This window comes from Rathayibacter sp. VKM Ac-2754 (assembly GCF_009807095.1).
Lineage (GTDB): Bacteria > Actinomycetota > Actinomycetes > Actinomycetales > Microbacteriaceae > Rathayibacter.
This window is the reverse complement of record NZ_WUCC01000001.1, coordinates 53975-111645: the sequence shown is the minus strand read 5'-3', so window position 1 is coordinate 111645 and position 57671 is coordinate 53975. Positions and strand designations below refer to the sequence as shown.

The following is a 57671-nucleotide window of genomic DNA, read 5'->3' as shown; positions in this document are numbered from 1 at the left end:
GCTTGTCCTCCGAGACCGTGTGGGTGTTGCAGTTGCTGGGCACGATCGCGAGATCGAGCACGATCGGCGCCGAACCGGAGTCGAGCCGCGCGCTCGCGGGCCAGGAGTCGGCGCCCGAGGCGGGGCGCAGCAGGATCGTGCGCGCGACGCCCTCGACGGTCACGGCCCCGGTGCCGCCCGTCGGGGTGAGCGTGAGCGTCAGATGCGCGACGGGCTCCCCGCCCTCCTCCGAGACGACGACGGTGTCGCCGGGCACGATCGAGACGACGTCGGCGAGGCGCTCGGCGAGGCAGTCCTCGTCGTGGATCCGGGTGATGCTGTCGAACGGGTCCTCCGGCGCGAGCGTCACCGTCCCCGACACGTCGCCCTGCGTGAAGGCCAGGCGCACGGTCGCCCCCACCTCGCCCGCCGAGCAGTCGGGCGCCGGCAGCGCCAGCCGGAGCGCCGTCGTCGTGCCGGCGCGGATGGTCGTGGGCTCGACGGTCGCGACGGCCTCGGCGAAGGCGGAGGAGTCGAGCCGTGCCTCCCAGACGTCGAGCGGAGCGCCGGTGCCGTTCTCGATCAGCACCTCGATGCGCCGCGGACCGTAGTCGTCGCGGTTCTGCCGGATGCCGACGCTCACTCCCTCGGGCAGCTCCGTCGCGAGGTCCGGCGCGCAGCCCGAGAGCAGCGCCGCCATGGCGGCGAGGACGGCCGCTCCCGCGATGCGTCGCATGCGATCCTTCCGGAGGACGACGAGGGCCCGCCGTCGCCTCTCGGCGGACGACGGGCCCTCGGTGGTGCGGCGGTCTCAGCCGCCGACGGTCGGCGTGCTCGTGGTGACCTCGTTGGTCGTCGCGAGTGTGCCGAGGTAGAGCTCGATCACCTTGGGGTCGTTCATGAGCTCGCGCCCGGCGCCCTCGTAGGCGTCGCGGCCCTGGTCGAGCACGTAGCCGCGATCGCAGATCTGCAGAGCGCGGCGGGCGTTCTGCTCGACGATCATGATCGAGACCCCGGCCCGGTTGATCCGCTGGACGTTCACGAACGTCTCGTCCTGGCGCATCGGGGAGAGGCCGGCGCTCGGCTCGTCCAGCAGCAGCATCGACGGGTCCATCATCAGGGCCCGCGACATCGCCACCATCTGGCGCTCGCCGCCCGAGAGCGAGCCCGAGCGCTGCTTGAGGCGCTTGGCCAGCTCGGGGAAGAGCTCCGTCACGAACTCGAGTCGCTCGCGGTACGTCTTCGGCTTCTGGTACACGCCCATCTCGAGGTTCTCCTCGATGGTGAGCGACGGGAAGACGTTGTTGTTCTGCGGCACGAACCCGACGCCCTTGGAGACCAGCTTGTCGGCCTTCTGCCCGGTGATGTCCTCGCCGTTCAGGATGACGGTGCCCTGGCGGATGTTCACCAGCCCGAACATCGCCTTGAGGAGGGTCGACTTGCCGGCGCCGTTGGGGCCGATGATGCCGACGAGCTCGCCCCGCTTCACGTAGACGTTCGAGCCGTTCAGGATGTTGACCCCCGGCACGTACCCCGCGTGGAGGTCGTGGGTCTCGAGGGTGTTCGGCGTCTCGACGCTCATTTCGAATCCTTCCCGAAGTCGACCGCCGGTGAGGCGGGCGCGGCGGAGGGGGGCACGATGCCGGTCTCCTGCGCCTGCCGTTCGACGTCCTCGCGCACGAGGTCCGACTCCATCTCCTCGGCGATCTCGAGCTGGCCCTCGACGGTGCCCAGATCGGTGTCGTGGTGCGCGCCCAGGTAGGCGTCGATGACGGCCTGGTCGTTCATGACGGTGGAGGGCGGGCCCTCCGCGACGACCTTGCCCTCGGCCATCACGATCACCCAGTCGGCGATCGTGTTGACCATGTGCATGTCGTGCTCGACGAAGAGGACGGTCATGCCCTCGTCCTTCAGGTTCACGATGTGGCCCAGGAGCGACTGCGTCAGTGCCGGGTTCACGCCGGCCATCGGCTCGTCGAGCATGACCAGCTCGGGCTCCGACATCAGCGCGCGCGCCATCTCGAGCAGCTTCTTCTGGCCGCCCGACAGGCTCGACGCGTAGTCGTCCTTCTTGGTGTCGAGCTTGAACTTCTCGAGCAGGCGGATCGCGCGCGCCTCGATCGTGTCCTCCTCCTTCGACCACAGGGGCTTGATCAGCGAGGTGAGGATGTTCTCGCCCTTCTGCCCCTTGGCGCCGAGCAGCATGTTCTCGAGGACCGTCATGCCGCCGAGCGCCTTGGTCAGCTGGAAGGTGCGCACCATCCCCATCCGCGACACCCGGTAGGCGGGCACGTTCGCGAGGTTCTTGCCCTTGAAGTTCCACTTGCCCGTGTTGGGCTTGTCGAACCCGGTGAGCAGGTTGAAGAACGTGGTCTTCCCGGCACCGTTGGGGCCGATGAGGGCGGTGATCGATCCGCGCGGGATCTCGAGGTGGGCGACGTCGACCGCCGTGAGGCCGCCGAATCGGCGGCTCACGTTGTCGGCGACGACGATGGGGTCCTTCTTCTTGACCCCGGGGACGATGACTTCCTCGGTGATGTCCGAGACCGGCGTTTTAGGCAAAGTGGAGATCCTTCTTCTTGCCGAAGATCCCCTGGGGTCTGAAGATCACCAGGAGCATGAGCGCGACCCCCACCACGATGAACCGGATCGGGCCGGTCTGCACGGTGGTGAGGCGGATGAGGTCGTTGTCGAGGACCCCGGTGTCGATCCCGAGTGTGAGGAGACCGTCGGTCAGGCCCAGCACGACCCAGAAGATGATCGAGCCGACGACCGGTCCGAAGACCGTCGCGGCACCGCCCAGCAGCATGATCGTGTAGAGGAAGAACGTGAGCTGCGTGCCGTAGTTGTCGGGCTGCAGCGAGCGGGGCAGGATGAACAGCGCTCCGGCCAGGCCGCCCAGCACGCCGCCGAGGATCAGCGCCTGGATCTTGTACGAGAAGACGTTCTTGCCGAGCGAGCGCACGGCGTCCTCGTCCTCGCGGATCCCCTTGATGACGCGGCCCCAGGGGCTGCGCATCAGGAGGAAGACCAGGAGGCAGGCGAGCAGGACGAGCGTCCAGCCCACGATGCGCACCCACCACTGGTCCTGGCTGTAGGTCAGGATGCCGATGCCCCAGCGCCCCTCGGGGAGCGGGTTGAGGTCGTTGAAGGCGCGCGCGGCGCCGTTGATGCCCTCCGAGCCTCCGGTGACCGCCGAGAACTCGGGCGTCTTGACGGAGAGCCGGATGATCTCGGCGGCCGCGATCGTCACGATCGACAGGTAGTCGGCGCGCAGCCGGAGCGTCGGGATGCCGAGGATGAGCGCGAACACCGTCGCGGCGACGATCGTCGCGAGGAGCGAGCCCCAGACGGGCCACTCGAACTTGACCGAGGTGATGGCGAAGGCGTAGCCGCCGACCGCCATGAATCCGGCCTGTCCGAAGTTGAGGAGACCGGTGAAGCCGAAGTGGATGACCAGGCCGATGGTCGCCAGGGCGTAGGCGGCGACGGTGGGGTCGACGATCTGCCCGATCGCCAGCCAGATGAAGTTGAGGTTCATGGTGTCAGCCGATCCGTTCCTTGCGACCGAGGATTCCCTGCGGCCTGACCAGCAGGATGATGATCATCAGGACGAGCGGAGCCACGTACTTGAGGTTCTCCGGGATCCAGATGGTCGAGATGTTCATCATCAGCCCGATGATGAGCGAGCCGACCAGTGCTCCGTAGGCGGAGCCCAGGCCGCCGAGCGTGATCGCCGCGAAGATCAGCAGCAGGATCGACGCTCCGGTGTCCCAGCGCAGCGACTGGTAGTAGCCGATGTAGACGCCCGCCAGTGCGGCCAGAGCGCCCGACATCACCCAGACGACCCGGATGACCCGCTCGACGTTGATGCCCGAGGCCGAGGCGAGGGCCCGGTTGTCGGACACCGCGCGCATCGCCTTGCCGATCTTCGTACTCGTCAGCACGAAGGCGACGCCGACGATGCAGATGACGCCGATGACGGCTCCGACGAGGTCGGTGAACTTCAGGCTGATCCCGAGCGCCGGCACCGTGAAGAACGGAGCGGTGCTGTTGGGGAGCGAGAGGCGGTCGGCGCCGAAGAAGAACACGAAGGTGTAGCGCAGCGCCAGCGAGAGACCGATGGTGACGATCATCAGCGGGATGAGTTGGATGCCCTTCTTGCGCAGCGGCTTCCAGAGCAGGCCGTCCTGCGCGAAGCCGAAGGCGCCTCCGAGGATCACCGCTATCGGGATCGCGAGCAGCGCGGGCAGCCCGAACACCCCGGAGAAGAGGTAGGCCATCAGGGCGCCGAAGGTGACGAGCTCGCCGTGCGCGAAGTTGTTCAGCCCGGTCACGCCGTAGATCAGCGAGGCGCCGATCGCCGCGAGGGCGATCAGGAGGCCGAAGATCAGACCGGTGATGACCTTGGGCCAGAAGATGATCCAGAAGGTGTCGGCCGAGACGGGCGGAGTGATCGCGTTCGAGGTGCCGTCGGGGTTCGTCGCGCCGTTGCCGGTGGTGCCCTCGGTGGCGGAGGCCGACGGGGTGTCGGACAGGTCCGGGGCCGTGGCTCCCGCGCCCTTGGGGTTCGCGGTCGAGACGATGAAGTTCACGATCTGGTTCTGCGAGGCGACGATCTTCACCTCCTTCGGGTTCTGACCGGCGGCCGGGTAGCCCTTGTCGGCGGGGAGCGTCTCCTCGTCGACGGTCACGGTGTAGGTGCCCGCCGCGTCGAGCGGGAAGGTTGCCCGCCCGTCGTCGCCGGTGGTCACGCTCGCGGTGGCGTCGCCCTCGATCTCGACGGTCACTCCCGCGAGGTTCTCGTTCGTGCCCTGGACGCGGACCCACGAGATGATCGACTGGTCGGCGCTCGTCTCGGCGAGTGCGGCGGGCGCGGCCGCGGCGATCCCGGTGAGGGTCGCGGCGAGCAGGCCGAGCGCGAGGAGCCGGTCGCGGAGCGCGGAGAGTCTCGGAGGCCTCCTATCCACGGGGCACCTCCCGGTCCGTCGGATGCGGGGTCGTCGAGCGCTTGTGGCGCGTCGAACGGCTGGCTGTGAGCAAGACGTCTACCTCTCGTCAGGGTGCACAGACGGATGGGGTCTCCAGGCGCGCCCTGGTGGGCAGGCCGGATCGCCGTCGTCAAACAACGTTGGTTGACCATACGTTCCGCATGTGTCGGCGGTGTTTCCCCGTCGGCACGTGTGCGTGACGACATTATGCGGGGAGGAGAGCGCTCCCGCGCGCCGGAACCGCAGTGCTTGCGCTCCGGACCCTCCGTCCGTGCGGAATAGACGACCCCTCCCGACGCTTAAGATTGAGCTTCCGGGGCACTCGGGCCGGACGCTCCTCCCTCCTCTCCCGTGCACCCAAAGTCGACCTGTTAAGGGGCCTTGATGGACCAGCCGGATCCCTTCGGATTCCTCGGACTCACCTACGACGACGTCATGCTCCTCCCCGGGCACACCGACGTCATCCCGAGCGAGGCCGACACGACCTCCCGGCTGACCAAGCGCATCACCGTCGCGACTCCGCTGCTCTCGGCGGCGATGGACACGGTGACCGAGGCGCGGATGGCGATCGCGATGGCCCGCCAGGGCGGCATCGGCATCCTGCACCGCAACCTCTCGATCGCCGACCAGGCCGACCAGGTCGACCGCGTCAAGCGCAGCGAGTCCGGGATGGTCTCGAACCCCGTCACCACGACTCCCGACGCGACCGTCGCCCAGGTCGACGACCTCTGCGGGCAGTACCGCATCAGCGGACTCCCCGTCGTCGACTCGACCGGCGTCCTCGTCGGCATCATCACCAACCGCGACATGCGCTTCGTCTCGCCGTTCGAGAAGGCGTCGACCCTCGTCCGCGACGTGATGACCAGCTCCGGGCTCATCACCGGCCGCGTCGGGATCCCCGACAGCGAGGTCATCGCGCTGTTCGCGCAGCACAAGATCGAGAAGCTCCCGCTCGTCGACGAGCAGGGCAAGCTCGCCGGGCTCATCACGGTCAAGGACTTCGACAAGTCGGAGCAGTACCCCAACGCCACCAAGGACGCCTCGGGTCGACTCCGCGTCGGCGCGGCCATCGGCTTCTTCGGCGACGCCTGGCAGCGCGCCACGGCGCTCCTCGAGGCCGGAGTCGACGTCATCGTCGTCGACACCGCCAACGGCGACTCCGCGGGCGTCCTCGACATCATCCGGCGCCTCAAGTCAGACCCGGCCTTCGCCGGAGTCGACGTCATCGGCGGGAACGTCGCCACCCGCTCCGGCGCCCAGGCGCTCGTCGATGCGGGCGCCGACGCCATCAAGGTCGGAGTCGGCCCCGGGTCGATCTGCACCACCCGCGTCGTCGCCGGCGTCGGCGTGCCCCAGGTCACCGCCGTCTACGAGGCCTCCCTCGCCGCCCGCGAGTCCGGCGTCCCGGTCATCGCCGACGGCGGGCTCCAGTACTCCGGAGACATCGCGAAGGCCCTCGTCGCCGGTGCCGACACCGTCATGCTCGGCTCGCTCCTCGCGGGCTGCGAGGAGAGCCCCGGCGACCTCGTCTTCCAGAACGGCAAGCAGTACAAGAACTACCGCGGCATGGGATCCCTCGGCGCGCTGCAGACGCGCGGGGAGCGCACGTCGTACTCCAAGGACCGCTACTTCCAGTCGGACGTGCCGAGCGACGACAAGCTGATCGCCGAGGGGATCGAGGGGCAGGTGCCTTATCGCGGGCCGCTGGCCAATGTGGCCTATCAGCTCGCGGGCGGGCTGCGGCAGTCGATGTTCTACGTGGGGGCGCGGACGATCGCGGAGCTGAAGGAGCGCGGGAGGTTCGTGCGGATCACGGCGGCGGGGCTCAAGGAGTCGCATCCGCATGATGTGCAGATGGTGGTGGAGGCGCCGAACTACCGGCGCTGAGTTCTGCTTCTGGGGAGGGGCCGGCGTCGGATCGCGACGGCGGCCCCTCTGCCCGATGGGCCTTCGGCCCATACGCCCACCACACCGGAGGGGCCGCCGTCGCGATCCGCCACCTCTCTAGGCAGCACAGCAGTCTTCTGGTGACCGAGCGACGCAGCGCGAGTGGGCTTCGCCCACCGCGACTGCGCCATTGCGTGCTCGCGGACTCAGGCGCGGGCGGCTTCGAGGCGGGAACTTCGTGAGGTGGGAGCGGTGACCGGCGATCCGCGTCTCAGCGGATCGTCGTGGCGCGGACGGAGGACGCTCTGTGGGACGCGACCGTTCGTGGGGGCCGACTGCGGCCGTGCAACGAGCGTCGCGAGGCGCGCGGCTCATGAGCACCGGTAAACTCCTCCGGTGACTGAGATCGAGATCGGGCGCGCCAAGCGCGCCCGCCGGGCCTATGCCTTCGACGACATCGCCGTCGTTCCGAGCCGCCGCACGCGCGACCCGGAAGTGGTGTCGGTCAAGTGGGCCATTGATGCCTATCAATTCACGACGCCGATCCTGGCGGCGCCGATGGACTCGGTGGTGTCGCCGAAGACGGCGATCACGCTGGGGAGGCTCGGGGCGCTGGGCGTGCTCGACCTCGAGGGGCTGTGGACGCGGTACGAGGATCCGGAGCCGCTGCTGGCCGAGATCCGCGAGCTGCCGGCCGAGCGGGCGACGCAGCGGATGCAGGAGATCTACGCCGAGGCGATCAAGCCGGAGCTGGTGACGGCGCGGCTCAACGAGATCCGGGCCGCGGGCGTCACGGTCGCCGGGGCGCTGTCGCCGCAGCGCACGGCCGAGCTGTACCAGACGGTCGTCGATGCGGGAGTCGACGTGTTCGTCATCCGCGGCACCACCGTCTCGGCGGAGCACGTGTCGCGCGACACCGAGCCGCTCAACCTCAAGAAGTTCATCTACGAGCTCGACGTGCCCGTCATCGTCGGCGGGGCCGCGACGTACACCGCAGCACTGCACCTCATGCGCACGGGCGCCGCGGGGGTGCTCGTCGGCTTCGGAGGCGGCGCCGCCTCGACCACGCGGGCCACCCTCGGGATCCAGGCGCCGATGGCCACCGCTGTCGCCGATGTCGCCGGCGCTCGCCGCGACTACCTCGACGAGTCGGGCGGACGCTACGTGCACGTCATCGCCGATGGCGGCCTCGGCACCTCGGGCGACATCGTGAAGGCCGTCGCGGTCGGCGCCGACGCGGTCATGCTCGGCACCGCGCTCGCCCGCGCCACCGACGCTCCCGGCGGCGGCTGGCACTGGGGCCAGGAGGCGCACCACCAGCAGCTGCCCCGCGGCCGCCGCGTGCAGGTCGGCACGGTCGGCACCCTCGAGCAGGTCCTCTACGGACCCGCGACGGACTCGAACGGCACCGCCAACCTGATCGGCGCGCTCCGCCGCTCGATGGCGACCACCGGCTACTCCGACCTCAAGGAGTTCCAGCGCGTCGAGGTCGTCGTCGCGCCCTACCAGCCCAGCTGACGATGCCGGCGGGACCCGACCGGACTCCGGCAGGGGTCCGGACGCCGGTGAACGCCCGGATCAGGTCCACTCGCGGGGTGCGACCCGCAGGAGTGGACAGATACCGGGCGCTCCGCTCGGAGAAGTCCCGATTCGCGTCCTCTCGCGTCCTGCCGTCGTGCGGAGGGTGCGCGGCGGCGGCGCTTCGTCAGCCGCTGGCGAACGAGAGACCCGGGCGGCGCGGCGCGCCTAAGCTGGACGGGTCCCCGGAGATACAGGCGCCGTCCGGCGCGGATGGAGCACGCATGGTCGAGGTCCGCAGGGTCAAGCTGCCCGGAGTCGGTGTTCTGCACACGTTCCTGACGGCCGACGGCGGCAAGGTCGGCGTCATCGCGCACCGCTCGGGGCACAGCGACCTCATCACCTTCGCCGAGGGCGACCAGGACGGCGCCAAGGTCTCGCTCCGTCTCAACGACGATGAGGCGCACACGCTTGCAGAGCTGCTCGGCGGCACGCAGATCACCGAGTCGCTCACCGCGCTCGACCAGATCCCCGGCCTCTCGATCGACTGGTTCACCGTCGACTACGACGACCACATCGCGGGGCAGCAGCTCGGCAAGCCCGCCGATCGCGGCATCGTCGGGCTGACGGTCGTCGCCGTCGTCCGCGGCGACGCGGCCAACCCGGCGCCCGCGCCCGACTTCCGCGTGTTCCCCGGCGACACCCTCGTCGTCGCGGGCAGCCCGGAGAAGGTCGCGAAGGCGTTCGCCTTCTTCCGCTCCGGCGTGTTCGCCAAGGCCCCCGAGACGCCGCCCGGAGTCTGAGGATGCACCACGGCGAAGACCTCATCGTCCTGGGCATCCTGTTCGTCGTCGCGTACGTCCTCGGCCGCCTGGGGCGGACGATCGGACTTCCGGCGATCCCGATCTACATGGTCGTCGGCCTGCTCGCGAGCCCGAACTTCGACTGGTTCCCGCTCGACTTCGACTCCACCTACATCGAGCTGACGGCCGTCTTCGGTCTGATCCTGCTGCTCTTCAACCTCGGTCTCGAATTCGACCAGGACGAGTTCTTCGGCAACGCCGGCCGGCTGATCCTGTCGGGCGGCACCTACATCGGCGTCAACATGGCGGCGGGGCTCGGCTTCGGGTTCCTGCTCGGCTGGGGCAGCCAGGAGGCGCTCGTCGTGGCCGGCATCACCGCGACCAGCTCGAGCGCGATCGTCACCAAGCTGCTGATCGAGCTCAAGCGGCTCGCGAACCCCGAGACTCCGATGATCCTGGGCGTGACCGTCGTCGAGGACATCTTCATCGCCGTCTACCTGGCGATCGTCTCGGTCGTCCTCTCGGGCGAGACCGAGCCGTGGCCGGTGATCCTGAAGCTGCTGATCGCGTTCGCGTTCCTGGTCGTGATGTTCTCGGTCGCGCGCTGGGGCGGGCGGGTCGTCTCCCGGCTGTTCCGGACCCGTGACGACGAGCTCTTCACGATCCTCTTCTTCGGCCTCGCCCTCCTCTTCGGCGGCATCGGCGAGGTCCTCGGCGTCACCGATGCGATCGGCGCGTTCCTGATCGGACTCGTGATCGGCGCCACGCGGTTCCGCTCGCGCGTCGAGCACATCGCCATCCCGCTCCGCGACGTCTTCGGCGCGTTCTTCTTCGTGAACTTCGGGCTGAATCTCGACCCGAGCGCCTTCCCGGCCGTCGTCGTGCCGGTGATCGCCGCCTCCGCGATGACGATCGTGCTGAACCTCGGCGCCGGCCAGTTCGTCGCCTGGCTCAACAAGCTCGGCCCCAGGGCGGGCCTGAACGCGGCGTTCATCCTGCACAACCGGGGCGAGTTCGCGCTGATCCTCGCCACGCTGTCGCTCTCGGCCGGACTCGACGAGCGGATCCAGCCGTTCGCCGGCCTGTACGTCCTGGTCATGGCGATCATCGGGCCGATCCTCGCCTCGCGCTCGGAGAGCATCGGCCTGTTCCTGTCGCGGCGCCGCCGGCGGCCGGCCCCCGCGGGACGGCCCGCCATGGCGGACGAGGACTTCGCTCTCGTCGAGGCGGCCATGGCCGCGCCCGCCCTGCAGGAGGACACCGACACCTCCGGCGTCGTGATCGCCCCCGTGCCCGCGCGGCCGATCGAGCGGGACGAGCTCGACGACGAGTTCCCCGATCCGATGCGCCAGGCCCTCATCGACCAGGCCATGCAGCAGTCCGACGGAGCCGACTCCGGGCGTCCGCGCCGCCCCGTCGAGCCCGACTACTGATCCCCGGGAGCTCTCATTCTCACGGGCTAGGCTCGTCGGGTCCGCGCTCGCCGGCGGATCCGGCACGAACGGGGGACGCATGACGCAGAGCACGGTCTGGCAGGTCGCGCGGCGTCCCCGCTGGATCGGCGCGCTGCTCCTCGCCCTCGTCATCGCCGGCCTCTTCGCCGCGCTCGGCCAGTGGCAGATCGGGCGCGCTGTCGACGCGGCCGCTCCCGACAGCGGGATCTCCGAGACGGTGCTGCCGCTCGACGAGGTCGCCGCACCCTCGAAGCCGATCACGGCCACCGCCGACGGCCAGCGCGTGGAGGCGTCGTCGGTCCTCGTGCCCGGCGGAGCCGAGGTGCTCGGCGGACGCCTGAACGGCGGAGACGAGGGCTGGTGGGTGATCGCGCGCACGCGCACCGACTCCGCCGATCTCGTCGTCGCCTACGGCTGGACGCGGGACGAGGGGACCGCGCGCGAGGTCGCCGAGCGGCTGAACGCGGGGAGCGAGGCGCCGCCGACGACCGTCGAGGGCCGGCTCGTCGCGAACGAGGCCGCCGAGGCGCCCGCCGAGGGCGTCGATCCGATGACCCTGACGGCGCTGTCGATCCCGGCGCTGATCAACCGCTGGCCCGATCCTCCGCAGGACGTCTACCAGGGCTACGTCGTCGTCGACGAGCCCGTCGCGGGCCTCGGCGCCATCGACTCTCCGGCGCGGCAGAGCGACGTCTCGCTCAACTGGCTCAACGTCTTCTACGCGATCGAGTGGGTGGTCTTCGCCGGCTTCGCCCTCTACCTCTGGTACCGCCTCGTGCGCGACGCCTGGGAGCGCGAGATCGAGGAGGCCCTCGACGCCGAGGAGCTCGCCCGGGCCGCCGCCCCGTCCGCCGCGTCGTAAACTGGACCCCATGCCCCTCGAGCCCAAGCCCGCGCAGTTCCCTGCGATCCGGAGCGCGCTCCGCTTCTACCGGGTGACCTCGATCATCACCGGCGTGATGCTGCTCCTGCTCTGCGCCGAGATGCTGCTGAAGTACGTGTTCCACCTCGAGCTCTTCGCCTTCGGCCAGCAGGGCGTGCTGCACTTCGCTCCGATGTACGAGGTCCCCGGAGGCGAGTTCCGCTCGAGCGGGACGGGGGCGAACGTCTCGACCGGCATCCTCATCGCGCACGGCTGGTTCTACGTCGTGTACCTCTTCTCCGACTTCCGGCTGTGGAGCCTGATGCGCTGGCCGTTCAGCCGCTTCATCCTGATCGCGCTCGGCGGAGTGATCCCCACGCTCTCCTTCTTCGTCGAGGGCCGCATCGCCCGCGAGGTCGAGCAGTACCTCGCCCGCCGCGGTGCCGTCCCCCGGACCCCCCAGTCCCCTCAGACCCCGACCGACTCCGTGGAGGCCCCCCATCAGTGACCAGCAGCCCGGCCCCGAGGCGGCGCAGCCGCACCTCGCCGCCCAGCCCGTCCTCGTCGTCGACTTCGGCGCCCAGTACGCACAGCTGATCGCGCGTCGCGTCCGCGAGGCGAACGTCTACTCCGAGATCGTGCCCTCGAACACGACCGCCGCCGAGATCGCGGCCAAGTCTCCGGTCGGCATCATCCTCTCCGGAGGCCCGTCCAGCGTGTACGAGGAGGGGGCGCCGCAGCTCGACCCCGCCATCTTCGATCTCGGCATCCCCGTCCTGGGCATCTGCTACGGCTTCCAGGTCATGGCGAAGACGCTCGGCGGAGAGGTCGCGAACACGGGTCTCCGCGAGTACGGCGCCACGGACGCCGCGGTGTCGCTCGACGGCGGCGTGCTGCTCGGCGACCAGCCGGTCGACCAGACCGTGTGGATGAGCCACGGCGACTCGGTCGCGAAGGCTCCCGAGGGCTTCGACGTCCTCGCCTCGACCACGTCGACCCCCGTCGCGGCGTTCGGCAGTGACGAGCGCCGCCTCTACGGAGTGCAGTGGCACCCCGAGGTGAAGCACTCGGCCTACGGCCAGGCCGTCATCGAGAACTTCCTGCACCGCGCCGCGGGCATCCCGGCCGACTGGAACTCGTCGAACGTGATCGAGGACCAGGTCGCGCTGATCCGAGAGCAGGTCGGCTCCGGTCGCGTCATCTGCGGCCTCTCCGGAGGCGTCGACTCGGCCGTCGCCGCTGCCATCGTGCACCGCGCCGTCGGCGACCAGCTGACCTGCGTGTTCGTCGACCACGGCCTGCTCCGCAAGGGCGAGCGCCGGCAGGTCGAGGAGGACTACGTCGCGGCGACCGGCGTCCGCCTGGTCACGGTCGACGCGCGCGAGCAGTTCCTCGATGCGCTCGCCGGCGTCAGCGACCCGGAGCAGAAGCGCAAGATCATCGGCCGCGAGTTCATCCGCAGCTTCGAGGGCGCCGCCGAGGCGCTCGTGCTCGAGGCCCAGGGCGAGGGTGCCTCGATCGACTTCCTCGTGCAGGGCACCCTCTACCCCGACGTCGTCGAGTCGGGCGGCGGCACCGGCACTGCGAACATCAAGTCGCACCACAACGTCGGCGGCCTCCCCGAAGACCTCCAGTTCGCGCTCGTCGAGCCGCTGCGCACCCTCTTCAAGGACGAGGTGCGCGCGATCGGCCGCGAGCTCGGGCTGCCCGAGACGATCGTCGGCCGCCAGCCGTTCCCCGGCCCGGGCCTCGGCATCCGCATCGTCGGCGAGGTGACCCAGGAGCGGCTCGACCTGCTCCAGGAGGCCGACGCGATCGTCCGCGCCGAGCTGACGGCGGCAGGTCTCGACACCGAGATCTGGCAGTGCCCCGTCGTGCTCCTGGCCGACGTGCGCTCCGTCGGCGTCCAGGGCGACGGCCGCACCTACGGCCACCCGATCGTGCTGCGCCCCGTCTCGTCCGAGGACGCGATGACGGCCGACTGGACCCGCCTGCCCTACGACCTGCTCGCCAGGATCTCGAATCGCATCACGAACGAGGTGAGCGGGGTGAACCGGGTCGTGCTCGACGTCACGTCGAAGCCACCCGGCACCATCGAGTGGGAGTAGCAGCGGCGACGCTGCAGTGAAGAACGGGCCTCCTCGGGGGCCCGTTCTGAGTTGTGGCGCGGCCCGGGTGCGATCTGCAGGAGGTCACGGCGGGAAGGCGCTCTCCGCCGTGTGTTCTCGCCTGAAGGAGCGGCTCCTCCTGCAGACCGCACGAACGCCTGCAGACCGCACGGTCGCCTGCAGACGGCACCGGGGCCGAGCCGGGGCGAGCGGCTACGCGGGGGAGTCGAGGACGCCGACGAAGCGGGTGCCGATGCCGTCGTACTCGTCGCGGCGGTGACCCTCGGGGTGGTGCGGCCACTCGCTGGGAGCGTGGTCCTCGCAGACGAGGAAGGTGAAGTCGGGCCACCACTTCTTGGGGCGCGCGGCCTCCGAGCGGCCGCAGATCGCGCAGTCGAGCGTCACCCAGACCGGGCGCGCACCGGTGCGGTTCTGGCGGGACTGCACCAGCCAGGGCGGCGGCTCCTGCTCGAGCGCGGCGAACTCCTCGTCGGAGAGGCGAGTGGGCAGTCCGTGCCGCGTCGCCATCTCGACGGGGATGTCGAGGCGCTGTGCGGCCTCGCGTCGCGTGATCATCGGGCCACTTTAGCCCAGCGATGCTGCGACGACGGGGCGCCGGGGGCGGAGGGACGCGCGCGAGAGCAGCCACTCGAGGGGTCCCTGCCCGACGAACCGGCGCCAGAGCAGGGCGAACCCGATCGAGCAGAGGACGAACGCGGCGAGCAGGCCCCAGCTGCGCCAGGCGTCGAAGTCGAACGGCTCGTAGGGCACCAGGTAGACCGCCAGGGCGACGAGCTGCACCGAGTAGATGGTGAGCGGCATGGCGCCGACGGCGGCGATCGGAGCGGTCACCGTGCGGAGCAGGCGGACGCGATCCGTGAGCGCCGTCAGGGCGCCGATCGCGATCGCGGCGACTCCGCCCGCTCCGAGGATCTCGGCGGTGCTGCTCGAGTGCGCCTCGACGCTCTCGGGGCCGCCGAGCACGAGGCCGCCTCCGTAGCCGATCACGGCGGCCGCGAATCCGCCGAGGACCAGCCAGCGCTGCGTCGTGGGCGATCGCACGTCGCACCGGGCGACGAGCAGCCCCAGCACGATGTAGGCGAGCCAGGAGGGCACCGGGTAGTACTGGGTCAGCCAGGTCGCGGGCATGCTCACCAGCAGCGACTGCTCGGGCGAGAGCGTGGCGCCCCAGGCGCCGATCGACACCGTGAGCTCGTCGACGACGACCGGACCGATCACGGCGAAGAGGACTACCAGGGCGGCGAGAGCGGCCCTGGGGAGGAACAGCAGCAGAGCCGCGACGGCGAACATCACCCCGTAGTGCGGGAGGATCACCGCGATCGGCGTGCCGAGGAAGGTGAGCAGCACCCCGATCACGAGGAGGTAGAGCCCGCGCAGCAGGATCGATCCGGTGTCGCGGAGGCGGTGCGTCGAGCGCCCGGCGCCACCGGTCATCAGGCCGATCGAGACCCCGGCGAGGACGGCGAACAGCACGGAGCTGCGCCCGTCCCAGACCATCTCGCGCTCGGACGGCGCGAGGTGCGCGGCGAACATCCCCAGGACGGCCAGCCCGCGTGCGACGTCGAGGCCGACGATGCGGGAGGAGGCGGAGGCGATCACGCCTCCATCGTGACAGGCGCTCCTGACACCCGGCCCCGGCGGCACGAACGACGACGGGCGCGCGACCCTGAGGTCGAGCGCCCGTCGTCGTTCGCGGCGGAGAGTGCTACTCGCGGACGATCGCGACGAGTCGCAGGATCTCGAGGTACATCCACACGACGGTGACCAGGATGCCGTAGGCGCCGGTCCAGCCGTAGATGCGCGGGGCGCGGTTGCGCACGCCCTGCTGGATGAACTCGAAGTCCATCACGAGCGAGTAGGTGGCGAGCGCGATGGCGATGAGGCCGATCACGATGCCGATGAAGCCGGTGCGCAGACCGAACCCTCCGCCGACGCCGAAGAGGCCGAGGCCCAGGTTCACGAGCGAGAAGACCGCGTAGCTGATCATGCCGATGAAGAAGATCTTGTTCAGCTTCGGCGAGGTGCGGATCTTGCCGTTCATGAACAGCGCCAGGGTGACGCCGATCACGATGACGGTCGCGAGGAGGGCCTGGACGACCGCGCCCTCGTAGACGTTCTCGAAGATGCCCGAGATCGCTCCGACCGCGATGCCCTGGGTCGCGGCGTAGCCGAGGATCAGGGCGGGCGACGGGACCTTCTTGAAGGCGTTGACGATGCCGAGCACGAGCGCGACCAGGACGGCCGGGAGCATGAGAGCCGGGACGAACCAGCCCACCGCGGCACCCGCGAGGAGCACGACGAAGGCGAGTGCCGTCTTCGCGAGGGTGTCCTCGACGGTCATCCGGTCGGTCTCGACCGAGCTGGCGGCCGGACGGTTGTACATCTGGTCGAGAGCGTCGGGCGAGACGTCCGGGACGTCCTGCACGCGGCCGGCGTAGCCGCGGTTGCTGAACTCCGGGCGTCCGAACGCCGGGTTGCTGCTTGCCATGGTTCCTCTTCTCTCAGGTGCGCTTGTGGTGACGGCCTGGTGTGGTGGTGCTGGCCCGACGGAACTCGCGGTTCTGAGTCGCTGTGTGTACGGGATCCGCCGGTGCCCTCTCGGGACCTCCGACGGTGGGTCAACAGTATCTGAGAACCTCTCTCAGAGTCTGGCTATTCCCCAAGAGCGAACCTCGCTTCCGCCCCGAGGACGGAGAGGACTCGCGGGCCGCCCCGCGCCCGTAGGATCGCCGCATGCCCGCGCGCCCCGCTCCGCTCGTCATCGGCCACCGCGGAGCGAGCGGCTACCGGCCCGAGCACACCCGCTCCGCCTACGACCTCGCTCTCGCCCTGGGCGCCGACGCCGTCGAGCCCGACCTGGTCGCGACTCGGGACGGCGTGCTGGTGCTCCGGCACGAGAACGAGGTCTCGGGGACCACCGACATCGAGCGTCGACCGGAGTTCGCGGACCGGCGCACGACGAAGCGCATCGAGGGCAGCGACGTCACCGGCTGGTTCACCGAGGACTTCACCTGGGCCGAGCTGTCGCAGCTGCGTGCCCGGGAGCGGCTCGCAGCGGTGCGACCGGCGAGCGCCACCTTCGACGGGCAGTTCCCGATGCTGCGCTTCAGCGACCTGCTGGCGCTGCTCGACCGGGCCGCCGAGGACGCGGACGACGCCCCTCCGGGTCTTGTCGCCGAGATCAAGCACGCCGACTACTTCGACTCGATCGGCCTCCCGCTCGACGTGCTGGTGCAGGAGGAGCTCGCGGCGGCCGGCTGGGGTGGGCGCGACCCTCGGCTCACGATCGAGAGCTTCGAGAAGACCGTGCTCGAGCGCCTGGCGGTGCGGGAGGTCGGCGCGCGGCGGGTCTTCCTGATCGAGTCGCGGGGGACGCCGCCCGATCTGGTCGCGGCGCACGGCTCCCGGGCGACGCCCTACGCCGACTTCGTGACCCCGTCGGGGCTGCGCGGCCTCGCCGGCACGGTGGACGGCGTCTCCGTCGACAAGAGCATGCTGTTCTCGCGCGACGGCGCCGGTCGCGCGACCGGGACGAACTCGCTGGTCGCGGACGCCCACGCCGTCGGACTCGAGGTCTACTGCTGGACGCTGCGCGCCGAGAACCGCTTCCTCGAGCGGGTGAACCGCCGGGGCAAGGACCCGGCGGCCTTCGGTGCCTGGCAGGAGGAGTTCCGCGCGATCCTCAGGACGGGCATCGACGGCGTCTTCGCCGACCAGCCGGATCTCGCGCTCGAGATCCGCGCGGCCGAGCTCGACACCTGGCACTGATCGGCTACTGCCCGGCGCGTGCGGAGGCAACCGGGAGGCTCCGCTGGCATCATCGGCGCGACTGCGGAGTCGTCGTACCGACAGCACCCGACCGAGCGAGAGGAGCCCGCCCGTGAAGACCCGAGCGCGCATCACCCGCCGGTGGATCACCTTCGCCGTCCTCGCCGCTATTGGCGTGGCCGCCGTCTACTGGCTCGCGGTGCTCACCCCGCAGGGGCAGGCGGCCGAGAACTCGGGCCTGCGCGGCGCCGACCTCGTCTTCGGCCGCGCGACGGGCACCGCCGCGGGCGCGCTGGCCGACGTCACCCCGGTCTCGATGATCGGCGGGGCCGTGCTGGTCGCCGCGATCGCGCTGATCCGGAGGCGCCCGGCGCTCGCCCTCGCCTCCGTCGGCTCGATCGTGCTCACCGCGGGCCTGACACAGCTGCTCAAGAACGTCGTGCTCGAGCGGCCGATCCTGGTCGAGACCGACGCCTGGTACACCGGCGGCAGTTTCCCGAGCGGGCACACCGCCGCGGCCGTCTCGGTCGTGTTCGCGCTGGCCATGGTGCTGCCCGCCCGCGCCAGGGCCGTGGTCCTCGTGCTCGGGGGAGCAGTCGTGGTGCTCGTCGGCAACCTGACGATGGCCGCGTCCTGGCACCGCGCGAGCGATGTGCTGGGCGCCGACCTCGTGGCGCTCGCCTCCGCCTCCCTCGCCTGCGCCTGGCTCTCGGGGCGCGCGCAGGTGGGCCGGGCGCCGAAGCGCTCGACCAGGCGGGGAGTGGACCGCCTGCTCGTCGTCTGCTCCGTCGTCGTCGTGCTCGTGCTCGGCGCGCTCGCCGTGCAGGGGATCCAGTACTACCCCGACGACACCAAGGATCTGACCGCGTTCGCACTGCTCCAGCTGCTCGCGGTGTCGACCTCGACCGTCGCCGTCCTCGGCTTCTCGGTGGCCTGGCGAGGGCTCGACGTGGGCGGCTCGGTGACCGCGCCGATGGCGCGCCCGCGGTCGGCCTGACGCCGCCTCCGGTGTCGGAGGTGCGATCTACACTCGGAGGGACATGAGCCTCCTCTTCGATCCGAGCGATCCCCGCGCCACTCCCGTCGTCGTCGGCACCCCGGCCCGTCGCGAGGGCGACGCTCCGCGCACCGACGCCGCTCACGAGAAGCTCGTCGCCGGGCTGAACCCCCAGCAGCGCGAGGCGGTCGAGTACCGCGGCGACGCGCTGCTCATCGTCGCCGGCGCCGGGTCGGGCAAGACCAGCGTGCTCACGCGCCGCATCGCGAGCCTCCTCGGCAACGCCGAGGCGTGGCCGAGCCAGATCCTCGCCATCACCTTCACCAACAAGGCGGCCGCCGAGATGCGCGAGCGCGTCGAGAAGCTCGTCGGCGCGAGCGCCGAGGGCATGTGGATCTCGACCTTCCACTCCGCGTGCGTGCGCATCCTCCGCCGCGAGGCCGAGAACTTCGGCATGACCTCCTCGTTCACCATCTACGACTCCGGCGATCAGCGCGCGCTGCTCAAGCGGATCGTGAAGGACCTCGAGGCCGACTCTCTCGGGATCACGGTCGCGAGCGCCTCCGCCAAGATCTCGAAGCTCAAGAACGAGCTGGCCGACGTCGACTCGTACGCGCGCACCGCCAACATGAGCGACCCCAACGAGGAGATGTTCCTCCAGGTCTTCCGTGCTTACTCTCGGGCGCTCGAGAGCGCGAACGCGTTCGACTTCGACGATCTGATCGCGCAGACGGTCTACCTGTTCCGCGCGTTCCCGCACGTCGCGGCCAAGTACCAGCGGCGCTTCCGCCACGTCCTGGTCGACGAGTACCAGGACACGAACCACGCGCAGTACTCGCTGATCCACGAGCTCACGCGGCCCGTCCCGCGGGCGACGATGGACGCAGCGCAGTTCGACCGCCCCTACCGGGGTCCGGTCACGGCCGACGGCTCGATCCCCGGCGCCTCGCTCACCGTGGTGGGCGACTCCGACCAGTCGATCTACGCGTTCCGCGGCGCCGACATCCGCAACATCGTCGAGTTCGAGCGCGACTTCCCCGGCTGCCGCGTGATCCTCCTCGAGCAGAACTACCGCTCGACCCAGAACATCCTCTCGGCGGCCAACGCGGTCATCTCGAACAACTTCGATCGTCGGGCCAAGAACCTCTGGTCCTCGAGCGGCGACGGCGAGAAGATCATCGGCTACACGGGCTACTCCGGCCACGACGAGGCCCAGTTCGTCGTCGACGAGATCGCCCGGCTGCACGCGGCCGGCACGGGCTACGACGAGATCGCGGTCTTCTACCGCACCAACGCGCAGACCCGGGCGCTCGAGGAGATCTTCATCCGCTCGGCCCTGCCCTACCGGATCCTCGGCGGCACCAAGTTCTACGAGCGCGCCGAGATCAAGGACGCGCTCGCCTACCTGATCACGGTCGCCAATCCCGCCGATGTGCTGGCGCTCCGCCGCATCATGAACACCCCCAAGCGCGGCATCGGTCCGGCGACCGAGGCGCAGCTGCAGTCGTTCGCCGACACCAACGGAGTCACGCTGCGCGAGGCGATGCGCAACGCCGGCTCCCTCGGCATGGGCCCGAAGGTGACGAAGGCGATCGTCGACCTGGCGACGCTGCTCGACGAGTGCGCGCTGATGCTCGACCCGGCGCGGCCAGAGGGCGAGGCGAAGGTGCACGAGGTGCTCTCGTCGCTGCTCAGCCGCAGCGGCTACATCGACATGCTGCGCGCCAGCCGCGATCCGCAGGACGAGGCCCGCGCCGAGAACGTCGACGAGCTCATCGCCGTCACCAAGGAGTTCGCGCGCAACAACCCCGACGGCGGGCTGGTCGACTTCCTCACCGAGGTCTCGCTCGTCGCGGCGGCCGACGATCTCGACGACGACTCCGGCACGGTCTCGCTCATGACCCTGCACACCGCCAAGGGCCTCGAGTACGACGCCGTGTTCCTCACCGGCATCGAGGAGGACCTGCTGCCGCACCGCATCTCGGCGAACGAGCCGGGCGGCCCGGCCGAGGAGCGGCGGCTGTTCTACGTGGGCATCACCCGCGCGCGCAAGCGGCTCTACCTGTCCCTCGCGATGACCCGAGCCCAGTACGGCGAGACGTCGGTCGCGATGCCGAGCCGCTTCCTCCAGGAGATCCCCGCCGAGCTGATCCAGTGGCGCCAGTCGCCCGGGGCGGCGACCTCCCGGGGCGGCACCCAGCCGCGAGCGCTCAACGCGCAGCGGCCGGGCTTCGGCAAGTCGCGCTCCAATGCCGAGTTCCGCGAGGCGCTCGCCGCCGCGCCCAAGGCGAAGGGCGAGTTCCCGAACCGGATCACGGGGATGGTCCGCGACAACGGCGATCTCGAGCTGATCGCGGGCGACCGCATCCGCCACACCGACTTCGGCGAGGGCCGCGTGAACGCGGTGACCGGCGAGGGCAGCAAGCGGGTCGCGCACGTGCTCTTCGACCAGGTCGGGGCGAAGAAGCTGCTGATCAAGGTCGCGCCGATCGAGAAGCTCTGAGCTTGTCGAGACCCCGCTCGTCGAACTCCCGCCCGACGGACCGGGGCGTGCCGGGCGTCGCGAGCGGCGAGGCTCGCGGGCCGTTCGCGGCGCGACTCGCGACCGAGGCGTTCGCGCCGCCGGTGCTCGCCGTGCTCGTGCCGATGATCGTCGGCGCCCGGGTGGCCGATCCGCCGCTGCTCGGGATCGCGTGGGGGGCGCTCGCCGCGCTGTTCGTGGGCGTGCTGCCCTACCTGGTGATCCGCCTGCTGATGCGCGCGGGCCGGATCCGCGGCGACCATCACGTCCCCGATCGCCGCGAGCGGGCGCTGCCGATCGGGCTCGCGCTGGTCTCGATCGTCGTCGGCCTGGTCCTGCTCGCCGTGCTCGGCGCGCCCGCCGCGGTCACGACGTTCGGTGTCGTGACCGTGGCGGTGCTCGTCGTCATCGGAGTCGTCAACCTCGCCTGGAAGCTCTCGGGCCACGCCGCCGTCGTCGCGACCTGCGCGGTCGTGGTGCTGATCGCCTACGGTCCGTGGTCGCTGCTCGTCACCGTGCCGATCGCCCTCTGGACCGGCTGGTCCCGCGTCCGGCTCGGTGCGCACACCCCTGCGCAGGTCATCGCGGGCGGTCTCGTCGGCGCGGTGCTCGCCTCCGCCGTCTGGTCGCTGCTCGCCTGAAGGCGGGTGCGCGTCAGGAGTCGCAGGCGATGTTGTCGTCGTCGCGGTTCAGGTCGTAGATGTCGGAGCCGATGACGGTGACCGGGCCGCGGACGTACGCCGGGCCGTTGCCGGAGCCGCCTTCGCAGTCGACGTCGGACGCGATGGGGACGCAGGCGCCGGAGTAGTTCGGATCGCAGCCCGCATCGGTCGGAGGCTCAGGCGCGGGTGCGGGTGCCGGGACCCTGGTTCCCACGCGGGTGACGTCGTCGATCGCTGCGGTGGTGACCGCCTCCGACGTCTGCGAGCGGGAGACCTCGGTGCCGTCGTGCTTGACGACCTCGAAGGTGCGGGTGAGCACCCCGTCGACGCCGGCGGCGAAGGTGCTGGTGCCCTGATCGGCGTTCGGATCGTCCTCCGTCCGGGTCGCGCGGGGGATGACGGCCGTCTCGGTGACCGTCTCCGTGGTGACGACCACGGTGGGCGTGGGAGTCGGCGTGGGCGTCGCGGTGCGCGCTGCTGTCGGCTGGGCGGCGAGGGCGGCAGGCGCCTCCGCGGCCTGTGTGCTCGCGGCGACGACCTCCGTCTGCGCGACGGGCGTCGGGGCGGTGGCACCGTAGGCGGCCGATCCGACGACGAGAGCGGCGAGGGCTGCGGCGACGGCGATGCCCGATGCTCCCCGCCTCCTCGGCAGTCCGAGCCACGTCGGTCGACGGAGCAGGACTCCGTAGACGGCGGTGATCAGGACGATCAGCGCGGTCATGACGACGGCCGACCAGATCCCACCCGAGAGCAGGCCGACGAGCGCGAGGAACGCGGTCGCTCCGCCGCCGATCCACTGAAGGGGCGTGAGCCGCAGGCGCGTCAGCCGGTGGGAGCCGAGCCGCAGCGGGGTGCGACGATCCTGGGTCCGGCGGGAGGACGGCAGAGGGGGAGGGGGCTGGCGGGTCACAGGCGGGTTCTTCCTCGAGCGGGCTGAGAGCGTGCTCAGCATGGCTCACGCGCGTCCGATCCCCTGGCACCCTTTCGGGGCTCGAGACATTCCGTCCCAAGCGGCCGCCCTCAGCCGGCACCAGGTTCGCCGTTAGACGCGTACCGCATGGCCTCGCGCGCGGCGGGTCAGGAGTAGCGCGCGACGAGCTCGCGCTTCAGGACCTTCCCGCTGGGGCCGAGCGGGAGCGCGTCGACGAACTCGATCCGGCGGGGGTACTTGAAGGCGGCGAGGTGCTCGTTCGCGTACGCGATGAGCTCCTCGGCGCTCGCGGAGGCGGTGGAGAGCAGTACCACGGCCGCCACGATCTCCTGGCCGTGCGTGTCGTGCGGGGTCCCGAAGACCGCGGCGTTCGCGACGGCCGGGTGCCCGATCAGCACCTCCTCGACCTCGCGCGGGTACACGTTGTAGCCGTTGCGGATGATCATGTCCTTCGTGCGGTCGAGGATGCGGATGTAGTCCTCCTCGTCCTTCGTGCCGAGGTCGCCGGTGCGGAACCAGCCGTCGACGACCGCCTCCGCCGTCGCCGCCGGGTTGCCGAGGTAGCCCTTCATCAGGTTGTGGCCGCGGATCACGATCTCACCGAGCTCGCCGCGGGGGAGCAGCTCGACCCGGTCGGTCACCTCCGTTCGCGCGACCTCGACGTCGACGCCCCAGATCGGGGTGCCGACGGTGCCGGGGCGGGGCGGGACGCCGAGGTGGTTGAACGTGGCGACCGGGGAGGTCTCGGTGAGTCCGTAGCCCTCGTAGATCTCGACGCCGAAGACCTCGCGGAACCGGTCGATGACCGCGAGGGGGAGCGCGGCGCCTCCGGAGACCCCGTAGCGCAGCGGCGGCCGGTCCTCCCGCCTGGTCGCGGCGTCGAGCAGGGCCACGTACATCGTGGGCACGCCCTCGAACACGGTGCAGCCGTGGGCGATCATCGCCTCGAGTGCCGCGTCCCCGTCGAACTTCGGCACCAGGACCATCGTGGCCGCCGTGCGGAACGAGGTGTTCATCGCGCAGACCTGCCCGAAGGTGTGGAAGAGCGGCAGCGCGCCGAGCACCACGTCGCCCCGGTGGAGGTCGAACGTGTTCATGAGCAGGACGTCGGACTGCGAGATGATCGCGAAGTGCGTGCCCTCCGCTCCCTTGGGGCGCCCGGTGGTGCCGCTCGTGTAGAGGATCGTGGCGGTGTCGTAGGGCGAGCGCGGCACGTAGGTGTCGAGGGCGACGGCCTCGGCGGCGAGGTCCTCGAGGCGGGCGAACGGGGTCTCGGCCGAGTCCGGGACCAGGACGGTCAGGACGGAGACGCCGGCCAGTGCCGCTCCCGCCGCGCCCTCGGCCAGCAGGGGTGCCGCGCAGACGAGCGTCGTCGCTCCGGAGTCGCGCAGGACGTACGCGATCTCGTCGCGCTTGAGCAGTGCGTGCACCGGGACGACGACGGCGCCGAGCGCGAGAACGGCGAAGTAGCACCGGGGGAAGTCGGGGACGTTCGGGATGAGCAGCGCGACACGGTCTCCGGGGCCGACGCCCTGCTCCCTCAGCGCGCCCGCGTACGCACGGGTCTCGTTCCACAGCGTCGCGTAGTCGATCGCGAGGGGACCGACGCGCAGCGCGACCGTGGTCGGGGTGCGCCGCGCCGCCTCCGCGAGGATGGCGGCGACCGACGCGGTGCCGGATCCGGCCGGGCCGGGGGCGTCGTGGCCTGCGTCGGCGGCTCGGTTCTCGGTGCTGATCATCGGGGCTCCAGTCGTCATCGACCGCCGCGGCCGACGGCCGGGATTCTCACGCTAGATCCGCCCGCCGCCGGGTTCAAGCGCTCCGCACCGGATCCTCAGCGTGCGAGCGAGCGGTGCCGGAGGATCACGAGGGGCCCGGGGACCGTCAGTGCGAGGCTGTGGCTCACCGAGCCGAGCAGCAGCCGGAGGAACGCGCCGCGCCCGTGGCTCCCCAGGACCAGCAGCCGGCTCGACGCCGCGAGGGCGGTCAGCCGCTCGACCGGGTTGCCGCGCACCAGCATCGGCCGCACCTCGAGATCGGGGCGCGTGTCGCGGAGGCCGACCAGCGACTCGGCGAGCACCAGGTTCTCGTCCTCCTCGATCGCATCGATGACGATCCGCTCGACGGGGACGGAGTCGGCCCACGCGCCGGGCAGCTGCCAGGCGTGCAGCGCGACGAGCGGCTCACCGAGGCGGTCGGCCTCGATCGCCGCGAGCCGGATCGCCTCGAGCGAGACCTCCGAGCCGTCGACCCCGACCGCGATTCCGACCCGCGCTCCCGCCGTCGGCTGCGGGATGAGTGCGACGGCCGAGGGAGCGGCGTCGGCGAGGACGTGCACGGGCTCGCCCTCGAGCAGTCGCGGGCGCACGCGCACCTCGGGGAACTCGGCGGCGGCGAGGGCGCGGGCCTCCTCGAGGACCTCGCCCGCGAGTCTCCGGTGCTCGGCATCGGCCCGGGACAGGCGGGCGCGCACCGGCTCGATCACCGTCACCAGATCGGCGGGCAGTCGATGCCCGCGCGCCACGTCGAGCGCCCAGCGCAGCGCGTCGACACTCCGATCCGAACCGCTGACTCCGACCACGATCGCGTCCATGGTGCGCCTCCTCATCGAGTGCCCTGCACCTCCCATCCTCCTCCTCCCTGCGGCTCTGCGGGAGTCTCGTCGCACAGCCGGAATCTCGTCGTACAGTCGGAGGATGGGCGACGACGGACTGCGCTGGGGCGAGGCGGCGCTCTACACGGACGCGATCGTGACGGCTCCGTTCGCACTCGCGGTGATCGCCGAGGCGACCGGCTCGCGGGTCGTGGGCGGCCGCACCGCCGACGCGCACGTTCCCCTCTACAGCGGACCGACGAGCGCGCGGGTCTCGGTGGCCGGGTTCGGCGACAGCGTGCCGGTCACGGTCGACGTGCGCGACGAGCGCGGGCAGAAGGAGGCGCGCGCGGCGGCGCAGGCGCTCGGACTCGAGCTGGCGGCCTACGCGGGCTGGAGCATCACGCCCGGCTTCTGACCGACTCCCGGTGCGCGAGGCTCTCGGCCCGGACCCGGGCCAGGTAGAAGCGGCTCGGCGCCGTGCGGACGGCAGTCGGCAGCAGCCGGTAGACGGCGAAGGTGCGCGCGAGCGCGCGGTCGAACCGCGCCTGCTGCCGCGGGCTCCAGCGGAAGCCGAAGCCGGCGCGGACGTGCGGCGGCAGAAGCCCCGCGGTCATCAGCCGGAGGTAGGGGCCGAGCGGGCGCAGCCACCAGGCCGCGATGCCGCCGCCGAGCAGATCGTGCGCGACACGGCGAGCCGCGGGAGTGACCTCGAGGCGCGCGAGCTCCGCCTCCCAGTAGGCGTCGAAGTCGGCGCGGGAGGCGGGCCAGAGCTCCTCGGGCATCTGCAGAGCCGTGCCGACCACGCGCGAGCGGTGCACGATCTCGTCGGCCTCCTCGGCGCCGAGTGCGCCGAACGCACCCTCGTGGAGCTGCAGCATCGACTGCGTGATCGTCGCGGCGACCCAGCGCTGCAGCTCGGGGTCGAAGGCGGTGTACCCGGCGCCGCGGACGGGTCCGTGCGCCCGGTTCACCCGGCGCCGGACGGTCCGGACGTCCTCCTCGGATCCGTACTGCAGGGCGTAGAGGTAGGTGAGGGTGCCGTGCAGGCGTCCGAGGGCGCGGTGCACGAAGTCGGAGTGCTCGGCGAAGCCCGCTCCGACCGAGGGATGCGCGACCTGCAGCAGGATCGCGCGCGCCCCCGCGACGAGGAACACGCCCTCGCGGAAGACGTCGCGCTGCGCGGGAGGACGGGCGGTGAACGGCACGGTTCCACGCTACGCCGCGCCGGAAGCGCTCCGAGTGTGCGGAGTAGACTCGGCGCGGCCCGAAGCAGTATCACCTCGTGAACAGTGCCGTCACGTGCGGCGCTGCGGGCCACCTCCGGACTCGAAACGCAAGCGCGCTCGGCGCGGAATGGGAATGCAGCGTGGATCTCTTCGAATACCAGGCCCGTGATCTGTTCGAGAAGTACGGCGTCCCCGTGCTCCCGGGCATCGTCGCCGACACGCCCGAGGAGGTGCGCGCCGCGGCCGAGAAGCTGGGCGGCGTCACCGTCGTCAAGGCGCAGGTGAAGATCGGCGGCCGCGGCAAGGCGGGCGGCGTCAAGGTCGCGAAGACCGCCGACGACGCCTTCGAGGCCGCGAAGTCCATCCTCGGCCTCGACATCAAGGGCCACGTCGTCAAGCGCGTCATGGTCGCGGGAGGCGCGCGGATCGACCGCGAGTTCTACTTCTCGGTCCTGCTCGACCGGGCCAACCGCTCCTACCTCTCGCTCACCTCGTACGAGGGCGGCATGGAGATCGAGCAGCTCGCCGTCGAGCGCCCCGACGCCCTCGCGCGCGTCGAGGTCGTCCCCGGCCAGGGCATCGACCTCGCCAAGGCCGAGGAGATCGCCCGCGCGGCGAAGTTCCCGGAGGAGCTGATCGCCAAGGTCGCCCCGGTGCTCGTGAAGCTCTACGACGTCTACACCGGCGAGGACGCGACGCTCGTCGAGGTCAACCCGCTCGTCCTCACCGAGGAGGGCGACATCGTCGCTCTCGACGGCAAGGTCTCGCTCGACGAGAACGCCGGCTTCCGCCACCCCGAGCACGCTGCTCTCGAGGACAAGGACGCCGCCGATCCGCTCGAGGCGAAGGCCAAGGAGAACGACCTCAACTACGTGAAGCTCGACGGCGAGGTCGGCATCATCGGCAACGGCGCGGGGCTCGTCATGTCGACGCTCGACGTCGTCGCCTACGCGGGCGAGCGTCACGGCGGCGTGAAGCCGGCCAACTTCCTCGACATCGGCGGCGGAGCCTCCGCGCAGGTGATGGCGAACGGCCTCGACGTGATCCTCGGCGACGAGCAGGTCAAGAGCGTCTTCGTCAACGTCTTCGGAGGCATCACCGCCTGCGACGCGGTCGCCAACGGCATCCTCCAGGCCCTCGAGATCCTCGGCGACGCGGCGACCAAGCCGCTCGTCGTGCGCCTCGACGGCAACAAGGTCGAGGAGGGCCGCGCGATCCTCGTGGCCGCTGCGAACCCGCTCATCACCCTGGCCGCGACGATGGACGAGGGCGCCGACAAGGCCGCCGCTCTCGCCGCTGCATAACGACCCTTTCGACTCAAGGAATCAGAGAACAAGCATGTCGATCTTCCTCAACAAGGACTCCAAGGTCATCGTCCAGGGCATCACCGGCGGCGAGGGCACCAAGCACACCGCGCTGATGCTCAAGGCCGGCACGAACGTCGTCGGCGGCGTCAACGCCCGCAAGGCCGGCACGACCGTCACCCACGGCGACGTCGAGCTGCCCGTCTTCGGCACCGTCAAGGAGGCCATCGAGGCCACCGGCGCCGACGTCTCGATCGCGTTCGTCCCGCCCGCCTTCTCGAAGGACGCCGTCATCGAGGCGATCGACGCCGAGATCGGCCTCCTCGTCGTGATCACCGAGGGCATCCCGGTGCAGGACTCGGCCGAGTTCTGGGCCTACGCGCAGGAGAAGGGCAACAAGACCCGCATCATCGGCCCGAACTGCCCCGGCATCATCACGCCGGGGGAGTCGCTCGTCGGCATCACCCCCGCGACCATCACCGGCAAGGGACCGATCGGCCTCGTGTCGAAGTCGGGCACCCTGACCTACCAGATGATGTACGAGCTGCGCGATCTGGGCTTCTCGACCGCCATCGGCATCGGCGGCGACCCGATCATCGGCACGACGCACATCGATGCGCTCGCCGCGTTCGAGGCCGACCCCGAGACCCGTGCGATCGTGATGATCGGCGAGATCGGCGGAGACGCCGAGGAGCGCGCCGCCGACTTCATCAAGGCGAACGTCACCAAGCCGGTCGTCGGCTACGTCGCGGGCTTCACGGCTCCCGAGGGCAAGACGATGGGCCACGCCGGCGCGATCGTCTCCGGCTCGGCCGGAACGGCGCAGGCCAAGAAGGAGGCTCTCGAGGCCGCGGGCGTCAAGGTCGGCAAGACGCCGTCCGAGACGGCCGACCTGCTGCGCGAGGTCTTCGCGACGCTGTAAGCGTCCGTCCGCTCGAATCGGTCGAGGTCTTCTGCTCCGGCAGACGGACCTCGGCCGATTCGCGGTTTCCGGGAGGCGCGATAGCGTCGTCGGGTGACCCTCGGACTCGACTTCCTCACCTTCGTGCCCTACCCGGAGGGTCCCGAGCGGCCCGGAGACGCCGCGCGCAGCCTCGAGGACGGCCTGGCGCTGTTCGAGCTCGCCGAGGAGCTCGGCTACGACACCGGCTGGGTGCGGGTGCGCCACTTCGAGCGCTTCCTGGCCTCGCCGATGACCTTCTTCGCGGCCGCCTCGCAGCGCACGCGCCGCCTCCGCCTGGGCACCGCCGTGATCGGCGCCCGCTACGAGTCGCCGGTGCGGCTCGCCGAGGACGCGGCCACCGTCGACCTGCTCTCGGGCGGCCGGCTCGACCTCGGCGTCAGCGGCGGCTTCGCCCACCTCTCCTCGGTCTTCGACGGCGTGTTCGGCCAGGCCGACCGCGAGTTCCGCGCCGAGGCGCAGGAGCGGATCGAGCGCCTCCGCGAGGCGCTGCGCGGCACGACCCTCGGCATCGCGGAGTCGGCGCTGATGTCGGTCCCCGTCGGCGATCCGCTGATCCAGCAGCCGCACGCCCCCGGGCTCGCCGACCGCCTCTGGTACGGCGCGGGCACCACCGCCTCGGCGGTCCGCGCCGGCGAGCAGGGCATGCACCTCCAGGTGTCGACCCTCAACACGGAGGAGACGGGCCTGCCCTTCGCCGAGCAGCAGGCCGCGCAGATCCGCGCCTACCGCGAGGCCTTCGCCGCGGCGCACCCCGACCGCACCTCGCGGGTGACCGCCGGGCGCATCGTGCTGCCGCTGCTCGACGCCGCCGACGAGGAGGCGCACCGGCCCTTCATCGACGGCTACCTCGCCCGGATGGACGAGGACGGCCGCCCCCGCACCGCCGACCGGTCGATCATCGCGGCGCCGATGCGCTTCAGCCCGCTCCATCTCGGCGGCGTCGACGAGATCGTCGCGTCGCTGAGCGCCGATCCCGCGCTGGCGGAGGCGGACGCGCTGACGATCACGCTGCCCGCCGTCGGCGGCGTCGAGTCGCACCGGAGGATCCTCCGCACCGTCGCGGAGAGCATCGCGCCGCGCCTGCGCTAGCGCTCGCCGCGACGCGCTGTCAGGAGCCAGATCGGACGCTGCAGGAGGAGCAGGAACAGCCACCACAGCCCGACGGCCGGGAGGAGCAGGGCGAGCACGAGCGCCAGCGAGAGCAGACCGAAGGGGACGAGCGCCCGCGTCAGCCGCACCCGGCCGACGCCCTCGCGCAGTAGCCCCGGCCGCCGCAGCAGGTGCCGCTCGATCAGCACCAGCGCACCGCTCATCACCACCATCGTGCCGATGTAGAGCCCGATGGTCGCCCGCGAGTCGGGCAGCTGCGCGAGCGCACTCGTCGCGAACGGGAAGAACGCGATCGAGGCGAGCCAGAGCAGGTCGAGCCACACGAGCCCCGCGTCGTAGTCGCCGGCGAGCTCGAAGATCCGGTGGTGGGGCACCCAGAACACGGCGATCAGCGCGAACGACAGCGCGAAGGCGAGCAGCGAGTCGAGGGGAACGTCGAGGACGGCACCGACGCCTCCGCCCTCGCGCGCGATCTCAGGGGCCAGCTGGACGAGCGGCAGCACCAGGATCGTGATCGCGATGGCGACCGTCGCGTCCGAGAAGTTGACCAGGCGGTCGAGCCCGCGCTCCGTGCGGATCTGGCGGCCGCGCGCCGAGGGCCGGCCGCGGTGCGCGAGCCGATCGATCGGCCCCGAGAGCAGGAGGAGGAAGAGCGCGAACATGTTCACGGCGGGCACCGTCACCGCGAGCACCAGAGTGGCGGCGAGCAGCGCGAGGACGATCGCGGAGTGCGAGGCGGAGCGGAGCGGCTCCACTCCCGGAGCGAGGAGATCGGGATCGCGGCGGAGGATCAGCTGCATCGCGAGGGTCGCGGCGCTCGCGACGATCATCGTCCCGATGTAGAGCGCGAAGACCGACGGATCGGTGTCGAAGACGTTCGAGAGCAGGTTCGCGGCGAAGGGCAGCAGCACGATCGACGCCATCCAGACGAAGTTCGCGGTCACGAGCGCGGAGGAGTAGCGCGCGACGCCCTCGAACACGGCGTGATGCACCAGCCACAGCCGGCCGATCACCGCGAACGTGATGAAGAACGCCGAGAGTGTGCCGTAGTTCTGCGAGAGCAGCGTCCCGAGGTCGGGGGAGCCGCCCTCCTCGACCACGTCGACGAGCGGGAGGACGAGGAACGTGATCGCGATGGCGACCGTCGCGTCGGTGAAGTTCACGAGCCGGTCGAGGCCGCGCTCCGATCGCACGTCGCCCGATGCCCTCGTCACGCAACGACCCTAGGGGACGCGGGCGCGCCCGGAGCCGCTGAGCCCGAGCCCGCCGCTAGGCTCGTCGAGCCCATGAACCGGATCACCGTCGCCCTCCTCGCCGCCTTCGACGCCGCGCTCTCGGCACTGATCGGGATCGCGATCCCGCTCGTCCCGCTGACCGTTCTCTGGGCGGTGCAGTACGACACCGCCATCGACTGGGGCGTCTTCTGGCGGATCGCCGCGGACGCCTGGCTGCTGGGCCACGGGGCCGATCTGCTGGCGAGCCTCGGCTCCGACTCCCCGCTCGCCCTCGGCCTCCCCGGCGGCACGGAGCCGTTCGTGGTCACGATCGCGCCCCTCGCCTTCGCGCTGCTCACGATCCTCCTGGGTGCCCGCACGGGTCGGCGGGCGCAGGAGTCGCCGTTCCGCTTCATCGGCTTCGTCGTCGCGATCGGCATCTACCTCCTCCTCGCCTTCCTCGTGACCGTCGGGTCCGCGACCGGCGTCGCCTCCGTCGACGCCGTGCAGGGTACGGTCCTGCCCGCGCTGGTGTTCGCCCTCGGAGTCGCGATCGGCGCCGTGACCCACTCGTCCCGGAGCGGCGAGCCCGACCGGCTCGGCGAGCTCGCCCGCGAGACGCTCGAGCGCCTGCCCGCTCCCGGCCCCTCGCTGGTGCTGCTGTCGCTGCGGGGCGGCACCCTCGCCGCGTCCGCCGTGATCGGGGTCGCCGGAGTGATCGTGGCGATCCTCCTCGTCGTGAACTACACCTCGATCGTCGCCCTCTACGAGGGGCTGGGCGGCGAGGGCCTCGGCGGTCTCGCCCTGACGCTGGGGCAGCTGGCGTTCCTCCCGAACCTCGTGATCTGGGCGGCGAGCTGGCTCGTCGGTCCCGGCTTCGCGATCGGCGCCGGATCCTCGGTGGGTCCTGCGGGCACGCTCCTCGGCCCCGTGCCCTCGATCCCGGTGCTCGCCGCGGTGCCGCAGGGCGATCTCGCCTTCGGCTTCCTCGGTGTCCTGGTGCCGTTGCTGGCGGGATTCGTCGCCGGCTGGCGGCTGCGCCGCGTCGTGATCGACGGCCTCGAGGGGCGCTCGCTCCTGCGCTGGGGTGCGGCAGCGGCCGGCGGCATCGGAGTGGTCGGCGGGCTGCTGCTCGGCCTGCTCGCCTGGTTCTCGGCGGGCGCGGCCGGCCCGGGCCGCCTGGTGCAGGTCGGACCCGATCCGCTCCTCGTCGGGGCGATCGCAGCGCTCGAGCTGGCCGTGGCCGCGGGGCTCGGACTCGCCTCCGGGCGACCGTCGCGCGACTGACCCCCGGCGCGCGGGCCTCCCCTAGACTTGCGCAGTGCTGAAGCTGGTCGTACTCATCTCCGGCGGCGGCTCCAACCTCCGCGCACTGCTGGAGGCGGCGAGCGACGGCCGCTTCCCCGCCCGCGTCGTCGCCGTCGGCAGCGACACCGAGGCCGAGGGGCTGCGTCACGCCGAGGCGTTCGACATCCCGTCCTTCACCGTCTCGCCGCACGCGTTCCCGAGCCGGGCCGCCTGGGGCGGGGAGCTGCTCGCGTGCATCCGCGAATGGGAGCCCGATCTCGTCGTCTGCGCCGGCTTCATGCGCATCCTGCCGCCCGGGGTGGTCGACGCCCTCAGCCCGCGGATGATCAACACGCACCCCGCGCTGCTGCCGCTCTTCCCGGGAGCGCACGCCGTCCGCGACGCCCTGGCCGCCGGAGCCGTGGAGACCGGAGTGACGGTCCACGTCATCGACACCGGAGTCGACACCGGCCCGATCATCGCGCAGGAGAGCCTCGCCGTGCTCCCCGGCGAGACCGAGCACGCGCTGCACGAGCGCATCAAGACCATCGAGCGTCGCCTGCTGGTGCAGACGGTGCTCGACATCGCCCACGGAACCGTCGATCTCGAGGACCTCTCCCGCGCATGAGCATCACCGCACACGACCCCAGCAGCTACGACGACCGCGACGTCGTCCCCGTCCGCCGCGCCCTGATCTCGGTCAGCGACAAGACCGGGCTCCTCGAGCTGGCGGCGGCGCTCGCCGGCTCCGGCGTCGAGCTGGTCTCGACCGGGTCGACCGCCGCGACCATCCGCGAGGCGGGCTTCGACGTCACCGACGTCGCCGCCGTCACCGGGTTCCCGGAGTCGCTCGACGGCCGCGTCAAGACGCTGCACCCGGCGGTGCACGCGGGGATCCTCGCCGACCTGCGCCTCGCGTCGCACCGCGAGCAGCTCGAGCAGCTCGACATCGCGGCGTTCGAGCTCGTCGTCGTCAACCTGTACCCGTTCCGCGAGACGGTCGCGGGCGGCGCCGACGCGGCCACGGTCGTCGAGAACATCGACATCGGCGGGCCCGCCCTCGTCCGCGCGTCGGCCAAGAACCACGCCAACGTGGCGATCGTCGTCGACCCGGCCGACTACTCCGGTGTCATCGCCGCACTCGGCGAGGGAGGCACCACCCTCGCGGCCCGGCGCACCCTCGCCGCGCGCGCCTTCGCGCACACCGCGTCCTACGACTCCGCCGTCGCCGCATGGTTCGCCGGCCAGGAGGTGGACGCCGGGTTCCCGGGCGCCGTCGAGATCCGCGGCACCCTCCAGCAGGTCCTGCGCTACGGCGAGAACTCGCACCAGAAGGCTGCCCTCTACGTCTCGCCCGACGGGACGGGAATCGCCCAGGCCACGCAGCTGCACGGCAAGGAGATGTCGTACAACAACTACGTCGACGCCGACGCCGCCGTGCGTGCGGCCTACGACTTCGTGCTGCCCGCCGTCGCGATCATCAAGCACGCCAATCCGTGCGGCATCGCGATCGCCAACGCCAAGGCGATCGACCCCATCGCCTCCGCCCACCGTCGCGCGCACGAGTGCGACCCGGTGTCGGCATTCGGAGGCGTCATCGCCGCCAACCGGCCCGTCACGCTCGCGATGGCCGAGACGGTCAAGGAGATCTTCACCGAGGTGCTGGTCGCCCCCTCGTTCGAGCCGGAGGCGCTCGAGGTGCTCAAGACGAAGAAGAACCTGCGCCTGCTGCAGCTGCCCGACTACTACGCGCCGGTCGAGACGGAGTTCAAGCAGATCTCGGGAGGCGTGCTGCTGCAGGAGCCCGACCGCTTCACCGGCGGCCCCGGCGAGGTCAGCTCCGGCTGGACGCTCGTCGCCGGCGAGGCCGCGGACGCCGACACGCTCCTCGACCTCGAGTTCGCCTGGAAGGCGTGCCGCGCCGTGAAGTCGAACGCGATCCTCCTGGCCAAGGGCGGCGCCTCCGTCGGCGTCGGCATGGGACAGGTCAACCGCGTCGACTCCTGCCACCTCGCCGTCACCCGCGCCGGCGACCGCGCCCCCGGATCGGTCGCCGCCTCCGACGCGTTCTTCCCGTTCGCCGACGGCCTCGAGGTGCTCCTCGCCGCAGGCGTGAAGGCCGTCGTCCAGCCCGGCGGCTCGGTGCGCGACGCCGAGGTCATCGAGGCCGCCAAGCGCGCCGGCGTCACGATGTACACGACGGGGGAGCGGCACTTCTTCCACTGAGCGCGCAGCGCTCAGTGGAAGAAGGTGTTCGTCTTCCACGCCGCTCCTCGCGCGGCGTGGCGCGGTCGGCTTGTTGGGGTGGGTGCGTTCCGCAGAGCGTCCTGCGTCGGCCGCCGCGGGAATCGCTTGGCACGCGATCCCCGCTGAGCGGCCTCGGGTGGTGTTCGTCTTCCAGGCCGCTCCCTGCGCGGCGTGGCGCGGTCGGCCTCCAGGGGTGGATGCGTTCCGCAGAGCGTGTCGCGTCGGCCGCCGCGGGAATCGCTGGCACGCGATTCCCGCTGAGCGGCCTCGGGTGGTGTTCGTCTTCCACGCCGCTCCCTGCGCGGCGTGGCGCGGTCGGCCGCCAGAGGTGGTTGCGTCCTGCAGAGCGTCCTGCGTCGGCCGCCGCGGGAATCGCTTGGCACGCGGTTCCCGCTGAGCGGCCTCTCTCTTCGGGAGTCGAGTAGGCGTTGAGGCTGACGTTCGGGCGGATCTTGGCGGGAGATGCGCTCGAGCGGACCAATGCTGGTCGAGTAGCCCCGCAGGGGCGTATCGAGACCCACCAGCGTCAGCACATGAGGCTCCTGCCCTGCCCTTCTGACGCTGGGGGATCTCGAGACGTCGGCTACGCGGGCTACTCGATCAGCGAGGGGCGGGCTGCTCGATCAGCGAGGGCGGGCCGCTCGGACAGGACACCCACCGCCGCGAGGAAGCCGGCGCGTCAGGAGGGGGAGTGCGCTCTGCTTTCTCGCGCCGGCGAGGAGTGGGAGCTTCGAGAGTCCAGGAGTTGTCGTAGTCGAGGATCGAGTTCGACAACTACTGCGCTGTCGGGTGGCGGAGGCCTCGAGACTCCAGACGTTGCAGTAGTCGGGTGCGACTACCGCACCTTCTGCGGAGTGGGAGGGGCGGCTCTCAGGGGGCCGCAAGGTTCCCGAAAGGGGGTGCCCTGGTCGGAGCGCGTAAGGTCGCGGCGTGCCCTCCGACTCGACGCTCGCCTCCGCGCCCGCCCCCAGCCTCGCCCGCCGCCTCCTCGGCGCCCTCGCCGCCGCCGCGGCGACAGCCCTCGCGGCCCACCTCGCCAACCTGCTCGCCTTCTTCATCGGCAACCAGCTGGCCGCCTCCTCGCTGCCTCAGGTCAACGCCTACTTCCTCCTGTCGAGCGCTCTCGCGTTCGTGGTGGTCTTCGCGCTCGCTGTCGCGGGGCTGCTGAACCGCGCGTGGACCGCGGCGATCGCCGGCCTCGTCGCCGGGCTGATCGGCGCAACCTTCGGCACTCTCGTGCAGGCCAGCGCGAGCGGCACCCCGATCACGGGCGAAGTCTGGACGTCCATCGTCGAGACGTTCGGCGGCCTCAATCTCGTCTTCCTCCTCGCGTTCACCCTCACGGCCGCGACCCTCGGCCATCGCATCGCGGTCGCCTCCGCGCCGAAGGCCCCGACGAGCGCGACGAGCTCGACGGCATCGACCCGCGGTCGCCGCATCGCGCTCGTGCGCGCCCCGGCCCTCAACCTCGACGCCGGGGAGCTCACCCACCTCGAGCGCGTCCCGGTCGACCAGGAGAAGGCGCAGAAGCAGTGGGAGGCCTACGTCGACGCGCTCGACGAGGCCGGCTGGGAGACCGTCGAGGTCGCTCCCGCTCCCGCGATGGCCGACTCCGTCTTCCTCGAGGACGCCGTCGTCGTCGTCGGAGACCACGCCGTGCTCACCCGCCCGGGCGCAGAGTCCCGCCGGGGCGAGGTCGCCGCGGCGGAGGAGGCGGCCTCGGCCCTCGATCTCACGCTGCACCGCATTGAGGCGCCGGGCACCCTCGAGGGCGGCGACGTCCTCAAGGTCGGCTCGACCGTCTACGTCGGTCGCGGCGGCCGCACCAACGCCGAGGGGATCGCCCAGCTGCGCGCCCTCCTCGGCCCGCTCGGGTTCAACGTCGTCGCCGTGCCGCTCACCCGTGTCCTGCACCTGAAGAGCGCCGTCACGGCCCTGCCCGACGGCACCGTGATCGGCTGGGAGCCCGTGGTCGACGAGCCGCGCCTCTTCCCGTCCTTCCTGCCGATGCCCGAGGAGCCCGGCGCGCACGTCGTCGTCCTCGACCCGAGCACCCTGCTGATGGCGGCGTCGGCACCGAGGAGCGCCGCGCTGCTGCGCGATCTCGGCTACACCGTCGTGACCGTCGACATCTCGGAGTTCGAGAAGCTCGAGGGCTGCGTCACCTGCCTCTCGGTGCGCGTGCGCTGACGAGCCCTCGGCGAGGAGGGGCGCGACACGCCCCGCGGTGGACGCGACGCATAGCCGGGGTATAGCCTGCAAGGCTGCGCAGCGCCCGGGACGGGCCCGCGGCGACCCCACCCACCCTCCTCGTCGCGAAAGCCCTTCACCGTGTCCGCACCCACCACTCCGATCGACGACCGCCGGGTCGAGTCGAAGCGACCGAGCACCCTGCGCACCCTGCTGCGGCTGCTCCCCTTCGTCGGCGACTCGCTGCCCCGGCTGACCCTCGGGATCGTGGTCGCCCTCGTGGCGAGCCTCGTCTCGCTGGCGATCCCGATCGTGCTGCAGCAGCTCGTCGACGGTCCGCTGGGCGACGGAGCCGGCGCCGCCGGGTCGGGCGACCTCGGCCCGCTGATCGGGCCCGTCGGGGTCGTGCTCGCCCTCGGCGTCCTCGAGGCCGTCGCCATCGCGCTGCGCCGCCGGATGGTCCTCACTCCGAGCACGCGGATCGAGGCGAGGATGCGCAGCGCGCTCTACCGGCAGCTGCAGGACCTCCCGGTGTCCTTCCACGACCGCTGGCAGAGCGGGCAGCTGCTGTCGCGCGCGATGAGCGATCTCAGCCTCATCCGCCGCTGGATCGCTTTCGGATTCGTGCTGCTCGTCGTCAACGCCCTCACGATCGTCGTGGGCTTCGGCGTGCTCGTCTACTGGAACCCGATCCTCGGCGTCCTGTTCATCGTCTGCTCCGTCCCGGTCTGGATCTACGGCTTCGCCTTCGAGAAGCGCTACTCGAGCATCGCCCGCCGGAGCCAGGACCAGGCGGGAGACCTCGCCACGACGGTCGAGCAGTCGGTGCACGGCATCCGCGTGCTCAAGGCGTTCGGCCGGCACAAGCACGCCCTGGCGGGCTTCGCCGACCAGGCCGAGCTGCTGCGCGGCACCGAGATCGCCAAGGCCAAGGCGATCGCCGGGATCTGGCTCGTCCTCCTCCTCGTCCCCGACATCGCCTTCGCGCTCTGCCTCCTGGGCGGCGTCTGGCTCGCCGCCGACGGCCAGCTGAGCGTCGGCGAGCTGTTCGCCTTCTTCGCCACGGCGACCGTCCTGCGCTGGCCCGTCGAGTCGATCGGCTTCCTGCTCTCGATGACCTTCGACACCCGCACGGCGGTCGACCGCTACTTCGAGGTGATGGACAGCGCCAACACGATCACCGATCCCCAGGCGCCCGAGACGATCGAGCGGCCCCTCGGTCGTGTGCGGTTCCGCGACGTGCACTTCCGCTACCAGGACGCGCCCGAGCGCTTCCCCGATCTGCTCGACGGCGTCGACCTCGAGGTCGAGCCCGGCGAGACGATGGCGCTGGTCGGGGTGACCGGCTCGGGCAAGACGACCCTGACCGCGCTGCTGCCGCGGCTCTACGACGTCACCGCGGGGGCGATCGAGATCGACGGTGTCGACGTGCGGCGGATGCGGCGCGACGAGCTGCGCTCTCACGTCGGAATGGCCTTCGAGGACGCCACGCTGTTCTCGACCTCGGTGCGCGAGAACGTCCTGCTCGGTCGCCCCGACGCGAGCGAGGAGCAGCTTCTCGAGGCCCTCGAGATCGCACAGGCCGGCTTCGTGCACGCCCTTCCGAACGGGCTCGACACCACGGTCGGCGAGGAGGGGATGAGCCTCTCGGGCGGACAGCGCCAGCGGCTCGCGCTCGCCCGTGTGATCGCGGCGCGCCCCTCCGTGCTGGTCCTCGACGACCCGCTGTCGGCGCTCGACGTCGACACGGAGGCGCGCGTCGAGGCGGGCCTGCGCCGGGTCCTCGGCGGCACGACCGCGCTGATCGTCGCGCACCGGCCCTCGACCGTCGCCCTGGCCGACCGGGTCGCGCTCCTCGAGGAGGGGCGCGTCACCGCCGTCGGCACCCACAGCGAGCTGCTCGCGTCGAGCCCGCACTACCGCTTCGTCATCTCGAGCCTCGAGGAGGACGAGCTCACCCGCCCGCCGGGGACCGAGCGCGTCGGCTCCCGTCCGAGCGGCGACGCCGACACCATCGACCAGGAGACCCGCTCATGAGCACGCTCGGTTCGACCGAGGAGCGCGACGATCTGTCGCGCGCCGAGTCCGCCCAGATGCGCCGTCGCTCGCTGCGGCTGCTGGGCTCGCTGCTCCGACCCCTCCGCCTGCGCCTCGTGCTCACGGCGATCGTCGTCGTGGTCTCGACCGCGGCGCAGGTGGCCGGGCCCGCCCTGATCGCCGCGGGCATCGACAACGGCCTGCCGGCGGTGCTCGACGGCGACGCGACCCCGCTCGCCCTGGCCGTCGGCGCCTACGTGCTGACCGGCGTGATCGGCGCCGTTCTGGTCGCCTGGTACACCGTGCTCTCGGCCCGGGTGAGCCAGGCGATCCTGATCGACCTGCGCAAGCGCGTCTTCCTGCACACGCAGAAGCTCAGCCTCGAGTTCCACGAGAACTACACCTCGGGCCGCATCATCTCGCGGCAGACGAGCGACCTCGACTCCATCCGCGAGCTGCTCGACTCCGGGATCAACCAGCTCGTGCAGGGCGCGCTCTACATGGGCTTCGTCGCGATCGCTCTGGTGACGCTCGACGGAGTGAGCGGGATCGTGCTCGCGTGCGCGCTCGTGCCGCTCGCCATCCTGACGCGGTGGTTCCAGAAGAGGTCGCAGGCGCTGTTCCGCGGCACCCGCGTCGCCTCCTCGCGGCTGATCGTGCAGTTCGTCGAGACGATGACGGGCATCCGCGCGGTGCAGACCTTCCGCGCCGAGAAGCGCAACGAGGAGGTCTTCAGCGGGGTCGTCGAGAAGTACCGGCTGGCCTACAAGAAGGTCTTCGGCGTCTTCGGCACCTTCGATCCCGGCCTCGTGCTGATCGGCAACGTGACCGTCGCGGTCGTGCTCTTCATCGGAGGCGTCCGCGTGCTCGACGGCGGGCTCGAGATCGGCGCGCTGCTCGCAGTCCTGCTCTACACCCGGCGGTTCTTCGACCCGGTGCAGGAGATGGCGATGTTCTACAACTCCTACCAGTCGGCCGCCGCGGCGCTCGAGAAGATCTCGGGCGTCCTCGCGGAGGAGCCGGGCGTGCCGGATCCCACCCGTCCGATCGACCTGCGGCAGGCCCGCGGCCGTCTCGGCTTCGAGGGCGTGCGCTTCGAGTACACCAGCGACCGCGAGATCCTGCCGCGCTTCGACCTCGACATCCCGGCCGGTCAGACGATCGCCCTCGTCGGGTCGACCGGCGCCGGCAAGACGACCTTCGCCAAGCTCATCTCGCGGTTCTACGACCCGAGCGACGGCGTCGTGACCCTCGACGGCGTCGATCTGCGGCAGCTGCACCCGAAGGACCTGCGGCGCGCGATCGTCATGGTGACCCAGGAGGCGTACCTCTTCTCGGGCTCGGTCGCGGACAACATCGCGATAGGGCGGCCGTCGGCGTCGTACGACGAGATCGTCGCCGCCTCGAAGGCCGTCGGCGCGCACGAGTTCATCCAGGCGCTCCCCGACGGCTACGACACCGATGTCAACAAGCGCGGCGGCCGCGTCTCGGCCGGGCAGCGGCAGCTGATCTCGTTCGCGCGCGCCTTCCTCGCCGACCCGGCGGTGCTGATCCTCGACGAGGCGACGTCGTCCCTCGACATCCCGAGCGAGCGCCTGGTGCAGCAGGGTCTGCAGACCCTGCTCGCCGACCGCACGGCGGTGATCATCGCGCACCGCCTCTCGACGGTGGCGATCGCCGATCGTGTTCTGGTGATGGAGCACGGGCGCATCGTCGAGGACGGCACTCCGGAGGCGCTGATCGCCGGCGCGGGGCGGTTCGCGACGCTGCACGCGGCGTGGCGCGAGTCGCTGGTGTGAGGCCCCGCGGCCTATGAGCGCGGCTCAGGGCCGCCAGCGCGCCGCGCGCACGTCGACGCGGTAGCCGCTCGGAGTCGTCACCAGTGGCGTCCCCTCGCGCTCGTACTCGACGCGCGCCCGCTCCTCGTGCCCGATCGGCGGAGCGCCGCCCGAGCGGACGACGCGCCACCACGCGACGTCCGAGCCGTAGCGGGCCATGACGGTCCCGACCGCTCGAGCGGCGCGCGTGCCGAGGACCGCGGCGATCTCTCCGTAGGCCATCACGCGACCCGGCGGGATGGAGTCGACGACCGCCAGCACGGCGGAGACGAAGTCGGGGGAGTCGGGGGCCGTCCCGTCGGGCGGCGGACCCGGCTGCCCGGCGGCTGCGATCAGAGCTTCAGCGCCCCGATGTTCTCGCCGTACTGCGTCTCGCCGACGACCTCGAAGCCGATCCAGCGGAAGAACTGCTCGGGGCCGTCCTCGCCGGACTCCCAGATGACCGTGAGGGTGTCGAAGCCGCGGGTGCGCGCCTCGTCGGCGGCCGCGCGGACGGCGAAGGTACCGACTCCACGACCCTGCTTCGAGGCGTCGATGTTGATGCGCCAGATGCAGCTGCGGAACTCCTCCGCGGCCTCCGGGTCGAAGTGGGCGTGGATGAAGCCGACGAGCTCGTCGTCGTCGAGGATCGCGCGCTGCCAGGCGGCGCCGGGATCGATCACTGCGGCGGCCGCCGAGTACGACACCGGCGCGATGAACTGCTCCTGCCCGGGTTTGAGGCTCAGCCCGTTCACGGCGGAGATGTTCGAGGCCGACAGCTCTTCCAGGCGGAGTGCACTCATGCGGTCAATCTAGCGGCCCGATCCGGGGCAGTCATCCTCCGCCAGGACGACGGCGCACGGACCGTCATCGGGGGAGCGCCCCGAATCGGCGAACTCTCTCGACATCGAGACACTTCCGCCCTCGGGTAGGCTGGCGGAGGCCATCCGGAGCGGCCGCGCAGCCGCCCGTCCCGCGCAGGAGCGGGGTTGCATCGAGACCATGGGAGAGCAATGTCCAAGATCAAGGTTGAGGGAACCGTCGTCGAGCTCGACGGCGATGAGATGACGCGGATCATCTGGCAGAAGATCAAGGACACGCTCATCCACCCGTACCTCGACGTGAACCTCGAGTACTACGACCTCGGCATGGAGTACCGCGACCAGACCGACGACCAGGTCACGATCGACGCGGCGCACGCCATCCAGAAGCACGGCGTCGGCGTCAAGTGCGCGACCATCACGCCCGACGAGGCGCGCGTCGAGGAGTTCGGCCTGAAGAAGATGTGGAAGTCGCCCAACGGCACGATCCGCAACATCCTCGGCGGCGTCATCTTCCGCGAGCCGATCATCATCTCGAACATCCCGCGCCTGGTGCCCGGCTGGAACAAGCCGATCATCATCGGCCGCCACGCCTTCGGCGACCAGTACCGCGCCACCGACTTCGTCTTCAAGGGCAAGGGCACGCTGACCGTCGAGTTCACGCCCGAGGACGGCTCCGAGCCGATGAAGTTCGAGGTCTACAAGGCTCCCGACGACGGCATCGCGCAGGTCCAGTACAACCAGGACGCCTCGATCCGCGACTTCGCCCGCTCGTCGCTCAACTACGGCCTGACCCGCAACTACCCGGTCTACCTCTCGACGAAGAACACGATCCTCAAGGCCTACGACGGCCGGTTCAAGGACATCTTCGAGGAGATCTTCGAGACCGAGTTCAAGGAGCGCTTCGACGCCGCGGGCCTCACCTACGAGCACCGCCTGATCGACGACATGGTCGCCTCCGCGATGAAGTGGGAGGGCGGCTACGTCTGGGCCTGCAAGAACTACGACGGCGACGTCCAGTCCGACACGGTCGCGCAGGGCTTCGGCTCTCTCGGTCTGATGACCTCCGTGCTCTCCACGCCCGACGGCAGCGTCGTCGAGGCGGAGGCGGCGCACGGCACGGTCACGCGCCACTACCGCCAGCACCAGGCGGGCAAGCCCACCTCGACGAATCCGATCGCCTCGATCTACGCGTGGACCCGCGGACTGGCCCACCGCGGCAAGCTCGACGGCAACCAGGAGCTGATCGACTTCTCGCTCACCCTCGAGGACGTCGTCATCAAGACGGTCGAGTCCGGCAGCATGACGAAGGACCTCGCGCTCCTCGTCGGACCGGACCAGGCCTGGCAGACGACCGAGGAGTTCCTCGCGACCCTCGACGAGAACCTCAAGGCGCGCATGTCGGCCTGACCTCCGGCTCGTCAGAACGGCTCCGGCTCGCGGGAATCCTCGGATTCCGCGAGCCGGAGCCGTTTCTGCGAGCCCGATCCGGGTCAGAGCGCCCGGGCGAGCGCCTCCATCGCGGCGCCGGCGTCGGCGCCCGTCGGCATCAGCACGACGCTCGACGCGCCGGCCGCGTGCAGTTCGCCGATCCTGGCCCGGGCGGCGTCGGGGGTGCCGACGACCGACAGCTGGTCGACCCACTCGTCCGGCAGGTCGCGCACGAAGGAGGCTCGGTCGGCGCTCCGCTCGCGCAGGCGCGCGAACTCGTCGGCGAAGGGCAGCGGGGCGAGATGCGGCGCCCAGTCCGGCTCGCCGATCCACTCGAGACCGGGGCGCACCTGCGCCCGCGCGGCTGCAGAGTCGTCGTCGACGGCAGCGACGTTGTAGGCGACCACTCGTCCGGGCGTCGCCATCCGCTCGAGGGCGGCGGTGATGTACTCCGGAGTGACCGGCTCGGCCAGCACGACGCCGTCGGCGATCCTGCCCGCGAGCTCCAGGGACTTGGGTCCCCGCACTCCCGCCAGCAGCGGGGGAGCGACGGCGGGTGGCGACTCGAGGCGGAGCCCGTCGAGCGTCACGTACCGGCCTGCGCGGGTCGTCTCCTCGCCGGCGAGCAGCGAGCGGATCGCGTAGAACTGCTCCTCGAGGAGCGTCAGCGGGCTCTGCGGCCACACGCCGAGGCCGCGCATCCAGTGCGGCATGCCGTGGCCGATGCCGGCGTGGAGGCGACCGGGGAACATCTCGGCGAGGGTGCCGAGCTCCATCGCGGTGAAGGCGGCCGTGCGCGCGGCGGCGGGGAGGATGCCGATGCCGACCACGATCCGCTCGGTCGCCGCGAGCACGGCGGCGGCCTGCGCGATCCCGCCGCGGAAGCCGAGGTCCTCGACCACCCACAGCTCGTCGAAGCCGAGCGCCTCGGCGCGTCGGGCGTAGGACAGGACCTGGGCGGCCGGGAGGTCGCGGGGGAGCAGGATTCCGACGGCGGCGTCGGGCTTGGGAGCGGACATCCTCCCAACATAGGGCTGCGGCCGCTCGCACCCCGGGCCGGAACGACCGGGGGCCCGCCGCTCGGAAGCGGACGGGCCCTCGATCGCGGAGCGGATCACTCGGAGCGCGACTCGCTGAGCCGGACCTGCTCGGGCCTCGCGCTCGAGACCACCTCGATCCTCCGCGACCTGGCCTTCTCGCTCACGGGGATGGTCACCGAGAGGACGCCGTTGTCGTACGACGCCGAGATGCGCTCGGTGTCGACGCCCTGGCCGAGGCTCAGCTGGCGGACGAAGGTCGCGGACTGGCGCTCCCGGGTGATCCAGGTGACGTCCTCGCCGCTCGCCACCGTGCGCTGGGCGCGGATCGTGAGCAGCTGGCCGTCGACGTCGACGTCCACCGACCCGGGGTCGATACCGGGCAGGTCGGCCGTGAGGACGTAGTGGTCGCCGTCGCGGTAGAGGTCGATCGGCATGCGGCGGGGGCCCTGGCCGGGCGAGAAGAGGGCGGAGGCGAAGCGGTCGAGCTCGCGGATCGGGTCGTAGGTGACGGCCATCGAAATCACTCCATTCAGTCGTGCAACAGATCAATTCCCAGAGTTGAGTCGAGGTGACTCAATGCCAGGAATTTAGCACTCGACCCGGGAGAGTGCCAACTGTCCTCGTCCCAAATCCGGTGACTTCGTTACCTGTTCGTAACAGAGCCGAGCGATCCAGTTCGTAGTGTCGATTCAGTGCGGGAGCCGATCCGGCTCCCAGCGATTGTGAGTAAGGACATCGATTGCCGATCCACCCCTCCCACCGTCCACCCGTTCGTCGAACCGAGAGGCGGATCCTGGCAGGGCTCGCTGTGCTCGGTGTCGCCGCCTCGGCCGCGTTCGCCTCCACCGCGGCGTCCGCGGCTCCCGTCGTCGGGAGCGCGTCGCTCGTCGGCGGCCTGTCGTCGCTGCAGAGCTTCGACGACGGCGACTACGTCGTCACTCTGGTCGAGCCCGCCGCGGCCACCTACGAGGGCACCGACGCCCGCTTCGCCCGCACGGCTCCCGACGCCGGATCGCAGCTGCAGGCGCGGTCCGCCCCCGTCGAGGACTACTCGGCGCACCTCGAGCGGCGACAGGACGACGTCGCCGCCGCCGTCGATGCCGAGATCGGCTACCACTACACGGTCACGCTCAACGGCTTCTCGGCCGAGCTGACCGGCGCGCAGGCGAGCCGCCTCGCGAACCGCAAGGACGTCGCCCAGGTGCGCGAGATCGAGGACCTCACCCTCGACCGCGCGGTCCAGCCGACGACGCTTCAGGCCCCGACCGCCTCCGGGATCCCCGTCCCCGACACCGGCCAGGAGCCCTCGACGAGCTTCCTCGGCCTCGACGGCCCTGACGGCGTCTGGAACGAGCTCGGCGGCATCGACGAGGCCGGCGCGGGCGTCGTGGTCGGCGTCATCGACTCCGGCATCGCACCCGAGAACCCGTCGTTCGCCGGCGCTCCGCTCGCGACGACTCCGGGAGCCGCGCCCTTCACGAACGGCACCACCGTCACCTACCCGAAGTCCGACGGCAGCGACTTCGTCGGCGCCTGCGTGAGCGGCGCCGACGCGTCGCAGCAGTGGACCGGCGAGGAGTGCAACCAGAAGCTGATCGGTGCGCGCTGGTTCCTCGGCGACTCCGAGCCCGCCGGCTCGCCCGACAATCCCGAGTACCTCTCGCCGCGCGACGCGGACGGCCACGGCTCGCACACCGCCTCGACGGCCGCCGGCAACGCGGGCGTCGACGCGAGTGTCGACGGTTACGACTACGGCTCGATCTCGGGCGTCGCTCCCGCGGCGAAGGTCGCCGCGTACAAGGTCTGCTGGAACGGCGACGTCGACGGCACGGACGACGACGACTTCTGCTCCGGCCCAGGCATCCTCGCGGCGATCGACGCCGCGACCAGCGACGGCGTCGACGTGATCAACTTCTCGATCGGCGGCGGCTCGGCCACCTCCACGCTCACGCTCATCGACGAGGCGTTCCTCAACGCCGCCGCCGCGGGTGTCTTCGTGGCGGCCTCGGCCGGCAACTCCGGTCCGGGCGACTCGACCCTCGACCACGCCTCGCCGTGGTACACGACGGTCGCCGCCTCCTCGATCCCGACCTACACGGCCACCGCCACCCTCGGTGACGGCCAGGCGTTCCCCGGCGGATCTATCACCGTCCACGAGGACGTCACCGGCCCTCTCGTGAACAGCGCGGACGTCGTCCTCGCCGGGGCCGAGACTCCGGAGATCTGCGAGACCGGCACCCTCGACCCCGCGAAGGTCTCTGGCAAGGTCGTCGCCTGCACCGCGGGCGTCACGGCCCGCGTGTCCAAGTCGGCCGAGGTCGAGCGGGCGGGCGGCATCGGCATGCTGCTGCTCAACCCGTTCCCCAATGCGCTGCACGTCGACGACCACTCGGTCCCGAGCATCCAGATCGACTCGGAGGCGTACGACGCCATCACCGCCTACGCGTCCACCCCGGGCGCGACCGTGACGCTCAGCGAGGGCAACACCTCCGGGATCGCGATCGCGGTGCCCCAGGTCGCAGGATTCTCGTCGCGCGGACCGGCCGAGGCCGACGGAAGCGATGTGCTGAAGCCCGACCTCACGGCGCCCGGCGTCGCGATCCTGGCCGACAGCTTCAACGCCGAGGGCGACGATCCCGCCTTCGCGTTCGAGTCCGGCACCTCGATGTCGTCGCCGCACATCGCGGGGCTCGCCGCGCTGATCCTCGGCGCGAGCCCGAACGCGTCGCCGTCGGCCGTCAAGTCGGCCATGATGACGACCTCCTACGACAGCGTCGACCAGTCGGGGAACGCCTCCGAGGACGTCTTCGCCCAGGGCGCCGGTCACGTCGATCCGACCGCCTTCCTCGACCCCGGACTGATCTACGACAGCGGTCCGAGCGACTGGATCGCGTTCCTCAAGGGCGCGGGCTACGTGTTCGACCCCGATCCCGCGATCGACCCGATCGAGGCGATCGACCCGTCCGACCTCAACCAGGCCTCGATCGCCATCGGCGCACTGGCCGGAACGCAGACCGTCACCCGCACGGTGACCTCGACCGCTCCCGGCACGTACACCGCGTCGCTCGACATCCCCGGTGTCGACACCGTGGTGTCGCCGTCCACCCTCTCCTTCACCGGAGCGGGCCAGACGGCCCAGTACACGGTCACCTTCACCACGGCGGACGCCGAGCTCTCGGAGTTCGCGACCGGCTACCTGACGTGGTCGAGCGCGGAGCACGAGGTCCGCAGCCCGGTCGCCGTGCGGCCGGTCCTGCTCGACGCGCCGTACGAGGTCTCGGGCTCCGGCTCGACCGGCTCGACCACGGCGACCATCACGCCCGGCATCGACGGCGCTCTGCCGCTGTCGACGACCGGACTCGCGCAGGGGGTCCTCGCCGAGGACGCCACGGCGGCCGACGGCCACTCCGGCACCCTGCCGGCGGGCACGACGCTGATCACCGACGTCGTCGTACCGGAGGGCGCGGACTTCGCGCGCTTCGATCTCGACTCGATCGACGACACGGCCGACCTCGACCTCTACGTCGAGCTGCTCGACGCGGCGGGCGAGCCGGTCTCGCAGGCCGTCTCGGCGACCGCCTCCGCCGACGAGCGCGTCGACCTCGCGGAGCCCGAGGCGGGCACCTACCGGGTCACCGCCGACATCTACGCGGTCGGCGCTGAGCCCACGGTCACGTTCGACCTGCGCAGCTTCGTCGTCACCCCCGAGGGAGGCGTCGGCGCGCTGACGACCGAGCCCGCGGTGATCGACGCGGTGCAGGGCGAGCCCACGAGCTACGCGATCTCGTGGAGCGACCTGGCCGGCCCCGCGCAGTACCTCGGGCGGGTCGCCTACTCCGACTCGGGTCTCGCGACTCTGGTGAGCGTCGACGTGACGGAGTCGGCGACGCCGGCTCCCACGCCGACCGCGACTCCGGAGCCGACGGGCACGCCCGAGCCGACGGCGACCCCGGAGCCGACGGGCACCCCGGAGCCCACCGCGACGCCCACCGCCGGACCCACCGCGGGTCCTGCGCCGACGTCCACGCCGACCACCGGACCGGGTGCACCCGGCCACGGCGGCGGCTCGGGAGGGCTGCCCTCCACCGGATTCGAGGGCGGTCTGCTCGGGGCCGCGGCTCTGGCGCTGATCGGCGCGGGACTGCTGATCTCCGGCGTCCGTCGCCGCGCCCTCGCGCTGCGTGAGGGCGCCGCCGCGGAGTAGCCTCCGCCTGCGCACGACGGCCGCCCCGCTCGCTCCCACCGGAGCCGCGGGGCGGCCGTTCGCGTGCGGGAGCCCTGCCGGAGCACCTCCGGCTCGCAGGATCACGCTCGGCTCGTCAGAAGTGAGCGATTCCGCGAGCCGAACCGGATTCGACGAGCCGGAGGTCGCCGGAAGGTCGGTTGTCCGGAGGTCCGGCTCGCTGGATCGCGTTCGGCTCGTCAGAAGTGCTGGATTCCGCGAGCCGAAGCCGATTCGACGAGCCCGAGATCGCGGCCGGAGACGGTACGCGTCAGGCGACCGCGCGACGCCCGGCGACGACTCCGGACACGACCGCGACGACGCCGAAGACGATCGCGACGATCGGCTGGCCCATGTCGAGCCACGCGACGGCCGCGGCGCCCATGACCAGCAGCTCGATCAGCGAACGGCCGTAGACGTCGATCGCGAGCACGGCCTTCGGCGAGAGGAACAGCGCCCAGACCAGCGCCGCGAGCACGGGTGCGCCGATCCCGAAGACGATGTTCAGCGGCAGGGCCCACTCGGTGAAGCCCCAGATCCCGAACGTCGCGAGCGCGAAGAGCTCGAGGACGAACCGCAGGACGTCGTTCGGCCCGATCCTGACGTCGGCGCCCGCTCCTGCTCGATTCACGCCGACCATCGTATCCGCCTCCTCTGACGACGGAGTACGGGCCTCGAACACATCAGTTGCCGAAGTGGAAAGCGATGCATAGACTTTCCATCATGGAAAGCAACGATATCGTCTCAGAACTCGATGCCGACCGCTCCGCCCTCGCCGACAGGGTGCGCACGCCGTGGTGGCTCGCCGCCGGATTCGGTCTGATCGCGGCGTGCTTCGTCGTCCGACCCGCCTCAGGAGGCCAGTTGAACGCCGTCTTCATCGCCTGCCTGGTCTTCGCGCTCTCGCTGCTCGCCTGCTATCGAGCGGCGACCGGAGTCAAGCTCGCACGACTCGGGGCGGCGCCCTGGCTCCTGGCACTGGCCGGCCTCGCCGTCGTGCTAGCGCTCTACAGCGTGGCGCTCGGCCTCGCCTCCTTCGATCTCCACGGGTGGATCGCCGCGCCGACAGCTCTGGCGTTCGCCTCCGGCGCGGCCCTCACCTACGCCTTCACCGGAGCCGCGCGCGAGCGCATGCGCCGTGTCCGCTGAGGCCCGGTTCGACGAGCTGATCCACGCGCCGCTCCGGCTCCGCATCTGCGGTCTGCTGCGTGCGGGCGACGGGATCGACTTCGGCGTGCTGCGCGACACGCTCGGCATCGCCGACGCCTCGCTGTCGAAGAACCTGAAGCTGCTGGCCGACGCGGGCCTCGTTGCGATGTCGAAGTCGTCCTCCGCCGCCCGGAGCGACTCCCGGCGGGTCACGTGGGTCGCGCTGACGCCGGCCGGGTCGTCGGCCTTCGACGCCCACGTCGCGGCCCTGCGGGCGATCGCTCGCGGGGAGTGATGCGCTCTAGCGGAAGATGATCGTGCGGGCGCCGTCGAGCAGCACCCGGTCCTCCGCGAACCACTTCACCGCCTGGGTGAGGGTGCGGCTCTCCTCGTCCTGACCGATGGCGACCAGCTGCGCGGCCGAGCGGGAGTGCTCGACGCGGACGACGTTCTGCTCGATGATCGGCCCCTCGTCGAGATCGCTCGTGACGAAGTGGGCCGTCGCTCCGATCAGCTTCACGCCGCGGGCGTGCGCCTGCTTGTAGGGGTTGGCCCCCTTGAAGCCGGGCAGGAAGGAGTGGTGGATGTTGATCGCGCGACCGGCCAGGCGCGCGCAGAGCTCGGGGGACAGGATCTGCATGTAGCGGGCGAGGACGACGAGCTCGATGTCGTGCTGCTCGACGACCTCGACGATCCGCTCCTCGAAGGCCCGCTTCGTCTCGGGCGACACGACGGGTCGCGACTCGAACGGCACTCCGTAGAACTCGGCGAGATCGCGGAGGGTGTCGTGGTTCGAGAGGATCAGCGGCACGTCGACCGCCAGCTGGCCCGCGCGCTGACGGAAGAGCAGGTCGTTCACGCAGTGCGCCGCCGTCGAGGCGAGGACGAGGGTGCGCAGCGGCCGGCCCACGACGTCGAGGTGCCAGGTCATCCCGTAGTGCTCGGTGACGGGCAGCAGGGCGCGCTCGAACTCGTCCCGGGTGACCCTCGACTCGACCTGCAGCCGCATGAAGAAGCGGCCGGTGTCGGCGCTCGAGAACTGCTGGCTCTCGGTGATGTTCCCCTGCGCCTGCACCACGGCTCCGGAGACGGCGTGCACGATCCCGGGCAGATCGGGGCAGGCGAAGGTCAGGGTCCAGTGGTTCCCGGGACCCCGGCCGCCGCCGTCTTCGGTGCCGGTGGGCACGGGCCGGTCGGAGGAGGGCGCGGCGGGGTCGGACTGCATCCGCTCAGGATATCGGCCGTCGGTGAGGCGCTCAGCGCACCACGACGGTCGTCGATCCCGTCGCTCCGACGCGACCGTCGGCGGAGGCGTAGCGCGCGCCGATCTCGTGCTCTCCCGCCCCGAGGTCGAGCACGGTCGCCAGACCGAGTCCGACGACGGTCTGCTCGAGGACGACATCGCCGTCCACGAGGAGCTGCACGGGGCCGGGATCGGCGAGGACGACCACGGGGACTCCGTCGGCGGCGCTCGCCGTGGCCGGAGCGAGGACGCTCGGCGCGAGCAGTCGCACCGTCTCGGCCGCGCCCACCGTCTCGGTGCCGTCGGGAGCGGTGGTGCGCACGATCACGGAGGTCTCGCCCGCGGGCAGGGGGAGGCCCGGCAGCGACCACTGTCCGTCGAGTCCGGCGACGGTGTCGGCGTAGACCTCGCCCGACTCCGCGTCCTCGACGGTCACCGTCGAGCCGGGAGCGGCGGTGCCGGCGGCGTCGGGGAGCAGGTGCTCATCGGGATCGGTGGTGAGCGTCGCCGTGGTCGGGACCGGCGGGGCGGTGACGCTCGGCGTGGGGGTGGGTGTCGGCGTCGCCGGGGGAGTCGGGGACGGAGTGGAGGTCACGCGGGGAGTCGGGGTCGGCGCCGTCGCGATCGGCTCCGGCGAGGGCGGCGGGACGACCGTGACCGGCGTCACCGGCGCAGGGGCGGGCGACGCCTGCGCCGCCGACAGATCGGGGGCGGAGGCGGCGGGAGGCTGCGGCTCGACAGTCGGCGTCGGCGCGACGGCCGGGACCGCCGCGATCGTGGCCTCCGGCTCCGGGGTCGATGCCACCTGCTCCGGAGGCGCGCCCTGCGGCTCCGAGACCACCGACGGCTGGGGGCCCGCCGAGGTCAGCAGTGCTGCGACGGCGACGCCCGCGACGAGCACGAGTCCGGCGGCGACAGCCACCACTGCCGCGGAGACGCCTCCGACCGCGGTACCGGCGCTCGCCGCGACGCCCCCCGCCGCGACGCCCGCACCGCCGGACACACCGGCGGCGGCGCCGCCGGTGGCGTAGGCCGTCGCTCCTCCGATGCCCGCCGCCAGCGGCAGAAGGACGGTCGCGAGCCGGGCGCCGGTCCGCTGGGCGTCGGTGAGCGCCGCTCGGCACTCCGCGCACTCCGCGAGGTGCGAGCGCATCCGGAGTCGGTCGCGCGCCGGCAGTCGTCCCCGCACGTGCGACCCGGCCCGCTCGAGCACCCATCGGCACTCGCCCTCGGCCGAGACGTCGGCGACGTGCTCCTGGATCCACGCGCTGCGCAGGCCCTCGCGCGCCCGGTGGCTCAGCGCGGCGACCGAGTTGGGCCGCAGCCCCAGCAGCGGAGCGACCTCGACCGGGCTGAGCCCCTCCACCTCCGTGTACCAGAGCACCTCCTGCCAGCGCGCGGGCAGGGAGCGGAAGGCGCGCAGGCCGAGATCCCGGTCGAGCGCGGCGAGGGCGGCCTCCTCCGGACCGGCTTCCGACGCGACCACGTCCTCGTCGGACTCGAGCGGGCGCTCGCGATCCTGACGGCGCCCCCAGGAGGCGGCGACGTTGCGCACGGCCGTGAAGAGGTAGGGGCGGAAGGCGCCGTCGGGGCCGCCGCCCCGCTCGATCGTCGACAGGACGCGCACGAACGCCTCCGAGACGAGGTCGTCGGGATCGAGCGAGCCCGACCAGGCCCGGGCGACGCTGCGAGCCGCAGCCGCGTGCCTCCGCCAGAGCTCGGCCGTGGCCGCTCCCTCGCCGGCGCGGACGAGCACGATCAGCTCGGAGTCGCCGAGCGAGCCGACGGTCGTCCTCCCGCCGAGCGCGATCGCCCTGAGTCCCACGTGATCCCCTCCGCGCCCGGCACCCGGCACGCCTCCGAGGAATCCTCGCACAGACCTGAGGGACCGTCAGCCCTAGCGCATTGCTACACTGGCGACGTCGCGACTGGCGTTCGGATGGGTGACCATCAGGGAGCGACACCTCCTCCGGTGCACTCTCGCCGGACACTTTTCCTGCCGCACGCCTGGGCCGGAACGGATACCGTAGTCCCGGTCGCCCGGACGAGACTCGTCGCCTCGCGCGACGGCTCGGGGCGCCGTCCGTTTCGCCGTCAAGGAGCGTCCGTGTCCCCCTCTTCCGATCCGACCACCGCATCCGCCGCGAGCACCAGCCTCGCCGCCACGTTCGACCAGCCCGTCTCGGTCGTCGATCCCGAGATCGCCGCCGTCCTCCAGCAGGAGCTCGACCGCCAGCGCGGCTACCTCGAGATGATCGCGAGCGAGAACTTCGTCCCGCGCGCGATCCTCGAGTCGCAGGGCTCGGTCCTCACCAACAAGTACGCCGAGGGCTACCCCGGCCGCCGCTACTACGGCGGCTGCGAGTTCGTCGACATCGCCGAGCAGCTGGCGATCGACCGGGCCAAGGCCCTGTTCGGCGCCGAGTTCGCGAACGTCCAGCCGCACTCCGGAGCCACCGCCAATGCGGCGGCGCTCGCCGCGCTCATCCAGCCGGGCGACACCATCCTCGGCCTCGAGCTCGCTCACGGCGGCCACCTCACGCACGGCATGAAGCTCAACTTCTCGGGCAAGCTCTACAACGCCACCGCCTACGGGGTCGACCCGCAGACCTTCCGCATCGACATGGACGTCGTCCGCGAGAAGGCCCTCGAGGTGCGCCCCCAGGTGCTCATCGCGGGCTGGTCGGCCTACCCGCGCCACCTCGACTTCGAGGCCTTCCGCGCGATCGCCGACGAGGTCGGCGCGAAGCTCTGGGTCGACATGGCGCACTTCGCGGGTCTCGTGGCCGCGGGCCTCCACCCGTCGCCGGTGCCCCACGCCGACGTCGTCACCTCGACCGTGCACAAGACGCTCGCCGGCCCCCGGTCCGGTCTCATCCTCGCCAAGCAGGAGTACGCCAGGAAGCTCAACTCGGCGGTCTTCCCCGGTCAGCAGGGCGGCCCGCTGATGCACGTCATCGCCGCGAAGGCCACTGCCTTCAAGCTGGCGGGCGAGGCCGAGTTCGCCGACCGGCAGGAGCGCACCATCCGCGGCGCGCAGATCCTCGCCGAGCGCCTCGTCGCCGCCGACACGAAGGCCGAGGGCATCGACGTGCTCACCGGAGGCACCGACGTGCACCTCGTGCTCGCCGACCTCCGCAACTCGCCGCTCGACGGCCAGCAGGCCGAGGACCGCCTGCACGAGGTCGGGATCACCGTGAACCGCAACGCCGTGCCGTTCGACCCGCGCCCGCCGATGGTCACCTCGGGTCTGCGCATCGGCACGCCCGCGCTCGCGACCCGCGGGTTCGGCGACACCGAGTTCGCCGAGGTGGCCGACGTGATCGCCGAGGCGCTCAAGCCCTCGGCCGATCTCGAGTCGCTCCGTGCCCGCGTGGGCCGGCTCACCGACGACTTCCCGCTCTACCCGGGGCTCTAGGCGCCACCATTCGAGCTCTCCGGAGGGGCCGCGGTCCGCACTGCGGCCCCTCCTGAGCGCCCCAGCACGAGGAGTTCGACATGACGGCACAGATTCTCGACGGAGTCGCGACGGCGACAGCGGTCAAGGCCGAGATCACCGAGCGGGTCGCCGCTCTGCGCGAGAGGGGCGTCGTCCCGGGCCTCGGCACGCTGCTGGTCGGCGACGACCCCGCCTCCCGCTCCTACGTCGCCGGCAAGCACCGCGACTGCGCCGAGGTCGGGATCGAGTCGATCCGCGTCGACCTGCCCGCGACGGCCTCCGCGGCCGACATCCGGGCGGCCATCCGTGATCTCAACGAGTCGGAGGCGGTGACCGGCTACATCATCCAGCTGCCGCTGCCGAAGGGCATCGACGAGAACGCGATGCTCGAACTGATGGACCCCGACAAGGACGCCGACGGACTGCACCCCACCAATCTCGGGCGCCTGGTGCTCGGCGTCGAGGGTGAGCTCGACAGCCCGCTGCCCTGCACGCCGAACGGCATCGTCGAGATGCTCAAGCGCCACGACATCCCGCTGCAGGGACGCCACGTGGTGGTCGTCGGTCGCGGGCTGACGGTCGGGCGCCCTCTCGGACTCCTCCTGACTCGCAAGGGACTGGATGCGACGGTGACGCTCACGCACTCGCGCACGACCGATCTCGCGGGCGAGGTGCGCCGCGCCGACATCGTGGTCGCGGCGGTCGGCGTGCCCGGGCTGATCGCGGCCGACTGGGTGAAGCCCGGAGCGGCCGTCCTCGATGTCGGGATCACGCGCGTCGAGAACCCCGACACGGGCAAGGCGAAGCTCACCGGCGACGTCGCTCCCGGAGTCGCCGAGGTCGCGGGCTGGCTGTCGCCCGTCCCGGGCGGCGTCGGCCCGATGACGCGGGCGATGCTCATCCACAACGTGGTGTCGGCGGCGGAGCGCGCCCTGCGCTAGCCGCCCGATCGCCTGCTCATCCCTGCCGGCGAGCCGCCCGGAGCAGCACCGAGCTCCCCGGCGTCAGCTGCGCCAGCAGATCCAGCGACGCGGAGTCGACCACCGCGACGACGGGATACCCGCCCGTCACGGGGTGATCGGGCCCGAACACCACCGGCCGGCCCGACGGCGGCAGCTGCACCGAGCCGTGCACGAGCCCCTCGCTGGCCAGCTCGCCCGCGTCGCCGGTCGGCAGCGGCGCACCCAGGAGGCGGATGCCGACCCGGTCCGCGTCGCCGCTCACTCGCCACGGTCCCGCGAGCAGACGCTGCCACGTCCCCTCCGGCAGCCGGTCGAGCCGTGGCCCGGGATGCACATCGAGCCGGACGTCCGGCCCCGGGGCGTCGAGCGGCCACCAGTCGACGCTTCGCACGGGATGCGGAGCCGCTCCGATCGGCAGCTCGTCCCCTGCGCGGAGCGGCTCCGGCCCGAGTGCGGACAGCGTGTCGCGCGAGCGGGATCCGAGCATCGCCGGCACCGCGACACCGCCACGGATCGCGAGGAGGCGCCGGAGTCCCGCGCGCAGCGGGCCGAGTCTCAGGACGGACCCCGCTGGCGCGAGCGCTGGGAGCAGGCGGTCGACCGCTCGCCCGTCCAGCGTCGCGATCCCGGCACCGCCCGCGAGGCTGAACCACGCGTCCGAGTCGAAGCGCGCCGTGAAGCCTGCGCCGAGCAGCTCGATCCCCGCGGCGTCCGGGGCGTTCCCGAGCAGCCGGTTCGCGGTCCGGAGCGCCCCGCGGTCCATCGCACCGGAGCGACCGACGCCGAGGGCGGCGTAGCCGGGCCGCCCCTCGTCCTCGATCAGCGCGAGCAGCCCCGGATCGAGCACGCGGAGGCTCACGGCAGCGCCCGGAAGCGGATCTCGTCGCCGGGGGCGAGGAGCGCGGGAGGGGTGCGGTCCGCGTCCCAGAGCACCGCCTCCGTCGACCCGATCAGCTGCCAGCCGCCGGGGGAGGAGCGCGGGTAGACGGCCGACCACTCGCCGGCGAGCGCGACGGAGCCCGCCGGGACGCGCGTCCGCGGCTCGGTGCGCCGGGCGATCTCGGGCCACGGCGTGCGGGCGGCGAGGTACGCGAAGCCGGGTGCGAAGCCTCCGAACGCCGCACGCCACGGCGTCGCGGTGTGGCGCTCGACGAGCTCTTGGACACTCCACCCGAGCGCGTCGGCGACCGCGACGAGATCCGCGCCGTCGTAGCGGACCGCGATGTCGTGCCTCCGCCCGGCGAGATCGGCCCCGCTCGGTGCAGCCGTGCCGGCGACGTCGCGGATCCACCGGCGGGCCTGAGCCAGCGGGAGCTCGCCGGGCTCGATCACCACCAGCACCGTCCGCGCGGCCGGCACCAGATCGAGCACGCCGACGGGTCGCCCGCGCTCGAGGGCGGCGGTCAGCGCCAGGGCGGCCTCGAGGTCGGCGACCTCGACGAGCACGGCGCGGTCGCCGGAGGGGAGGAGTCGCGCGGCGATCACGGGGCGGCGGGAGCGAGCTCGACGCCTGCCCGCGCCAGAGCGGCGCGCACCGCCTCCGCCATTGCGAGGGCACCCGGAGAGTCGCCGTGCACGCACAGCGAGTCGACCCGCACGGCGAGGTGCTCGCCGGTGCTCGCCTGCACGGCGCCGTCGACGATCATCCGGACGGCGCGGGAGGCGACCAGCGCCGGATCCGACAGCACGGCGCCGGGCTCGCCGCGCGGCACCAGCGAGCCGTCGGCGCGGTAGCCGCGGTCGACGAACGCCTCCCGCAGGAAGGGCAGGCCGGCCGACGCAGCCGCGCGCTCGACGGCCGAGGAGGCGAGACCGAGCAGCGGGAGGCCGGGCGCGACGTCGCGGACCGCGGCGGCGACCGCCTCCGCCTGGACCTCGTCGTGCACGATGCGGTTGTAGAGGGCGCCGTGCGGCTTCACGTAGCGCACCCGGGTGCCCGCCGCCCGCGCGGCCGCCTGCAGTGCGCCGATCTGGTAGACGACGTCGGCGTGCAGCTCGTCGCGGCCCACCGGGATCTCGCGTCGACCGAAGCCGGCGAGATCGCGGTACGAGACGTGCGCGCCGATCGCGACTCCGCGCGAGTCCGCGGTGCGGCAGCGGGCGAGCATGATCGACGGGTCGCCGGCGTGGAACCCGCAGGCGATGCTGGCGCTCGAGACGACGCCGAGGATCGCCTCGTCGTCGCCGAGCTCCCACACGCCGAAGCCCTCGCCCAGATCGGCGTTCAGATCGACCGTGGTCCGCATCCCCCGAGCCTACGGGGAGCGTCCAGACCGGATCGATAGCCTGGGGATGCGCACTCGCGACCCCCACCCCCGCACGATCCGTCTTCCGCGTGCGCCCGCCCCCGAGGAGAACACATGCTCACTGTCAACGCCTACGCCGCTCCCTCCGCCACCGAGCCGCTGGTCCCCACCACCATCGAGCGCCGCGATGTCGGCGCCCACGACGTGCTCATCGAGATCGCCTACTCCGGCATCTGCCACTCCGACATCCACACCGTCCGCGGAGAGTGGGGACCGGTGCAGTACCCGCTGACCGTCGGCCACGAGATCGTCGGCGTCGTCGCCGAGGTCGGCTCCGAGGTCAGCAAGCACAAGGTCGGCGACCGCGTCGGCGTCGGCTGCATGGTCAACTCCTGCCGCGAGTGCGAGAACTGCCTCGCCGGCGAGGAGCAGTACTGCCTCAAGGGCAACACCGGCACCTACGCCTCCGTGGACCGCGACGGCACCATCACCCAGGGCGGCTACTCGACTCACGTCGTGGTCGTCGAGGACTTCGTCCTCCGCGTCCCGGAGTCGATCCCCTACGAGGCCGCCGCGCCGCTGCTGTGCGCCGGCATCACCACTTACTCGCCGCTCTCGCACTGG

General features: G+C 71.5%; 51 protein-coding genes and 1 riboswitch (2 of these 52 running past the window's edge). Of the genes, 28 read left to right on the top strand and 23 right to left on the bottom strand.

The features are described from left to right. From GRS92_RS00550 to GRS92_RS00530, 5 genes are all read right to left on the bottom strand, one after another. Positions 1-715, bottom strand: the 5' portion of a protein-coding gene (locus GRS92_RS00550; protein WP_159852337.1) for a hypothetical protein. The gene continues 128 nt to the left of window position 1, outside the view; the window shows 715 of its 843 coding nt (coding positions 1-715); its start codon is at positions 713-715; the stop codon falls past the left edge of the window. Between the two features lie 75 nt (positions 716-790). Continuing rightward, positions 791-1561, bottom strand: a complete 771-nt coding sequence (locus GRS92_RS00545) for an ABC transporter ATP-binding protein (RefSeq protein ID WP_159852335.1) — start codon at positions 1559-1561, stop codon at positions 791-793. Beyond that, positions 1558-2541: an ABC transporter ATP-binding protein gene (locus GRS92_RS00540; RefSeq protein WP_159852333.1), complete on the bottom strand. Its 984-nt coding sequence runs from the start codon at positions 2539-2541 to the stop codon at positions 1558-1560. The genes GRS92_RS00545 and GRS92_RS00540 overlap by 4 nt, the downstream gene beginning before the upstream one ends. Continuing rightward, the gene (locus GRS92_RS00535; protein ID WP_159852331.1) at positions 2534-3520 is read right to left on the bottom strand and encodes a branched-chain amino acid ABC transporter permease; all 987 of its coding nucleotides are present in this window, start codon (positions 3518-3520) and stop codon (positions 2534-2536) included. Before GRS92_RS00535 ends, GRS92_RS00540 begins: the two co-directional genes overlap by 8 nt. A 4-nt stretch (positions 3521-3524) precedes the next feature. After that, positions 3525-4949, bottom strand: coding sequence for an ABC transporter permease subunit (locus tag GRS92_RS00530; protein WP_235021737.1), 1425 nt, complete (start codon positions 4947-4949; stop codon positions 3525-3527). A gap of 405 nt (positions 4950-5354) precedes the next feature. On the opposite strand from GRS92_RS00530, the gene guaB reads away from it, so the two are divergent. The 7 genes from guaB to guaA all read left to right on the top strand — a co-directional run bounded on the left by guaB (position 5355) and on the right by guaA (position 13602). Beyond that, positions 5355-6857 carry an IMP dehydrogenase gene (guaB, locus tag GRS92_RS00525; RefSeq protein ID WP_159852329.1) on the top strand — a complete coding sequence of 501 codons (1503 nt, stop codon included), beginning with the start codon at positions 5355-5357 and terminating at the stop codon, positions 6855-6857. A gap of 396 nt (positions 6858-7253) precedes the next feature. After that, the gene (locus GRS92_RS00520; protein ID WP_159852327.1) at positions 7254-8375 is read left to right on the top strand and encodes a GuaB3 family IMP dehydrogenase-related protein; all 1122 of its coding nucleotides are present in this window, start codon (positions 7254-7256) and stop codon (positions 8373-8375) included. Positions 8376-8659: 284 nt separating this feature from the next. Next, positions 8660-9178, top strand: coding sequence for a cation:proton antiporter regulatory subunit (locus GRS92_RS00515; protein WP_159852325.1), 519 nt, complete (start codon positions 8660-8662; stop codon positions 9176-9178). 2 nt (positions 9179-9180) lie between these two features. Beyond that, positions 9181-10611, top strand: a complete 1431-nt coding sequence (locus tag GRS92_RS00510) for a cation:proton antiporter (RefSeq protein WP_159852323.1) — start codon at positions 9181-9183, stop codon at positions 10609-10611. 79 nt (positions 10612-10690) lie between these two features. Beyond that, entirely contained in the window at positions 10691-11494 is an 804-nt protein-coding gene (locus GRS92_RS00505; protein WP_159852321.1) for an SURF1 family protein, read from the top strand. A gap of 10 nt (positions 11495-11504) precedes the next feature. Further along, positions 11505-12002, top strand: coding sequence for a DUF3817 domain-containing protein (locus GRS92_RS00500; protein ID WP_159852319.1), 498 nt, complete (start codon positions 11505-11507; stop codon positions 12000-12002). Continuing rightward, positions 11995-13602 (top strand): glutamine-hydrolyzing GMP synthase, encoded by a 1608-nt coding sequence (guaA, locus tag GRS92_RS00495; protein WP_159853217.1) that lies wholly within the window; start codon positions 11995-11997, stop codon positions 13600-13602. The genes GRS92_RS00500 and guaA overlap by 8 nt, the downstream gene beginning before the upstream one ends. A 213-nt stretch (positions 13603-13815) precedes the next feature. On the opposite strand, the gene GRS92_RS00490 is transcribed toward guaA, so the two are convergent. From GRS92_RS00490 to GRS92_RS00480, 3 genes are all read right to left on the bottom strand, one after another. Beyond that, a complete protein-coding gene (locus GRS92_RS00490) occupies positions 13816-14178 on the bottom strand; it encodes a hypothetical protein (RefSeq protein ID WP_159852317.1) in 363 nt (120 codons plus the stop codon). Between the two features lie 9 nt (positions 14179-14187). Then, a complete protein-coding gene (locus tag GRS92_RS00485) occupies positions 14188-15222 on the bottom strand; it encodes a DUF418 domain-containing protein (protein ID WP_159852315.1) in 1035 nt (344 codons plus the stop codon). 106 nt (positions 15223-15328) lie between these two features. Beyond that, entirely contained in the window at positions 15329-16111 is a 783-nt protein-coding gene (locus GRS92_RS00480) for a Bax inhibitor-1/YccA family protein (RefSeq protein WP_159852313.1), read from the bottom strand. 245 nt (positions 16112-16356) lie between these two features. Here GRS92_RS00480 and GRS92_RS00475 point away from each other — a divergent pair, with 245 nt between their 5' ends. The 4 genes from GRS92_RS00475 (at position 16357) to GRS92_RS00460 (ending at position 21550) form a co-directional block, all read left to right on the top strand. After that, positions 16357-17391 carry a glycerophosphodiester phosphodiesterase family protein gene (locus tag GRS92_RS00475; protein ID WP_159852311.1) on the top strand — a complete coding sequence of 345 codons (1035 nt, stop codon included), beginning with the start codon at positions 16357-16359 and terminating at the stop codon, positions 17389-17391. 112 nt (positions 17392-17503) lie between these two features. Beyond that, complete coding sequence (locus GRS92_RS00470; protein WP_159852309.1) at positions 17504-18388, top strand: phosphatase PAP2 family protein; 885 nt, start codon at positions 17504-17506, stop codon at positions 18386-18388. Between the two features lie 43 nt (positions 18389-18431). Continuing rightward, positions 18432-20891: an ATP-dependent helicase gene (locus GRS92_RS00465; RefSeq protein WP_159852307.1), complete on the top strand. Its 2460-nt coding sequence runs from the start codon at positions 18432-18434 to the stop codon at positions 20889-20891. 2 nt (positions 20892-20893) lie between these two features. After that, positions 20894-21550 (top strand): phosphatase PAP2 family protein, encoded by a 657-nt coding sequence (locus GRS92_RS00460; protein ID WP_235021735.1) that lies wholly within the window; start codon positions 20894-20896, stop codon positions 21548-21550. Between the two features lie 13 nt (positions 21551-21563). Here GRS92_RS00460 and GRS92_RS00455 read toward each other — a convergent pair whose 3' ends face one another. From GRS92_RS00455 to GRS92_RS00445, 3 genes are all read right to left on the bottom strand, one after another. After that, positions 21564-22481, bottom strand: a complete 918-nt coding sequence (locus GRS92_RS00455; RefSeq protein WP_159852303.1) for a G5 domain-containing protein — start codon at positions 22479-22481, stop codon at positions 21564-21566. A 167-nt stretch (positions 22482-22648) separates the two neighbouring features. Next, complete coding sequence (locus GRS92_RS00450) at positions 22649-24241, bottom strand: long-chain-fatty-acid--CoA ligase (RefSeq protein ID WP_159852301.1); 1593 nt, start codon at positions 24239-24241, stop codon at positions 22649-22651. A gap of 95 nt (positions 24242-24336) precedes the next feature. Continuing rightward, a complete protein-coding gene (locus GRS92_RS00445; RefSeq protein ID WP_159852299.1) occupies positions 24337-25095 on the bottom strand; it encodes a universal stress protein in 759 nt (252 codons plus the stop codon). 103 nt (positions 25096-25198) lie between these two features. Here GRS92_RS00445 and GRS92_RS00440 point away from each other — a divergent pair, with 103 nt between their 5' ends. Beyond that, entirely contained in the window at positions 25199-25513 is a 315-nt protein-coding gene (locus tag GRS92_RS00440; RefSeq protein ID WP_159852297.1) for a hypothetical protein, read from the top strand. Here GRS92_RS00440 and GRS92_RS00435 read toward each other — a convergent pair. Then, a complete protein-coding gene (locus GRS92_RS00435) occupies positions 25497-26303 on the bottom strand; it encodes an oxygenase MpaB family protein (RefSeq protein WP_159852295.1) in 807 nt (268 codons plus the stop codon). The two genes, GRS92_RS00440 and GRS92_RS00435, sit on opposite strands and share 17 nt — an antisense overlap. A 161-nt stretch (positions 26304-26464) precedes the next feature. Between GRS92_RS00435 and sucC the strand changes: the two genes are divergently transcribed. From sucC to GRS92_RS00420, 3 genes are all read left to right on the top strand, one after another. After that, entirely contained in the window at positions 26465-27628 is a 1164-nt protein-coding gene (gene sucC, locus GRS92_RS00430) for an ADP-forming succinate--CoA ligase subunit beta (protein WP_159852293.1), read from the top strand. A gap of 34 nt (positions 27629-27662) precedes the next feature. Further along, positions 27663-28550: a succinate--CoA ligase subunit alpha gene (sucD, locus tag GRS92_RS00425; RefSeq protein WP_159852291.1), complete on the top strand. Its 888-nt coding sequence runs from the start codon at positions 27663-27665 to the stop codon at positions 28548-28550. Positions 28551-28643: 93 nt separating this feature from the next. Next, entirely contained in the window at positions 28644-29681 is a 1038-nt protein-coding gene (locus GRS92_RS00420) for an LLM class flavin-dependent oxidoreductase (protein WP_159852289.1), read from the top strand. Here the strand turns inward: GRS92_RS00420 and GRS92_RS00415 are convergent. Beyond that, positions 29678-30916 carry a TMEM175 family protein gene (locus tag GRS92_RS00415; protein WP_159852287.1) on the bottom strand — a complete coding sequence of 413 codons (1239 nt, stop codon included), beginning with the start codon at positions 30914-30916 and terminating at the stop codon, positions 29678-29680. The two genes, GRS92_RS00420 and GRS92_RS00415, sit on opposite strands and share 4 nt — an antisense overlap. A gap of 72 nt (positions 30917-30988) precedes the next feature. Between GRS92_RS00415 and GRS92_RS00410 the strand changes: the two genes are divergently transcribed. The 6 genes from GRS92_RS00410 (at position 30989) to GRS92_RS00385 (ending at position 40476) form a co-directional block, all read left to right on the top strand. Beyond that, complete coding sequence (locus GRS92_RS00410) at positions 30989-32203, top strand: cell division protein PerM (protein ID WP_159852285.1); 1215 nt, start codon at positions 30989-30991, stop codon at positions 32201-32203. Positions 32204-32237: 34 nt separating this feature from the next. Further along, positions 32238-32831: a phosphoribosylglycinamide formyltransferase gene (purN, locus tag GRS92_RS00405; protein WP_159852283.1), complete on the top strand. Its 594-nt coding sequence runs from the start codon at positions 32238-32240 to the stop codon at positions 32829-32831. Then, the gene (gene purH / locus GRS92_RS00400; RefSeq protein ID WP_159852281.1) at positions 32828-34429 is read left to right on the top strand and encodes a bifunctional phosphoribosylaminoimidazolecarboxamide formyltransferase/IMP cyclohydrolase; all 1602 of its coding nucleotides are present in this window, start codon (positions 32828-32830) and stop codon (positions 34427-34429) included. Before purN ends, purH begins: the two co-directional genes overlap by 4 nt. A gap of 951 nt (positions 34430-35380) precedes the next feature. After that, the gene (ddaH, locus tag GRS92_RS19150) at positions 35381-36640 is read left to right on the top strand and encodes a dimethylargininase (protein WP_159852279.1); all 1260 of its coding nucleotides are present in this window, start codon (positions 35381-35383) and stop codon (positions 36638-36640) included. Positions 36641-36781: 141 nt separating this feature from the next. After that, complete coding sequence (locus GRS92_RS00390) at positions 36782-38677, top strand: ABC transporter ATP-binding protein (RefSeq protein WP_159852277.1); 1896 nt, start codon at positions 36782-36784, stop codon at positions 38675-38677. Beyond that, positions 38674-40476 (top strand): ABC transporter ATP-binding protein, encoded by a 1803-nt coding sequence (locus GRS92_RS00385; RefSeq protein ID WP_159852275.1) that lies wholly within the window; start codon positions 38674-38676, stop codon positions 40474-40476. The genes GRS92_RS00390 and GRS92_RS00385 overlap by 4 nt, the downstream gene beginning before the upstream one ends. Before the next feature lie 24 nt (positions 40477-40500). Here GRS92_RS00385 and GRS92_RS00380 read toward each other — a convergent pair whose 3' ends face one another. Next, entirely contained in the window at positions 40501-40776 is a 276-nt protein-coding gene (locus tag GRS92_RS00380; protein WP_235021733.1) for an MGMT family protein, read from the bottom strand. Positions 40777-40847: 71 nt separating this feature from the next. After that, positions 40848-41297 (bottom strand): GNAT family N-acetyltransferase, encoded by a 450-nt coding sequence (locus tag GRS92_RS00375; RefSeq protein WP_159852273.1) that lies wholly within the window; start codon positions 41295-41297, stop codon positions 40848-40850. 210 nt (positions 41298-41507) lie between these two features. On the opposite strand from GRS92_RS00375, the gene GRS92_RS00370 reads away from it, so the two are divergent. Further along, complete coding sequence (locus GRS92_RS00370) at positions 41508-42725, top strand: NADP-dependent isocitrate dehydrogenase (RefSeq protein WP_159852271.1); 1218 nt, start codon at positions 41508-41510, stop codon at positions 42723-42725. 83 nt (positions 42726-42808) lie between these two features. On the opposite strand, the gene GRS92_RS00365 is transcribed toward GRS92_RS00370, so the two are convergent. Then, positions 42809-43765: an LLM class flavin-dependent oxidoreductase gene (locus GRS92_RS00365; protein WP_159852269.1), complete on the bottom strand. Its 957-nt coding sequence runs from the start codon at positions 43763-43765 to the stop codon at positions 42809-42811. Positions 43766-43860: 95 nt separating this feature from the next. Beyond that, positions 43861-44301, bottom strand: a complete 441-nt coding sequence (locus tag GRS92_RS00360) for an Hsp20/alpha crystallin family protein (RefSeq protein ID WP_159852267.1) — start codon at positions 44299-44301, stop codon at positions 43861-43863. A 293-nt stretch (positions 44302-44594) separates the two neighbouring features. On the opposite strand from GRS92_RS00360, the gene GRS92_RS00355 reads away from it, so the two are divergent. Beyond that, entirely contained in the window at positions 44595-47990 is a 3396-nt protein-coding gene (locus GRS92_RS00355; RefSeq protein WP_159852265.1) for a S8 family serine peptidase, read from the top strand. Positions 47991-48279: 289 nt separating this feature from the next. On the opposite strand, the gene GRS92_RS00350 is transcribed toward GRS92_RS00355, so the two are convergent. Next, the gene (locus GRS92_RS00350; RefSeq protein ID WP_235021731.1) at positions 48280-48639 is read right to left on the bottom strand and encodes a YrdB family protein; all 360 of its coding nucleotides are present in this window, start codon (positions 48637-48639) and stop codon (positions 48280-48282) included. 92 nt (positions 48640-48731) lie between these two features. Here GRS92_RS00350 and GRS92_RS00345 point away from each other — a divergent pair, with 92 nt between their 5' ends. Further along, the gene (locus GRS92_RS00345; protein ID WP_159852261.1) at positions 48732-49157 is read left to right on the top strand and encodes a hypothetical protein; all 426 of its coding nucleotides are present in this window, start codon (positions 48732-48734) and stop codon (positions 49155-49157) included. Continuing rightward, entirely contained in the window at positions 49147-49452 is a 306-nt protein-coding gene (locus GRS92_RS00340; protein ID WP_159852259.1) for a transcriptional regulator, read from the top strand. Before GRS92_RS00345 ends, GRS92_RS00340 begins: the two co-directional genes overlap by 11 nt. A 6-nt stretch (positions 49453-49458) precedes the next feature. Here GRS92_RS00340 and purU read toward each other — a convergent pair whose 3' ends face one another. Continuing rightward, positions 49459-50382, bottom strand: a complete 924-nt coding sequence (gene purU, locus GRS92_RS00335) for a formyltetrahydrofolate deformylase (protein WP_159852257.1) — start codon at positions 50380-50382, stop codon at positions 49459-49461. A gap of 31 nt (positions 50383-50413) precedes the next feature. Then, complete coding sequence (locus GRS92_RS00330) at positions 50414-52225, bottom strand: sigma-70 family RNA polymerase sigma factor (RefSeq protein WP_159852255.1); 1812 nt, start codon at positions 52223-52225, stop codon at positions 50414-50416. A gap of 89 nt (positions 52226-52314) precedes the next feature. Further along, positions 52315-52420: riboswitch (ZMP/ZTP riboswitch) on the top strand. 87 nt (positions 52421-52507) lie between these two features. Here GRS92_RS00330 and glyA point away from each other — a divergent pair. Further along, positions 52508-53818 (top strand): serine hydroxymethyltransferase, encoded by a 1311-nt coding sequence (gene glyA, locus GRS92_RS00325; RefSeq protein WP_159852253.1) that lies wholly within the window; start codon positions 52508-52510, stop codon positions 53816-53818. 80 nt (positions 53819-53898) lie between these two features. Further along, positions 53899-54780 carry a bifunctional methylenetetrahydrofolate dehydrogenase/methenyltetrahydrofolate cyclohydrolase gene (locus GRS92_RS00320; RefSeq protein ID WP_159852251.1) on the top strand — a complete coding sequence of 294 codons (882 nt, stop codon included), beginning with the start codon at positions 53899-53901 and terminating at the stop codon, positions 54778-54780. Positions 54781-54796: 16 nt separating this feature from the next. Here the strand turns inward: GRS92_RS00320 and GRS92_RS00315 are convergent, their stop codons facing one another. The 3 genes from GRS92_RS00315 to GRS92_RS00305 are packed head-to-tail and all read right to left on the bottom strand — an operon-like array spanning position 54797 to position 57047. Next, positions 54797-55660, bottom strand: coding sequence for a biotin-dependent carboxyltransferase family protein (locus tag GRS92_RS00315; protein WP_159852249.1), 864 nt, complete (start codon positions 55658-55660; stop codon positions 54797-54799). Further along, entirely contained in the window at positions 55657-56286 is a 630-nt protein-coding gene (locus tag GRS92_RS00310; RefSeq protein WP_327437416.1) for a 5-oxoprolinase subunit B family protein, read from the bottom strand. Before GRS92_RS00310 ends, GRS92_RS00315 begins: the two co-directional genes overlap by 4 nt. After that, a complete protein-coding gene (locus GRS92_RS00305) occupies positions 56283-57047 on the bottom strand; it encodes a LamB/YcsF family protein (protein ID WP_159852247.1) in 765 nt (254 codons plus the stop codon). The genes GRS92_RS00310 and GRS92_RS00305 overlap by 4 nt, the downstream gene beginning before the upstream one ends. A 114-nt stretch (positions 57048-57161) precedes the next feature. Between GRS92_RS00305 and GRS92_RS00300 the strand changes: the two genes are divergently transcribed. Next, positions 57162-57671, top strand: partial view of an NAD(P)-dependent alcohol dehydrogenase gene (locus tag GRS92_RS00300; protein ID WP_159852245.1) — the 5' portion only. Its footprint extends 537 nt past the window's final position; the window shows 510 of its 1047 coding nt (coding positions 1-510); the start codon lies at positions 57162-57164; the stop codon falls past the right edge of the window.

Bases quoted from the DNA above. Each gene is read 5' to 3' on its own strand.
- GRS92_RS00545 (WP_159852335.1), bottom strand. From the start codon at position 1,561: ATGAGCGTCGAGACGCCGAACACCCTCGAGACCCACGACCTCCACGCG.
- GRS92_RS00535 (WP_159852331.1), bottom strand. From the start codon at position 3,520: ATGAACCTCAACTTCATCTGGCTGGCGATCGGGCAGATCGTCGACCCC.
- guaB (WP_159852329.1), top strand. From the start codon at position 5,355: ATGGACCAGCCGGATCCCTTCGGATTCCTCGGACTCACCTACGACGAC.
- GRS92_RS00515 (WP_159852325.1), top strand. From the start codon at position 8,660: ATGGTCGAGGTCCGCAGGGTCAAGCTGCCCGGAGTCGGTGTTCTGCAC.
- GRS92_RS00510 (WP_159852323.1), top strand. From the start codon at position 9,181: ATGCACCACGGCGAAGACCTCATCGTCCTGGGCATCCTGTTCGTCGTC.
- GRS92_RS00505 (WP_159852321.1), top strand. From the start codon at position 10,691: ATGACGCAGAGCACGGTCTGGCAGGTCGCGCGGCGTCCCCGCTGGATC.
- GRS92_RS00500 (WP_159852319.1), top strand. From the start codon at position 11,505: ATGCCCCTCGAGCCCAAGCCCGCGCAGTTCCCTGCGATCCGGAGCGCG.
- GRS92_RS00490 (WP_159852317.1), bottom strand. From the start codon at position 14,178: ATGATCACGCGACGCGAGGCCGCACAGCGCCTCGACATCCCCGTCGAG.
- GRS92_RS00480 (WP_159852313.1), bottom strand. From the start codon at position 16,111: ATGGCAAGCAGCAACCCGGCGTTCGGACGCCCGGAGTTCAGCAACCGC.
- GRS92_RS00475 (WP_159852311.1), top strand. From the start codon at position 16,357: ATGCCCGCGCGCCCCGCTCCGCTCGTCATCGGCCACCGCGGAGCGAGC.
- GRS92_RS00465 (WP_159852307.1), top strand. From the start codon at position 18,432: ATGAGCCTCCTCTTCGATCCGAGCGATCCCCGCGCCACTCCCGTCGTC.
- GRS92_RS00450 (WP_159852301.1), bottom strand. From the start codon at position 24,241: ATGATCAGCACCGAGAACCGAGCCGCCGACGCAGGCCACGACGCCCCC.
- GRS92_RS00445 (WP_159852299.1), bottom strand. From the start codon at position 25,095: ATGGACGCGATCGTGGTCGGAGTCAGCGGTTCGGATCGGAGTGTCGAC.
- GRS92_RS00440 (WP_159852297.1), top strand. From the start codon at position 25,199: ATGGGCGACGACGGACTGCGCTGGGGCGAGGCGGCGCTCTACACGGAC.
- sucD (WP_159852291.1), top strand. From the start codon at position 27,663: ATGTCGATCTTCCTCAACAAGGACTCCAAGGTCATCGTCCAGGGCATC.
- GRS92_RS00410 (WP_159852285.1), top strand. From the start codon at position 30,989: ATGAACCGGATCACCGTCGCCCTCCTCGCCGCCTTCGACGCCGCGCTC.
- purH (WP_159852281.1), top strand. From the start codon at position 32,828: ATGAGCATCACCGCACACGACCCCAGCAGCTACGACGACCGCGACGTC.
- GRS92_RS00385 (WP_159852275.1), top strand. From the start codon at position 38,674: ATGAGCACGCTCGGTTCGACCGAGGAGCGCGACGATCTGTCGCGCGCC.
- GRS92_RS00375 (WP_159852273.1), bottom strand. From the start codon at position 41,297: ATGAGTGCACTCCGCCTGGAAGAGCTGTCGGCCTCGAACATCTCCGCC.
- GRS92_RS00370 (WP_159852271.1), top strand. From the start codon at position 41,508: ATGTCCAAGATCAAGGTTGAGGGAACCGTCGTCGAGCTCGACGGCGAT.
- GRS92_RS00365 (WP_159852269.1), bottom strand. From the start codon at position 43,765: ATGTCCGCTCCCAAGCCCGACGCCGCCGTCGGAATCCTGCTCCCCCGC.
- GRS92_RS00360 (WP_159852267.1), bottom strand. From the start codon at position 44,301: ATGGCCGTCACCTACGACCCGATCCGCGAGCTCGACCGCTTCGCCTCC.
- GRS92_RS00345 (WP_159852261.1), top strand. From the start codon at position 48,732: ATGGAAAGCAACGATATCGTCTCAGAACTCGATGCCGACCGCTCCGCC.
- purU (WP_159852257.1), bottom strand. From the start codon at position 50,382: ATGCAGTCCGACCCCGCCGCGCCCTCCTCCGACCGGCCCGTGCCCACC.
- GRS92_RS00320 (WP_159852251.1), top strand. From the start codon at position 53,899: ATGACGGCACAGATTCTCGACGGAGTCGCGACGGCGACAGCGGTCAAG.
- GRS92_RS00305 (WP_159852247.1), bottom strand. From the start codon at position 57,047: ATGCGGACCACGGTCGATCTGAACGCCGATCTGGGCGAGGGCTTCGGC.